Below are 41,758 nucleotides of genomic sequence, written 5' to 3'. Positions count from 1 at the left end.
TTGGTCGCTGCTGATCGTGAAGGCCCTGACCCCTTCCCCGCCTACGCCACGCCGACAGTGACGAACGGCTCACCCACGCTCAACTCCGAAGAGCCGTGTATGGTTCCCGTCGCAGCACCCAATATCCAAGAGGGGACAACGGGTGGGCTCCGCCGATCGTTGGCGGAGACCGCTTCCGCGCGCACCCAGTGGCATCCCGTCGCACGAACCTGCGGCGTTCGCACCACCATCACCTGCTCTCCGTCAATTGACTCCCGCACGCGGCTCGCGCGCTGGCGGCGCGGACCAGTGGACGCCAGTGAGTACATGGGCAGCTTGGTGCAACTCAGCGCATGACCAGCAGGCCTGAGCCTTACCGACGAGTGAGACGCTGAAATGACTGACTTCAAGACGTGGTGCACGCCGCCGACGATCATGCCCATCAATGGACACACGGCGGCTGTACTGGTCTCCAGCGACGACGAGACTGGCGTTGACGCCGTCGCGGCCACCCTGCCGGAGAAGTATGCGAAGCCTGAGACTCTGGCCCGTATCGCGGATAGGCTCGGCAAGCCGAAGGTTTCGGAGTTCCTGCGGAACAAGTTCCCGGTGAAAGCGGGAAGCCGCTCGGGCGATCTCGGCGAGATCCTCGCAACCGCCTACCTCGAAGAAGACTGCGGCTACATCGTTGGCCCGAGTCGGCTGATCTACCGCGACCACCATGAGTGGGCGATGCGGGGAGACGACGTGCTCGGCGTCAAGCTCGACGCCGACGCGAACGTACACCTGGCTAAGGGTGAGGCGAAGAGCCGCGAAAAGATGACAAACGCTGTCGTGAAGGAAGCGCGCGATGGGCTTCAACGGGTTGACGGACTCCCGTCACCGCACTCACTGACCCAGTTCGCGGAGCGCCTTCTGGACACCCCCGATGATCCGCTGGGCGAGGCCGTGCTGGAACTGCAACTGTCCGAGGGCGTCCGGCCCGAGGTTGTGACACACCTGATGTTTCTGTTCACAATGAACGACCCAAGCAAGCACGTGATGCGGGACCTGACCACCTATGTCGGCGCCATCCAACAGCAAACCGTGACCTTGCGCGTCAACGCTCACCAAGAGTTCATTCGCAACGCATACGAAAAGGCACTAGCAGATGGCGCGTGATCCCAGGGAGCTCACTGCGAGCCTACAGACTGCCACGGCGCCTCAGTTCCGACGACGGTTGCTCGCGCGAGGTCAAGCACAGTCCATGATCCGGCGCGACGGGGTGCTACCTGACGAAGCAGCGCAATTCGGCACCTACCTGGACGACGACCTCCTCAACTACAGCTACGCCCTCATGTCCGCGAGTCTGCAGCTCCTCGACGCGACCGACACCGACAGTGAAGACGAGGACGCCGGCGAGACAGCGATCGAACCGGGGCAGGTCGCGAAGAATGGCTTTATACAGGCTTCGCATGCGCTTGAAGCGGCGACCCGAAACGCTGTTCCTGCGGAAGAACTCGCCTTCCACCGCTTGATCGCAGGCGCCGCCAGCCATCTCGGCGGGTACGCGGCACGCGCCTTCTCGCTGATGCAAGCGAGCATTCAATCCGGACGCCTGACGCCGATGGAAGCCACACTCGCCGACTTGGTCCTACGTGACCTCAACGGGATCGAGGACCGCACACGACGCCTCAGGTTGTCGGACGACCTTGTCGACGACGCTCTACTCGAGGCTCTTGAAGACGACGAAGAACCCGAGGTCGACGCGATCGAAGCGGCGCCCGAGAGTGTGACGGAGGGCGTCGGTCCCATCGTGCTGCTGCTCAGCGAGCACTACCTCTCAGCCGTCTCGGCCGCATTGTTCGCGATTGCCTACAACCAGCCGAGCCAGTTGCGGGCCGCTCTTCGTGACCTTGAGGTCGGCGAGCAGGCCTCCCATGAGATCGGCGCCGCCGGCCCATGGTGGGTGTACCGCCTCACGCGACGGTTGCTCGGTGACCTTGGCGAGACGAGCATCAGAGCGAACATCCCGGTCTCTCGCCCTCCTGCAGCCACGCCCATCGCCAGGACACCTGGGGCACGGGGTCGCGACTGGGGCTATTTGCGCCGAACATTCGTGGCGACGTTGTTCGCGCGAGGGCGATCCGAGATCGACCTCTGGCCATCGCAGCTGCACGTCGTAGAGCGCATCTTCGACGACGTCCAGGACCTCGTCGTCGCCCTTCCCACAAGCTCCGGAAAGACACGCATCGCTGAGCTGTGCATCCTCGCCTGCCTCGCCCAAGGGCGGCGAGCCGTGTACGTCACCCCACTGCGAGCCCTGTCCGCCCAGACCGAACAGATACTCGATCGAACCTTTGCGCCGCTGGGCGCTAGGGTCTCGTCCCTGTACGGAAGTATGGGGGTCAGCGACGTCGACGAGGACGCACTGCGATCGAGCCAGATCGTCGTAACCACCCCGGAAAAGCTCGATTTCGCGCTGCGATCGGATCCGTCCGTTCTTGACGACGTCGGCCTCGTAGTCCTCGACGAGGGCCACATGATTGGACCCTCCGAACGCGAGGTTCGCTACGAGGCGCAGATCCAGCGCCTGCTGCGCCGCGCCGACTCCAAGAGCCGGCGGATTGTGTGCCTCTCAGCCGTCTTTCCGTCGGGCACTGAGCTCGATGACTTCGTGGCCTGGATCACCGATGACAATGCCAGCGGCCTACACCGCGAGGACTGGCGGCCCACGCTGCAGCGATTCGGACTCGTCGAGTGGCGAGGCGACCACGCTCGCCTGACGATGACAGTCGGCGAGGACCAGCCCTTCATCCCCCGCTACCTCGAGACAAAGGCGCCAACCGGGCGCCGACGCAAGAAGCCATTCCCCTCCGATAACCGCGAGCTCGTCATCGCGACTGCTTGGCGCCTGGTGGAGGAGGGGCAGACGGTGCTGATCTTCTGCCCGCAACGCAACTCGGTTGAGCCGTACGCACGCGAGATAATCAAACTGCGCAGCCAAGGTTTCATCGACTCCGTCCTACCGCCCGAGGTCGACCTCGACGAGGCGCTCGCCGTGGGCAGCGAGTGGTTCGGTGCCGACCACCCGATCCTGGGGTGCCTCAAGCTCGGCGTCGCCATCCATCACGGGGCGCTGCCCGGCCCATTTCGCCGCGAGGTTGAGCGACTCCTCCACCTGGGGGTCATCAAGGTGACTGTTGCATCTCCGACCCTTGCGCAGGGTCTCAACTTGTCAGCATCAGTGGTGCTGTTCCACGGGCTTCGCCGAGGTAGGGAGTTGCTAACCGGGTCGGAGTTCGCCAACGTAATCGGGCGAGCAGGGCGAGCGTTCGTCGACACCGAGGGCCTGGTGCTGTACCCGCTCTACCAGCCAACTGAGCGGCGTCGACGCGACTGGCTTCAACTAACCGCCGGCGAGGCAGGAAAGACGCTGCGATCCGGCCTAATCACGGTCAGCTTGGCTCTCATTCGACGGATGCGGGCCAATGCTGGATCGAATCAAGTGCAGCCATTCATTGACTACCTCACCGGTGGCGCGGACTGGGCGTTTCCCGTCATACCAGGCGAAGACGCTGAGTCGAGACAAGAAGCAGAACTTTCCTGGCGCTCCAACCTCATGTTGCTCGACACCGGCATCCTAAGCATCGCCGGGGATGACGAGTCCGACCCCGATGAGGTGACCCAGCTCATCGCCGACGTGCTGCGCGACTCGCTGTGGGAGCGTCAGTTGCGCCGACTGGAGCGGCAGGACGCCGCCGCGGCATTTCGGGAGTTGGTCAGCAGCCGCGCTCGGTACGTATGGAGCATCTCAACAGCCGCACAACGCCGCGGCTGGTATCTCGCGGGGCTCGGGGCAAACGCCGGGTCTGAACTCGGTGTTGTTGCCGCTGACATCGTGACGTTGATCGCCGAGGCCGAAAGCGCGATCGAGGGCGGCGATACCGACATCGCCGGTGAGCGGCTCGATGAGATCGCGACTACTGTATTCGGGTTGAGTCAGTTCGAGCCCGAGACGGACCTGCATGATTGGGGGAACGTCCTCGCGCACTGGCTGCATGGCCGACCCCTCGGCGAGCTCGATGGGGACGCGGTTAGTGTCGCGCAGTTCATCGAGTCTGATCTGATCTACCGGCTGGTGTGGGGCATGGAAGCCGCCAGGGTCTACGAATCGGCCCAAGGGAACGAGACCGCCGATGCGCTCCTCGGAACGGCCGTGACCGCAATCGAGACTGGGACGTTCAGCCGGGCGGCGTCGATCCTAATCCGGTCCGGATTTGACCACCGGGCTGCAGCGATCGCCGCCGTGACCAGCACCGTGGCGGCCTTCGAATCCAGAACTGGCATGCAGGAGTGGATTCGAGACCTCGACCCTGACCTCACTAGTCTTCCGAATTGGCCAACCATCGAATCACATGCCGCATGGAGAGACTTCACTAACCGCGCCAGCCGGTCTAGCCGCACTCGATGGAGACGGCACATCGAGGAGATCGAGGACGTCACCTGGTACGACATCGTTCCGGAGCCGAACGCCTGGTTACGAGTGACAGACGCCGGGCGCGGCAAGGTGCAACTGTGGTCTACAGGCTTCGACTTGCTTGGCGAGGGAACGATCGACATCAACTCGGAGCGGCAGGGCGTCCTGCATGCCCGCCGGCTGCCCGAACCCCCCGGAGTCAAGCTGCTCTATCGGGGTCCTGCCGACCTTCTCGCACCCGACGCGTAGCAGCGCGCGTCATACCCAGGCCAAACGCCCAATCTGTCGCGACGACACCGTTACGCGACTTGCTGGCGGAGCGACCCTCGTCAGGCCTACACCGCCGTATGTCGGACGTGGATTGCCTCAACCACTACTTCGACTGCTCGTGAAATCCCGCTCGCAATCCACTAGCCGCCCGAGTACCAGCCACGAAGTAGACCAGGATTCAACTAGTGAACGCTGAACACAGGTCAGACGCTGCCACACTTCTTGCACTTGAGGCGATCCAGCCGTTGAAGTGGCTCGGCAAGACGACCCGACATGAGTCGATGGTGGCATGCTGTGGCGAAAGCCGCTAGCGGCAGCAAGGGCGACTGTTTCAGGTGCATCCTGTCGCCTCAGTGGTGCAGCACTGGCGGCTGCACGTCGACGCTACCTGTGTGTTGCCTGCATCGTGGGAGAGCGCTGGATTCGTCCGGCGACCAAGGGGCACCGATGTTCGAACTTGTTGACGTGGTCGCCGCGGCGTCGGATGTCCTGGAATCTCAACAGCTCAATTGATGTCGGGGCCAGGGTCGGAGTGAAGCGACGTTGAAGTGACGTGAGATGTGAATGGCCCGTCCGCCTTGTGGCCGGCGGACTCGCTCGCGAGGTATGCGCTGTCGAGTAGACGACTCAAGCGCTCGTAGTCTCTGAGCTGGGTGCAGGCCGCTGCTTGTGGCGGCGGACCGAGTGGGTCTTCGCCATTGACTTGGTACCGCTCGCGGTACGCGGCCAGTTCTCGAACGGGGTACTCGGGTGCGTGGTGATCCGTTGGTATCGGCAAGAGTCGGTACCAGGGCGGTGCTTCGTCGATGACCTTCTCGGAGAGCCAGTCGGCGCGTTGGGCGATGAGGGACTCGATTTCGCGGAGGGCGGCAATGAACTGGGGGTCGGTGATGTTGGTTGCTGGGGTCACCAGGCCGACGATCCGTCGAGGTTGCGAGGAGCTTCGGCGTTCGGCTCTGGTCGCCAGTCGTTCGACTCGAGAGTGGATGACGGCGCCGATGTCGGTGGCGTTGTTGAGGGAGGACTGGTCGATGGCGCGGTGCAGCGTTGCTGCGCCGTTTAGGCCAAGGGCCTCGGCTCGTCTGAGGGCTGCGAGCAGCGGGCCGTAGGCGGGGGAGGCCTTGACTGCGGCTTGGTCGGCTGGGTCTAGCGAACTGGACTCGAGGGCAGCTTGATACTTGTGGCCGGTGGCGATCTGGCACAGGTATTCGTGCATCGGGATCAGGCGGTCGAGGCGGGTTGCGTTGTCGAGTTCTGTGCGCATGACTTCGTGGGCGGAGCGCTCGGTGCCTTCTTGGTCGAGGACGGATTCGAGGACGGCCTGCATGGTTTGCTCGGTCGTGGGTTCGTGCATGTCCTGGTCGGCTTCGCGGGTCACGACATAGGCGTGGTTGGCGTTGCGGCCGCGGGTCATGCCGACGTAGAGGAGCGCGCGGGTCAGGTGGTCGGTGACGATGAGGTGTGCGGTGTGGACGGTTTGGCCCTGGGCGCGGTGGGCTGTGGTGGCGTAGCCCAGCTCGACCCTCTGGCGCACGTAGTCCGAGGCAGGGTGACGGTTTCGTCGTTGGCTCCCCGCACTGTGAGGGAGCCGTCGGGCCAGCGGCGGAGGATGGTCCAGGTGGCTCCGTTGCGGACGAAGTTGCGGTGGTTGGTTAGGAGACGTCTGGCGTTGAGGCGGGTGACGATGGTGTCGCCGAGGCCGGCGCTGGTGCCGTCATGTAGTTCTACGCCCTGGGGCTCGACCTCACGGGTTTGGACGCGGTCCACATGTGCGCGGGCGTTGAGGCGGGCGACGGTTGCGTTGTCTCCGGCGATGAGCAGGCTGGTGCGGCCGAGTGTTAGGTCCGCTTGCCATGCGGCGTACGCCGTGTTCTCGATGTCCTCGGCCGGGCCGTGGTGAAGTCGACCGTGGTCGTCGTAGACATCGAAGACTTCGCGGTTGCCTGCGCGTAAGTCGAGGCTGGCCTGGCGCTCCCAGGTGTTCTGGAAGCGCCAGATCTCGGTGAGTTTTGCGGCGTTGGTTTCGTTGACGAGGAGGCGGAACGCGCCTCCTGTGTCGACGGCACCGAGTTGGCTGTCGTCGCCGACTAGGAGGAGCTTGGCGCCGGCTCTGTCTGCCTCCCGTGCGAGGCAGGCGAGTTCCATGGTGCCCACCATGGAGGCTTCGTCGACGATCACCAGCTGGTTGCGGCGTAAGCGCCAACGGTCGCGTTCCGTGCGTGCTGCAGCGGCGGCTGTGTAGAAGCGTTGGGCCCGTCGCCGACGGCCAGCGTTGATGGCCAACTGTGCTGCTCTCTCGCTCTCGGCGATCCATGTCTGTCTCTGTTCGGCGCCGATGCCGATCGATTCGTGGATCCATTTGCCGACATTGTCGGCAGGAAGGTCGAGACTGTCGGCCAGTACCTCGGCGGCGGCAGCAGAAGGGGCAAGGGCGACCACGGACCCCTCGCCGAACCCGGCATTCCACGCTGTCTTGAGCTCGGCAAGGAGCGTTGTCTTGCCGGTGCCAGCTGGACCAACCACGGTCTCGATTCGCTGGCCGCTGCTGGCTACGCGGCGCAGCACCGCAGCCTTGTCCTCGCCAAGGTCTCCGGACGTGTGGTAGCCGGACAAGACGGGTCCGTTGACGTCCGCAGCAAGGTCAAGCAGGACGGACTCGGCGCCTAGGACCGCCGGGGATGTATAGATCTGGCCGTTGTGCACCGTGTAGACGCTCTCGCCGTCGCGGCGCTGTACTGGAACGGGCACCAGTTCCGGTGCGGTGAGACTAATCGAGTGCCGCTCGGCAGACTTCGCAATGGCTGATAGGACATTGAGCCGAGCGTCCACATCTTTCGTGCGGAGTAGGCGAGTCTGGCGTGCGGCTTCAGCGAGGATGTTCCATCGCGTCCAGGTCGAGCGCTTCAGCTGGAGCGCGAGAACCACGGTTGCGCCGTACGCATCGATTGTTCCGGGGTCCAGGTCTGCCCCCACTAGCAGTCGCTGGTCTTGGAATAGCGCGTCGGAGATGAGCGATGCAACGCGTCCCGGGATGACCTGCTCGGCTCGTTTCGACCAGTCGTGCATGAGGTCGGCGAGCGGTCTGGCCGCGTGCTTTGCCGGTCGATTCATGAGGGTCGCCTTCTGGCGAAGGATGTACATCTCGCTGCGCCCCGGTGGTGGCGCGTCAGCGGTCCGCTCCGCCAACAGGTTTGCGAGGTTGCTCTCGATCTGTTCGGTTCGCGAGGAGAACACGCGGATGAGCTCGTCGGGAATGCCCTCGATCTCGAAGGCAGGATTGCGGCGCGGCCCGCGGTCTCGAAGCGCCCACTGTGTCCCGAGCCGGCGGGTGAGCTCGTCGGCCAGCAGGACGTTGTGAATCTCAGACAGGGCGACCGCAGCGCCGAGAGCACCCTGCCGTCGAGGGTTCGCCAGCGGCCATCTATGCCTTGGACGCGATTGGCGATCACCAGATGGGTATGAAGTTGTGGGTCGCCACCTCGTGAGTCCCAGTGGTCGAAGGCGGTGGCGATGACTCCCTGCGTGTCGATCTGAGCGACGCCAGCTTCGCCAGTCCTGGTGAACGCCGCATGCTTCTCGATCAGGCCAATGACTTCGTCGATTGCACGGTAATGCGCCGCGGCGATCTGCTCCTGTACGCCGACATCGGCTGTTGCCCACAGCGCCGATACCGACTTCACGGGGGAGAAGGTGATGTCGAATCCAGCAACTGCCTGCTTCGTTCGGCGACGTGCTTCTTCGCTGCGGATCGTGGCGATTGCGTTCTCGCGCTCGGTCTGTCCGAGGTTCTTCTCCAGCGCGTCGACCCGCGCGGTGATGCGGGTCGACGCGCTCGGAAAGACGGGGTAAGGCCGACCAAGTGTTCGGCCGGTCAGCGGGTCTTCAGCACGCCCGAACAGGGCCGTCATCTGAGCTTCGGTGACTTCCTGTCCGGGCTGCAGCCGTCCATCGCCGAGGCCAGTGAGGCCACTTCCTGCCCAGCGCCCGGCGGGATAGCCGGCTGCCGTGTAGTACGCCGTGAGAGGTGTCGCCATCCGTCGGTCAACATCGCCGCTCGCGACTGCCTTGAGCAGGTACTTGAATCCATCGCCGGCCGTCAGCCGGTGAATGCTGAGCACGTCCCTACTCCGCGGCGCGCTGTGTTGTCGGCGTGCGCTGTGCCTTGAGGGCGTGCTGCATGACAGCACAGGCCGCCCTGAGCTCCGTGTGCTCGCTTCGCGCGGACACGAGCTCCGCCAGGAGCGCCGATAGCTCCGCGCGGGTGATCTCAGAGCGCCGATCCGCCTGACAACGTTCCATGGCTGAGCGGACAATCGCGATCGCTCGAGAATGCAGATCGTCATCGCCTACCGCATAGCTGGTCGCCGCAGTCAGACGCCTCCACTGTCTCAAGCGACACAGATCGGAGCAGAAGCGCCGATCAGAACGTGCTGCCACGAAGGCTGCGGCGCAGCACTCACACGCTCGTAGACGGCTGCCAGATGCGCAGTTCTCGCTGCCTTCACCGGTCTTCACGATGGCTCAACGGGTGCCCCGGCTGTGCGCCGTTCCGGCCGTTTCGGCTGCTGAAACGCCTCAAGTGCAAGAAGTGTGTCAGCGTTTCGGTCTGTCGTTTGGCCCGAGGGGCGCGGGGGTCTGGTGGCAGGATTCTTGGGCGGGTGGTGGACCGGTAGGACATCACGGCCGGTGGGGCCGGTGGGGCAGCAGCGGCGGCCTTGGTGTCGTGGTCGGACGCTGGGCCTGCGGGAGGGCAGATGCATGGCGGCGTGCCATGCTGGCGTGGTGGAGGATGGGTTGATCGCGGGGCTTCGGTTGCCGTCGCCGGTTGTCGAGATTGATGACGACCGGTTGAGGGCCGCGGGGGTGCGGGTTCTGCTGAAGCGGGACGATCTGATTCATCCGGAAGTGCCGGGTAACAAGTGGCGGAAGTTGAAGTACAACGTCGCGACTGCTCGGGAGTTGGGGTTCGAGACTCTGCTGACGTTTGGTGGTGCCTATTCGAATCACATCCGGGCCACTGCTGCGATGGGGTCGTACTGCGGCTTCGGCACGATCGGCGTGATCCGTGGTGAGGAGCATCTGCCACTCAACTCTTCGCTGCGGTACGCCGTCTCGCGCGGTATGCGGCTGATGTACGTCGACAGGACGACGTACCGGGCGAAGGCCTCGGACGCTGTGATCGACGCGCTGCGTCAAGAGTTCGGCGACTTCTATCTGATTCCCGAGGGTGGCAGCAATGCCGACGCGGTCCGGGGATGCGCGGAGTTGCCGGCGGAGCTGGACTCGTCGGTCGACGTCGTGTTCTGCGCGGTCGGCACCGGCGGGACGCTCGCGGGTGTGGCTGCCGGCATGCGGCCGGACCAGCTAGTGATTGGGGTTCCGGTGCTCAAGGGTGGGGCGTTCCTTGAGGGCGACATTGTTGGGCTGCAGGAACAGGTGTACGGCGCGCGTACTGGGGCTTGGCGGCTTGAGTGTGATTACCACTTCGGTGGCTATGCGAAGCGGACGCTTGAGCTCGGCGAGTTCATCGACGACTTCGAGGGGCGGCACGGTCTGCGGCTGGACTGGGTGTACGAGGCGAAGATGATGTACGCACTGTTCGAACAGGTGGCTCGCAACGCGTTTCCGAGAGGTACGACGATCGTTGCCTTGATCAGTGGGTCTGGCGAAGTTCCAGAGATCTGACGGTCAGGCTTCGAGCCATTCGAGGTGCCAGTCGCCTGAGTTGACGATGAAGTTCTTGCCGAAGCCGAGCCAGCGGCCGTTCATGCCGCGGGCGTGAGGGCTGACGACTAGCTGGATGGTGCCGTGGTAGACCGCGCCGCGGTAGTAGCCGGTGGGTGCTGTTCGCTCTTTCCAGGTTCCGGTGGCGATGGCTCCGCTGACGGATAGGTCGAGTGTTAGTCGTGATTCGCCGTCGGCGGGATCGTTGGTGCCGTGGAGCCGGCTGCCGGTGTGGTGGAGGCGGATGGTGTGTTCGCCGTGCAGGTTGGCGTCGCGGCCGGTGGAGAAGTAGCTGTAGCGGGAGAGCCAGAGACCGTTGAGGTCGCCGCTTGTGGCTCGGGCTGTGTCGAGATTCGAGTAGTCGGCTAGGTCGATGACGAGGTCGGCGACGGAGCACTGATAGAGCTCGGCTAGGCGGGCGAGGACGTCGAGAGATGGGGCGTAGCCGGTCGGTGCCGGCCACTGCTCCCAGTAGGAGAAGTTCTTGAAGGTCTTCGGGTCGTCCGGCCAGTGATGGTTCCATTGGTCGGCGGCGTCGCGCTGGCTCCAGTCGTGGGCGAGGCGGAACGCCACTCGGGGGTTCACGCCGTACCGGTCGGCGAAGGCGTCGGCGATCTCGGCCCAGGTTGATCCCTGGGCGCGCAGTTCGGTGGCCCAGTCTCGTCGCTGCTGGCGCAGACTGCTCGCCCTGGCGGGACGGGCGCCGGCGTTGATGCTCATGTTTCCTATGGTGACATAACCTCCCTGTTGTGCGGGGAGTTTTGGGGTGAATGGTCACTGGCTGTCTCGGTGGTTCCTGGGCGCTGCTGGCGGCAGATTTGGGGGCACGGTCAGGGCGGTGGGTGAGCCTCGAGCGTGCGCCGGGTGGTGTGCGGTTCTCCTGCCCCGTCGCCCTGGCCGATCCAAGCGATGGCTGTGATCGGAGGACGGGGAAGTGGATTTGACCAGGCAGAGCGGACGTGAATGGCCGGTGCTCCGTTCGGCGCAAGAACTGGACTGCGACGGGCGGAATCCCCGCACGGATGAACCGTGCCTCCTCGGCTATCACCAGGGTCCGCATCGGGACGCGATTGGCGAAGAGTGGCTCGACGACTGACCCGCGCGGGACAACCCGCTGACGTTGCGTAGCGTTGAGGACTGTGCATAGCTCATGCGTTGAACACGCATGGAGAAGTCAGATGCGGACGGTGTGAGTGAGGAGTCCGGGAATGAGCCGCGCGTCCGGGTGAGGATGCCGAGCAGGGCGCCGGCGCTCTATCCGCAGGCAGCTCGTGTGCTGTGCCGGGTTGTTGTGCGACTGACACGGGCGAGGCGCGGAACCGGCGCTGCGTCGCAGTCGGGGGAGGAGGCATCATGAGCGGCGACGGTCTCGATCCGTGGGCGACCCTCGACGACCTGCTTGGCACAGAGGCGTTGCCTCACCACCCGACGGCCAGTGGCGTTGGACGACTGGCGTTCTACGGGCGGTGCTCGACCGAGGACAATCAGGATCCGAAGACGTCCAAGGCTTGGCAGTTGGGGGAGGCGACGCGGTCCGTCGAGCCGCTTGGTGGTGTGGTGGTTGAGGAGTTCTTCGACATCGGGCAGTCGCGCTCGTTGCCGTGGGAACGACGGGACGAGGCCAATCGTGCGTTGCAGGCCTTGAAGAATCCCAACCGCGGATGGGACGGACTGGTTGTCGGTGAAGCGACTCGGTGCTGGTTCGGCAACCAGTTCAGCCTGACGTGGCCGAAGTTCGATCGGTACGGCGTATCGCTTTGGATCCCGAGTCTCGGTGGACGATTCGATGCCGAGAACACCGTGCACGACATGGCTATGACGATCACGGGCGGCCTGTCGAAGTCGGAACGGCAGCATGTGCAGCGTCGAGTTCGAGCCGCGATGGCAGCTCAGGTCCTGATCGACGGCAAGCATCAGGGCGGACGCGCGCCGTACGGCTATCAGGTCATCGACGCAGGACCACACCCGAACCCGCGGAAGGCGCAGGAGGGCTACCGGCTGCGAGTCCTCGCCGTCGACGAGGTGGCGGCTCCAGTCGTCGAACGGATCTTCGCGCTGTACCTCGAAGGTGTCGGTCACAAGGGCATCGCCCAATTGCTGAATGCCGAGCACGTCCCATGTCCGGCTGCTCACACTCCTCATCAGAACCGGCATCGTGCAGGCGACGGCTGGCAGGGCTCGACAGTCAGGGCGATCCTGTGCAATCCGCGGTACACGGGGTATGCGATCTACGGCAGGTGGCAGAAAGTCGAGGAACTGCTTGACCCGGAGGACGTGGCGGCTGGCCATGTCGTGAGGTACAAGCGTTCGCCGGCGTCGAAGATCGTGCGGTCACGGGAGCAGGCCCATCCGGCGATCGTGTCGGTCGAGGACTTCACTCGAGTGCAGCTTGAGATGTCGGCTCGGGCGGGAGCAAGCATGTCAGAGCGGGCGCGGGCGACGAGGACCCGCGTTGCCTCGTCGCACACGTACCTGCTCCGAAGGCGAATCCAGTCCACGATCTGCGGGCGGCGGATGGAAGGCTCCCACCGGACGCACGCGACGTTCTACCGCTGCCGCGCCCGGAGCCTCGCTCCCGGATCACCCGCACTGCAGGATCATCCGCCGAACGTGTACCTGCGCGAGGACCATCTGACAGCCAAGATCAACGCGTGGGTCGCGCGGTTGTTCGACGCGGCGCATGTCGCTAGCACGGTTGAAGCGTTGGCCGACGCCGACGAGCTGGTCGGCAGAACTGAGACCCAAGCGCAATCATTCCGGCGCCGGATCGCGGCCGCGGAGTCGACGATGGAGCGGCTGCGACGGGCGATCGAAGTCGGCTGGGATCCAGAAGTACTCACCGAGCAGTACAACGCAGCCGTGGCCGACAAGCGAGCCGCGGCAGCTGGTCTGAAGGCCGTCGACCCGGTGCCGCAACTGACCGCAGATGACATCCGCGCGATGGTGACGCAGCTCGGCGATATGGCGAAGGCGCTGGACCGCGCGGACCGCAACGACTTTGCCGAGCTGTACGAAGCCTTGGGCCTGACAATTGCTTACGACCACCGACTGCAGGTCGCCGAAGTGTCGATTACCCCGGCTGTGCGTGGGGTTAAGAAGTGTGTCCGAGGGGGGACTTGAACCCCCACGCCCCGTAAAGGGCACTAGCACCTCAAGCTAGCGCGTCTGCCTATTCCGCCACCCGGACGAGTGGTGTCTGCCCCTGGTGGCGCCGACCGGAGAACCTTAGCAAACCCCACGGGTGAAATTCACATCGGGGCGGGAGAGGATGGGGGTATGACTTCTGTGACTGCCAGTGAGCGACCGTCGTACAGCCCGGATTCGGAGGTGGTAGAGCTGTGCAGGGACCTGATCCGGTTCGATACCACCAACTACGGCAACGGGAAGAGCAACGGGGAGCGGGACGCCGCGGAGTACGTCGCGGCGAAGCTGGACGAGGTCGGGATCGAGTCCACGATCTACGAGTCGGAGCCGGGACGGGCGAGCCTGGTGGCGCACTGGGAGGGCGAGGACCAGTCCGCTGACCCGCTGCTCGTGCACGGCCACCTGGACGTCGTACCGGCGGATCCGAAGGACTGGAAGGTCGATCCGTTCGCCGGGGAGATCTTCGACGGGTGCGTCTGGGGGCGGGGCGCGGTCGACATGAAGGACTTCGACGCGATGGTGCTGTCGGTGGTCCGGGCGCGGCAGCGGGCCGGGGTGAAGCCGCGGCGGCCGGTGCGGCTGGTGTTCACCGCGGACGAGGAGGCCGGCGGCCTGTACGGCGCGCAGTGGCTGATCAAGAACCATCCCGACACGGTGGCTGACTGCACCGAGGGGATCGGCGAGGTCGGCGGGTTCTCGCTGACGTTGAAGGACGATCTGCGGCTCTACCTGATCGAGACGGCCGAGAAGGGCATGAACTGGATGCGCCTGAAGGCCCGGGGGACCGCCGGCCACGGCTCGATGGTGAACAACGACAACGCGGTGACGAACCTCGTCGAAGCGGTGACCCGGATCGGCAACCACGAGTGGCCGCTGCGGCTGACGCCGACGGTGAAGGAGTTCCTGACGACGCTGGAGGAAGTGCTCGGTACCGAGCTCGACCCGGAGGACATGACCGAGACGCTGTCCAAGCTCGGCACCTTCAGCCGGATGTTCGGCGCCACGATCCGTAACACCGCGAACCCGACGATGCTGAACGCGGGGTACAAGGTCAACGTCATCCCCGGCGACGCCGAGGCGCACATCGACGGGCGGTTCCTGCCGGGCCACGAGGAGGAGTTCTTCGCGACGATCGACGAGTTGCTCGGCGACAAGGTGCAGCGCGAGACAGTGATCGAGGACATCGCGCTGGAGACCGAGTTCAACGGCCGGCTGGTCGAGACGATGAAGGCGTGCCTGGCGGCGGAGGACCCGCAGAGCCGGACCGCGCCTCTGCTCATGTCGGGCGGCACCGATGCCAAGTCGTGGAGCCGGCTGGGGGTGCGCTGCTTCGGCTTCTCGCCGCTGCAGTTGCCGCCGGACCTGGACTTCATGGGTATGTTCCACGGCATCGACGAGCGCGTCCCGACGGCGTCCCTGGAGTTCGGCGCCCGCGTCCTGGACCGCTTCTTCGACGACGCCTGACCGGTACTGCGGCCGACCGCCGCAACGGGGCCCGTACTCCGCGTCGGATCTGGTACTCCGTGTCCCGGCGCGGTTCCCTTGCGGCGGGGCGGTGGACAAGTTGACGATGACATCAAACTGCTCCGACGGATCGGAAGAGGTCGAGGACCATGGATCTTCAGCTTGCCGGGCTGCGTGCGCTGGTGACCGGCGGTACCAAGGGGATCGGCCACGCGATCGTAGAAGGGCTTGCGGCCGAAGGCGCGTCGGTGGCCTTCTGCGCACGCACGGGGGCCGACGTCACCGCGACCGAGAACAAGCTGCGAGGCGACGGCGCGACGGCCACCGGCTGCACCCTGGACGTGGGTGACGGGGAGGCGCTCACTCGCTGGGTCGCCGACAGCGCGGCCGAGCTGGGCGGCATCGACATCATCGTGTCCAACGTCAGCGCGCTGGCGATCGGTGAGGGCGAGGAGTTCTGGAAGCAGAGCTTCGAGGTGGACATGATGGGCACCGTCCGCCTCGTCACGGCCGCGATGCCGTTCCTGGAGCAGAGTCAGGCGCCGGCGATCGTCACCGTGTCCAGCGTGTCCGGCCGCGAGATCGACTTCGCCGCCGGCGCGTACGGCACCTTCAAGGCAGCCATCGTCCACTACACCCAGGGCCTCGCGTATCAGCTTGCGGCCAAGGGCATCCGCGCCAACACCATCTCGCCCGGCAACACAAAATTCCCCGGTGGTGTCTGGGAGAACATCGAGCAGAACAACCCCGAGCTCTACAAGGAAGCCCTCGCGCTCAACCCGACCGGCCGGATGGCGCGGCCCGAGGAGATCGCCCGCGCCGCGGTCTTCCTGGCGAGCCCCGCCGCGAGCTTCATCACCGGCACCAACCTGGTCGTGGACGGCGCCCTGACCCGCGGCGTGCAGTTCTAACGGCCGCGGCGGTTCTAGCCGGAGTGCGGTGCTAGCTCGTACTGCGGTACGCCGGGCTCGGCTGGTCCGGCGTACCGGGCTGCTGCTGCGGGCCGACCTCCTCGCGGAGGCCCTCGTTCCACAGTTCCTTGGTCTGGCTGATCCAGAACAGTGCGAACAGGAAGATCAGCACACCCTCGATCCACAGCACGGCGTGGTCCCACCCGAAGATCCACTTGTAGGCCGCGAGCAGGAGCGGCGCGACCACCATCGCCACGGCGATCACGGCGTACGGGTTGCGGGTTGACGGCTTCGACGCGGTCGCAGGTTTGCGGTGATACTGCTGGGCATTCACGATGACGACGATGATGATGCAGATGAACATCGCGAGCGCCGCCGTGTAATGGGCTCCTTCGTCGAATCCTTCGCGGTTCCAGAAGAACCACACGATGCCACCGACGAAGACCGCCGCCGCGACCGCCAGTCCGGCCAGATACTTCAATTCCGGCTTGCTCCTGAGCACGAAGACCGCGGTCAGCACCAGGCAGGGCGCGCCGATGATGAAGAGGGCCAGCATGTTGTTGGCGATGTTCGCCGACGGGTCGCCGAACGTCGCCGGCACCGACCGGCAGGTGCCCTCGCCCGGCGTGGGGACCAGGGCGACCGCTGGGGCCAGCATCCCGGCCACGTTCAGCAGGATGTCCTCCGGTTCGGTGCTGCCCTTCAGGATCACCATGCAGGCACCGATGGTGATCAGGATGCCGACGAAGATCGCCTGCGCCGGGGTGTAGTAGTAGGCGCTGATCGAGGTCTGCAGACAGGAAGGGCCGGTGTTCCACCATTCGATCACCAATGAGGTGACCAGCAGGCCGATCATTGCGATCATGGCGAGGCGCAGATAGCGATAGGTCTTGACGGCGGAGTTGGCTGGTACGGACATGGTTCCCCCTCGGGCGAATACACCCTGCATTGCGCAGTATCCACCCGTCGGGGCCGCCGCAGAATAGCCCGGACATTGCCTTTCAGTGTCGTACCGGGGTCTTTCGGACCGGGGTCAGATGAAGGGACTCACGCAGCTGGGGGAGCAGTGCCAGCAGGCGGTCCGGTGCGGTAGGTCCGGTCACCAGGCTGAGAGTGAGGCGGTAGCGGAACGGGGCCGGGATCAGTCGCTCGCCCGGGCGGAGTTCATGAGAGAGCGCGCTCCGGGGGATCAGGGCGAGCTGGGACCGGCGACGGGCCATCGCGACGGTGGTGCCGAGGGTGACGCCGCGGCGGGCGTTGGCGCCCAGGGCGATCAGCCGGGAGCGGATCTCGTCGCCGCCGCGGTCGTAGGTCGAGTACGGCAGATCGCGCTCTCTGAGCGGCAGCTTGCCTTTCCCGGGTGGAGCGACACCGGGAGGTGCGAAGAGCACGAGTTCGTCCCGGCCGACCGGGCGGGCGACCGTACCGCGGGGCAGCACCATCTGGTCGGCGATCGCGATGAAGGCCGCGTCCATGGTGCCTTCGGCAACGAATGCGGCGAGCTGCTGGCCATGGTCGACTTGCTGCTCGAGGTCGAGATCGGCCAGTTCCGCGTCGAGGACCGGGAACAGGATCGGCGCGAGGCTGACGAACGTGCCGACGACCAGTCGCCTGCCCGCGGCGGCCGCCCGGGTGGCGTCGTACACCTCCTCGAGGTGGCCGAGGATGTGCTCGGCGCGGCGGGCGAGTTCGTGGCCGGCCGGGGTCGGTCTGGCGCCGCGGGTGTCGCGGAGGAACAACCGGGTGGCGCAGGTCCGTTCGAGGCGGGCCAGGCGTTGGGAGGCGGACGGCTGGGAGATGCGCAGTTCCCGGGCGGCGGTGCCGACCGAGCCGGTCCTGCTGATCGCGAGCACCAGCTGGAGGTCCTCGACGGACGGTGATGACGCCATAGGGACAGCCTATGACTGGCTGCTAGTTGCTGCTGGCTACCAAGTAGCCCTCTGCAGGACGAGGATCGAAGGTGTGACAGCTCGTCGGGATGCGTTGTTCTTGTTGGCAGGCGGTGGTTCCTCGGATCTGGCGTTCCGGGTCGCTCAGGTGGCGTTGCCGTTGGTGGTTTTGCAGGAAACGGGGTCGGTTGCGGCCACAGGGCTGGCCGGCGGTGCGTCCGGGATCCCGGTGTTGCTGTCGCCCTGGTGGGCGCGCCGGGCGAGGCAGTGGGTCGACTCCGGGAGCCGGCTCGCGGTGGTCGCGGCTGTTGAGGCGATCGCGTTGGCGATGGTGCCCGCCGCCGCTGCTGTCGGGCTGCTGCATGCGGGTGTGCTCATCGTCAGCGGTCTGCTGCTCGGCTGCGGTGAAGGGCTCTCCACGCCGGGCCGCAGTGCCCTGCTCGCCGACACGGGAGACCGCTGGGACCGCGAGTGGCGGGAATCGGTGGGAGGTGCGGTGAGGCGGGATCGGGCGGTGGTGTTGCTGATGTGGCAGGACGGCGTCCGGCGGGTGGGGATGGTGGTCGGGCCGGTGATCGGAGCGCTGGCGGTAGGCGTCGGGCTGACCGAGGAGTTGCTGTGGGTGGAGGCTGCCGCAGTCCTCGGGCAGGGATGTTGGCGGTGGGGATCGTGGGGGAGCGCTCTCCGTCGACCCGGGAGTTGCCGTCGATCCGGGGGAGTCTGGTGGGGCGGCAGGACGTGCTCTACGGCTGGATCGCCCGAGGTGCGGGTTGTCTGACGTGGTTCTCGTTCACGCTCGGGTTGTCGGTGATCGGCGCGGAGCGTGGGCAGCCGGGGGTATATCTGGCGGCGGGGATGTCCGGGTACGGGATCGGCTCCGTGGTGGGGACGATGATCTCGCTGGCGGTGGTCCGGAGGTTTGCGCCGGTGCCGCTGGCCGGGACCGTCTGGGCGCTGATGGGGTTGTGCTGGATCGGGATGGGGGTGTGGACCACGCCGGCCGCGGTCGCAGTACTGGGTGGGTTGTCGGGAGTGACCGTGGTGCTGGGGATCGCGGCGATCTCGTTGCAGATCACGAGGACCTCCGCGGGAGCTGAGCGACGGGCGTTGTTGTCCGGGCAGTCGGTGGTAGTCAACGCGAGCAGCTCGGCCGGTCTGTTGATCGGCGGTCCGGTGATCGCGATGGTTGGCGCCGAGCACACGTTTATCGGTTCGGGCTTGCTGACAGGTGCGGTGGCGATCGGCGTTGTGGTGGCGAGCAGAAACAGGGCTGCGCGCGAGACCGCGTCCTGCCAGACTGCGGACCATGTCCGAGATCGTGATCAGCACGCTGGCCGAGCGGCCTGAACTGGGTGACCGGCTGGCCGACTTCGAGGGTGGCTGGCCGGAGTTCATCCTGCACGACCCGATCGGCAACTCGCTGCTCGTCCGGGTCTACGACCTCTTCCCCGAGCAGTGCCTGGTGGCGACCGACGGCGATGAGCTGATCGGCCACGGTGCGAGCATCCCGTTCGTGTTCCCGAATGAGCATCGTCGGGAGTTGCCGGACGGCGGGTGGGACCGCGTGCTGGTGTGGGGGATGGCCGACGAGCGACGCGGTCACGAAGGGAATGTGTCGAGCGCGCTGGAGATCGTGATCCGGCCGACTCACCTCGGTCGGGGGCTCTCTCACCTGATGCTCCAGGCGATGCGCGAGGCCGTGAAGGTGAAGGGCCACCGGACTCTCTACGCGCCGGTCCGGCCGAACGCCAAGGAAGACGCGCACCAGCCGATGACGGAGTACGTCGAGCAGGTCCGCGAGGACGGGTTGCCCGTCGACGCGTGGCTCCGGGTGCACGTCAAGGCCGGTGGCAAGGTGGTCAAGGTGGCGCCGACGTCGATGGTGGTCGCGGGCACGCTCGCGGACTGGCGCGAGTGGACCGGCCTGCCGTTCGACCAGGACGGCGACGTCGTCGTCCCGCAGGCTCTCGCACCGGTGCGATGCTCGGTCAGACACAACAACGCCGTGTACGTCGAGCCGAACGTCTGGGTCCGCCACGACCTCTAGACCCGCACGGGACTCCTGAGACCAGGAGCCAGGGCGGCGGTCACCAGGAGGGACAGGACGGCGGCGCCGACGATGGAGATGGCTGGGGTGGAGGGCCCGGCGAGCACCAGCCAGCTGGTCGCGGTACTCGGCCTCGGGTTGGGCACGGTCGGAGACCACCTGGAGGTACTGCGGGACGCGGGCGCGGTCGGTCGAACCCGCACCGGCCGCTCGGTGCTCTACCACCGCACCGAGCTCGGCGACCTGCTGGCCAGGACCGCAGTACCTGGGTAACAGGACCTAAAAAGTCCGCATCACCTTGATGATGCGGCGGCGGAGCCAGACCCGCCTGGTGCCGTCGGGGTAGCGCCTCAGCCGGGCGAGCTCCCAGCCGCCGTACTCGGCGTGCTCGGTGAGCAACCGCCGCACGGCTCCGCGCGACTCCGTCCTGGACACCTCGAACTGCTGCAGCTCGTATTCAGCCATCCGCACCTCCGAACCTCTCGGCACTACCTCACGACACATCCTCAAGCGCCGCCACGATCGCCGGCGGCAAAGTGAGCTCCTCCACACCCAGAACCGACTTCAGTTGCATCGCCGTCCGGGCTCCGACGATGGCCGCTGTCACCCCCGGCCGGTCCCTGACCCAGGTGAGCGCCACCTCGAGCGGGGTCCAGCCGAGGCCGTCGGCGGCCCTGGCTACCGCTTCCACGATGCCCGAACCTCGCCCGTCCAGGTAGGGGTCGACGAATCTCGACAGATGTTGAGACGCCGCTCGAGAGTCCGCGGGGATGCCCGTCCGGTACTTCCCAGTCAACACACCGCGCCCAAGCGGCGACCACGCCAGTACTCCGATGCCGAGGCCGCCCGCCGCTCGAATGGCGTCCGCCTCCGCGTCCCGGGCGAGCAGCGAGTACTCCACCTGGTTCGACACCGGTACTGCGCGGCCGGGCCACGCCTGCTGCCAGGTGACCGCCCGGGCCGACTTCCAGCCCGCGTAGTTCGAGACGCCGACATACCGGACCTTGCCGGAGTTCACTGCGTGGTCCAGCGCCGACAGGGTCTCCTCGAGCGGCACGTCGTCGGACCAGGTGTGCAGCTGCCACAGATCGATGTGGTCGACCTTCAGCCGGCGCAGGGAGCCCTCCAGGTCGCGGAGCAGGGCGCCGCGGGAGGTGTCGGTGATCCGCTCGCCGCGGCGGACGCTGAAGCCGGCCTTGGTCGCGATCACCAGGTCGTCGCGGTCTACCACGTCGCCGATCAGCGAACCGATCAGCCGCTCGCTGTCGCCGTCCCCGTACGCCGCTGCGGTGTCGACCAGGGTGCCGCCGGCAGCGACGAAGGCCGCGAGCTGCTCGCGGGCCTCGTGCTCATCGGTGTCGCGGCCCCAGGACATGGTGCCCAGGCCGAGCCTGCTCACCGTCAGACCGCTGTGACCGAGATAGCGCTGCTGCATGTACCGAGCCTATTGCGGGCCACCGACAACGGCTCGTTAGGCTCGCCTGTCATGCGACTCGGACTCAACATCGGCTTCGTCCTCGGTGGCGACGACCATCTGGATCATCTGAGGGTGGTGAGGGAGGCCGAGGCGCTCGGGTTCTCGGTCACCTGGGCCGCGGAGGCGTACGGCTCGGACGCCGCCACGCTGCTGAGCTGGATCGCCGCCCAGACCTCCACCATCGACGTGGGCGCCGCCGTGTTCCAGATCCCGGCCCGGACGCCGGCGATGACCGCGATGACCGCCGCGACGCTGGACAAGCTCTCGAACGGACGGTTCCGGCTCGGTCTCGGCGTGTCGGGGCCGCAGGTGTCCGAGGGATGGCACGGGGTCCGCTTCTCTCAGCCGTTGCTCAGGACGCGTGAGTACGTTGCGATTGTGAACTCCGCCCTGCGCCGCGAGACCGTCGCCTTCGAGGGCTCCCACTTCACCCTGCCGCTGCCCGACGGGCCCGGCAAGGCGCTCAAGCTGACCATCCGGCCGGTCCGCGACCACGTGCCGGTCTACCTGGCCGCCGTCGGCCCGAAGAACCTCGAGCTGGCCGGCGAGATCGCCGACGGCTGGCTCGGCATCCTCAACGAACCCTCGTACCTGGGAGAGCAGTTGAAGCACATCAGGGCGGGCCGCCAGGTCCGTCAGCCCGAGCTCGGTCTGGAGGGCTTCGACGTCGTCGCGTCGGTGCCCACCGTGGTCGGGGACGACATTGCCGACTGCGCGGACCCGGTCCGGGGCTACACGGCCCTCTACATCGGTGGGATGGGCAGCCGGGAGAAGAACTTCTACAACGCTCTGGCCGTCCGGATGGGCTACGCCGACGCCGCCAAGGAGGTCCAGGACCTCTACCTGGCGAAGAAGCACCGCGAGGCGATGGCCGCCGTACCGCAGGACTTCATCGACTCCGTGTCGCTGCTCGGCGGCAAGGAGCGGATCGCCGACAAGCTCACCGCGTATGCCGAGGCGGGCACGACTACGCTCGCGATCACGCCGTTCGAGCCGACGGTGGAGAAGCGGATCGACACCCTGCGGGTGGTCGCCGAGGCACTCGAGCTCGCCGGGATCGGTGACTGACCCGCCATGACGATTTGGGACGCCATCATCCTCGGCATCGTCGAGGGTCTGACCGAATTCCTGCCCGTCTCGAGCACCGGGCACCTCACTATCGCGTCGAAGATGCTCGGCCAACAGATCGACGACCCGGCCATCACCGCCTTCACCGCGGTGATCCAGTTCGGCGCGATCGCGGCCGTGGTGCTGTTCATGTGGAAGGAGATCAGGAAGTACGCCGTGGCGTGGTTCCGCGGCCTGCGCCATCCGGAGTACCGGGGTGAGTTCGACCACCGGATGGGCTGGTTCGTGATCGTCGGTTCGCTGCCGATCTGCATCGTCGGCTTCCTGGCCAGGGACATCATCTCGGGACCGCTGCGCAGCATGTGGTGGGTCGCGGTCTCGCTGATCGTCTGGTCGTTCTTCATGGTCGCGGCGGAGCGGTTGGGCAGCAAGAGCCGCCCGCTGGAGAAGCTCACCCTGGTCGACGCGATCGTGATGGGCCTGGTCCAGTGCCTCGCGCTGATCCCCGGTGTCTCCCGCTCGGGCGCCACCCTGGTGGGCGGTCTGTTCCGCGGCCTGGATCGGGTCGCCGCGACCCGGATGGCCTTCCTGCTGGGCATTCCCGCCCTGGTGGGAGCGGCCGTCTTCGAACTGCCGCACGCCCTCGGCGGTGAGGTCGGGCTCGCTCCGGTCGTGGTCGGCACGCTCGTCAGCTTCGTCGTCGGCTACGCCTCGGTCGCGTGGCTGATCCGCTTCGTCGCCAAGCACTCCATCGAGATCTTCGCCTTCTACCGGATCCTGCTCGGCGTGGTGATCCTGATCCTGCTGGCCACCAGCACCATCACCGCCACCTGACGCCCGCGTCCGCAGTACTGCGAGCCGCACTGCACGGCTCCCCAGTACTGCGGACGCCGCGTCGGCTGGTCAGAGCCAGCCGGCGCGGCGGAAGCCGGCGTACATGATGCTGCAGACTGTCGCCATCAGGGCCAGGCAGGCGAAGTAGCCGTAGTACCAGCGCAGCTCGGGCATGTTGTCGAAGTTCATCCCGTAGATGCCGGCCAGCGCGGTCGGGACGGCGGCGATCGCAACCCAGGCCGAGATCCGTCGCATGTCGTCGTTCTGCTGCACCGAGACGCGGGCCAGATGGGCGCTCAGAGCGGAGCTGAGCAGCGCGTCGAGGCCCTCGGTCTGGTCGGCGACGCGGTTCACGTGGTCGGCGACGTCGCGGAAGAACGGCGCGGCCTGGGCGCTGATCAGCGGGATCTCGGCGCGGGCGAAGGACCCGATCGGCTCGCGCAGCGGGACGATCGCGCGAAGCATCTCGAGCACCTCGCGCTTCAACGTGTAGATCCGCTCGGCGTCGCTGGTGCGTTCGGAGGAGAAGACCGACGCCTCGACCTCGTCGACGTCGACCTCGACCGCCTCGGCGACCGTCTCGTAGCCGTCGACGATCGAGTCGCAGATCGCCCAGAGCACCGCCGCGGGGCCGTGCCCGAGGATCGAGGCGCGCTCCTCGAGCTCGTGCCGGGCGGTGGCCAGCGGAGCGCCCTCGCCGTGCCGGACGGTGACGACGTACCGCTTGCCGACGAAGACGCTGACCTGGCCGGTCTCCACCGCGTCACCCTCGTCGACGTACCAGAGGGTGCGCAGCACGACCACGATCGATTCGCCGAACCGCTCGACCTTCGGGCGCTGGTGCGGTTTGAGCGAGTCCTCGACGGCGAGTGGGTGCAGGTCGAAGAGTTCCTGGACCCGGTGCATCTCCTCGGCAGACGGTTCGTGCAGGCCGACCCAGCCGAAGCATCTGCCGTCGTCGTCGATCGCCTGCGCGACCGTCTCCGGGTCCCGGGGCAGGTCCTGCCGCTCACCACCGGCGTAGACCCCGCAGTCGACGATCACCCGTCCATGATTGCACCGGGGCCCCGCCGACGGCCGCGTACTGCGCTCTCCGGGGTTCGCGCCGCCGTCAGCGGGGGTGAGCTGTACTGCGCTCGCCGTCGTCGGCTGGTGAGATCTTGTGCACGGGACTTGTGCAGACCGGATACCGTGCGGTCTATGCCCACGGTGATTCTGGTCCGGCACGGCCGTAGCAGTGCCAACACCTCCGGTGTCCTCGCCGGCCGGACCCCAGGGGTCAAGCTCGACGAGGTGGGCCTGCAGCAGGCCGCCGCGGTGGGGGAGCGGCTCGCGCAGTTGCCGCTCGCCGCGATCGTCACCTCGCCCCTCGACCGGTGCAGGCAAACCGCGGCGGCGATCGCGAAGCACCACGAAGCGTTGCGCCCGGCAACTGATCGCCGGTTGACCGAGTGCGGGTACGGCGACTGGACCGGCAAGAAACTGAGCGGGCTGATGAAGGACCCGCTCTGGCCGGTCGTCCAGCAGCACCCGTCGGCCGTCACGTTCCCCAACGGCGAGTCGATGCGCGCGATGCAGCAGCGTGCGGTGGACGCCGTCCGCGCGCATGACGCCGCCCTCGCTGCCAGCCACGGGCCCGGCGCTCTCTGGGTGGCCGTCTCGCACGGCGACGTGATCAAGGCGATCGTGGCCGACGCGCTCGGGCAGCACCTCGACACGTTCCAGCGGATCGTCGTCGACACCGCGTCGACGACGATCATCACCTACACCGCGACCAGGCCGTTCCTGGTTCGCCTGAACGACTCCGGCAGCGAGCTGGCCTCCCTGGTCCCGAAGCCCGAGACTCCGGCGAAGGGCCGCCGCCGGAAGTCCGCAGTACAGTCCAGCGCACAGTCCTCCGACGCGGTCGTCGGCGGACGGTAATAGGGTTTCAGACATGGCGCGCGTAGTGCATTCGTATGACGATCCGGACCGGTTCGTCGCCGGCACCGTGGGAGAACCCGGTGCCCGGACTTTTTTCCTGCAGGCCCGGGCGGGTGCCCGGCTGACCTCGGTGGCCTGTGAGAAGGAGCAGGTGATGGCGCTCGCGGAGCGGCTCGACGTGATGCTGGACGAGGTGGCCCGGCGGTTCGACCGGGAGCCGTCCACGCCGGTCGGGATGGACGACACGGACCCGCTCGAGCAGCCGATCGAGGAGGAGTTCCGGGCCGGCACGATGACGCTGGCCTGGGAGGCCGACGCCGAGAAGGTGGTGATCGAGGTCTTCGCTGTGGTGGCGGCCGGCGAGCAGGCCGAGCTGGAGGAGACCGACCCGGTCACGGCGGCGATGGAGTCCGACGACGCCGAGGTGTTCATCGTCCGGATCAGCGAGGAGCAGGCCCGCGCGTTCGCCCGCCGGGCCGTCGCGCTGGTCGCGTCCGGCCGGCCGAGCTGCCCGTTCTGCGGCCGCCCGATCGACCCGGAGGGGCACATCTGCCCGCGCGCCAACGGCTACCGCAGGCACGTCCGCGAATGATCGATCTCGACCTGCTCCGCAGCGGGGAACTCTCTCTGCACGGACGGCTCGTCGCCGCCTCCAACGGCACCTTCCAGGGATCCGTCAGCGCCGGCGACCAGTCCGCGACCGTGGTCTACAAGCCGGTCGAGGGCGAGCGGCCGCTGTGGGACTTCCCCGACGGCACGCTGGCCCAGCGCGAGTACGCGGCGTACGTCGTGTCGGAGGCGCTCGGCTGGAACGTGGTACCGCCGACGCTGCTGCGCGACGGGCCGCTCGGCGAGGGCATGGTCCAGCTCTGGATCGACGAGGCGGAACTGCCGCCAGGTCAGACCGAGCTGGTCGACATCGTGCCGCAGGGCCGGGTGCCGAAGGGCTGGGTCGGGGTGTTCGACGCGCTCGACGGCCGGCACAACCCGGTGACGCTGGTGCACGCCGACAACGACGCCCTGCGGCGGATGGCGGTGTTCGATGCCATCGTCAACAATGCGGATCGCAAGGGCGGGCACGTGCTCGATCCGGGCGACGGCCGGGTGTTCGGCGTCGACCACGGGGTCACCTTCAACGCCGACGACAAGCTCCGCACGGTCCTGTGGGGCTGGGCCGGTACAGCGGTGCCGGCCCAGCTGCTGGAGGACGTGCGGAAGTTGGCGGACGAGCTCGCCGGGAAGCTGGGCACCGAGCTGAACCAGCTGATCACGACCGTCGAGCTCACCGCGACGCGCGAGCGGTGTGCCCAGCTCCTGAAGACCGGCACCTTCCCGTTCCCGAGCGACGAGTGGCCCGCCATACCGTGGCCTGCTTTCTAGTTCGCCGGTGTCGCCGGGGCGCGACGGAAGAGGCGGATCCGGTGAGTCTTGAGACGGCCGTCGTGTCGCGAAATTGCTGACTGGATAGGCTCCATCCCATGCAGGCGTGGACGAAACCAGAAATCCCGGTCGTACCCGGGCCGGCCCGGCGTCTTCGCCTCTACGACACGGCGTCCGCGGGGCCCGTCGAGGTACCGCCGGGCCCGGATGGCCCGGCGCGGATGTACGTCTGCGGCATCACGCCGTACGACGCGACCCACATGGGCCACGCTGCGACGTACGTCACATTCGACCTGATCAACCGGCTCTGGCGCGACGCCGGCTACGAGGTGCATTACACGCAGAACATCACCGACGTCGACGACCCGCTGCTCGAGCGCGCGACCGCGACCGGCGTCGAGTGGACCGATCTGGCCGCCCGCGAGATCCAGCTCTTCCGCGACGACATGACCGCACTGCGGGTGATCCCGCCGCAGGAGTACGTCGGCGTGGTCGAGTCGATCCCGCTCGTGGTCGACCAGATTGCCGAACTGCAGCAGGCCGGCGCCGTGTACTCCGTCGACGGCGACCTGTACTTCGCGGTCAAGGCGGACCCGGCCTTCGGCAGCGTCTCCAACTACGACGCGGACACCATGCGCGAGTTGTTCGCCGAGCGTGGCGGCGACCCGGAACGCGAGGGCAAGCGCGACCCGCTAGACGCGCTGCTCTGGCTGCACGAGCGCCCCGGCGAACCGGCCTGGGACTCCAAGCTCGGCCGCGGCCGCCCCGGCTGGCACATCGAGTGCTCGGCGATCGCGCTGAAGTACCTGGGCATGACGATCGACGTCCAGGGCGGCGGCTCGGACCTGATCTTCCCGCACCACGAGATGTCCGCGAGCCAGGCACAGTGCGCGACCGGCAAGCACCCCTTCGCCCGCGCCTACGTCCACCAGGCCATGGTCGGCCTCGACGGCGAGAAGATGTCGAAGTCGAAGGGCAACCTGGTCCTCGTCTCCAAGGAACGCCAGGCCGGCACCGACCCGATGGCGATCCGCCTCGCCCTGCTCGCCCACCACTACCGCACCGACTGGTTCTGGACCGAGTCGGATCTGCTGGCCGCGCAGGAGCGCCTGGACGTCTGGCGCGGCGCCATCACCCGCGGCTCGGGTCCTGACGGGGCCGCCGCGGTTGACGCGCTCCGCGCTGCGCTGACCAATGACCTGGACACCGTGGCCGCCCTGGCTGCGATCGACCAGTGGTCGGAAACAAACGGCGACGACACCACCGCCCCGGCACTGGTGGCCGAGGCCCTGGACGCCCTGCTGGGGATCAAGCTCTAATACAGCTCGCCGGTACGCCGGTACGCCGGTACGCCGGTACGCCGGTACGCCGGTACGCCGGTACGCCGGTACGCCGGTACGCCGGTACGGCGGTACGGCGGTACGGCGGTACGGCGGTACGGCGGGTAGGTGGTGCCGCGCGGGTGGTTCGTCGGGCATGCGGTCGGGTGGTGCGTCCCGGCATGGTGCGGGTGGTTCGCGGTCTCCGCTGCGTGAGTGTTCTAGTCGTGCTGGCGTGCGTCAAGAGCGCTTCGCGTCCCTTCGGGATCGAGCAAGCTCGACTCTTGACCCACCCCATCCCGACCAGGGAAGGACGCAGCTACGCGGATCCCGCGGAGGGGTCTGAGCCGCGGCGGGGTGGTGTTTTCGGGGTGGGGTGTGCCGGGCGACGGAGGTGTGAGCCGGTCCGGGGTGGTGTTTCGGGGCGAGGTGTACCGACCGACAGGTAGTACTGGGGTGGTCGCGGAGGTTCCAGGCGTGGGACGCCTGCCGGGGTGGGGTGTGCGGCGACTACTTCCTGTCCGTCGGTACGCCAGCGGTTCCCGAGGGTGGGTTTTCGCCCCGAGGAGTGGTGGTTGCGGCGATTCGAGGGCTGGCGCTGACAGGTTGCTCGACCACTGGCAGGTCGTCGACCACTGGCGGGTTGTTCGACCCCTGGCAGGTTTGTCGGCCGGTTGGGCGGGTTGGGCGGCGGCGTGCGGCTCGTTGCGGGGTCGGCTGGCGGGGTGTTCGCCGGCTGGCGGCTTGTAAGGCGCCAGCGGCCGAACAGCCCGTCATCGGGAGGCCGGTCGCCGGTCTGGGGGCCGACGGGGTGCGGTGGTGGGGACCGCGGACACCTTCTGGGGGTGTGACGGCCGGTGGCGGTGCGGTGGCGGGGCGGTGGCGGTGCGGGTTGTGGGGACTTCGGACACCGTGTGGGGACCTGGGACAGGTCAGGTCGTGTCCGAGGTCGCGACTTGGTGTCCGAGCCCGCACTTTGTGCACCGGTTGAGCGTCCGGTCGCCGGGATCTGCTCAAGTGGTGCACAAAGTGCCGGTTTCGGGAGTCCCGCGGGTCCGGGCAAAGGGACACCCCGACCTTCCGGGGCGAGGCAGCTCCCCGAACGTCTGGGCAAGCAACTCCCCGAGCGTTTGGGCGGGGGAGCTCCCCGGGCCTTGTCGCCATACCTCCCAGCGGCTCCGGGATAGCTGCGTTCCTTCCCTGGTCGGGGTGGTGTGGGTCAAGAGTCGAGCTTGCTCGATCCCGAAGGGACGCGAAGCGCTCTTGACGCACACCGGCCCGACTAGCACCATCACGCAGCCCGGGGACGCAACCACCTCCGCCTATACCGGACGCGACCACCTCAGCCCAAGCCGTTGGAACCACCCGAGCCGGTGCCGGTGGGACCACCTCGCCTCGTAGTACGGCGGATCCCCCGACAGCAGGCGGACGACGTACGGGGTTAGTCGGGGCGGTCGGTGTTGCGGCGGCGGAGGTAGCGTTCGAATTCGGCGGCTATGGCGTCGCCGCTGGCTTCGGGGAGGTCGGTGGTGTCGCGTTGTTCCTCGAGGGAGGCTACGTACTCGGCGACCTCGGGGTCTTCCTCGCTGAGCTCGTCGGCGCCTCGCTGCCAGGCCCGGGCCATTTCCGGGAGGTCGCCTTCGGGGATCGGGAGGTCGAGCAGGGCCTCGACCTTGCCGAGCAGGGCGAGGGAGGCCTTCGGGCAGGGGGTGCCGGCGATGTAGTGCGGGATCGCGGCCCAGATCGAGACCGATGGTACGCCGAGGGTGCTGCACAGGTCGGCGAAGACGCCGGTGATGCCGGTCGGGCCCTCGTACGTCGACGGCTCCAGGCTCCAGGACGCGGTCAGCTCCGGGTCGGACGAGGAGGCGGTGACCGGGATCGGCCGGGTGTGCGGGGAGTCGGCGAGCAGGGCGCCGAGGACGACGACCAGTTGGGCGTTCGACTCGTCCACCAGCTCGAGCAGCTCGCGGCAGAAACCCCGCCAGCGCATGTTCGGCTCGATGCCGCGGATCAGCAGCACGTCGCGGTCGGTGTCCTCGGGACGCGCCAGGAAGACCCGGGTGGTCGGCCAGGTGAGCCGCCGGATGCCCTCGTCGTCGAAGTTGACCTGCGGCCGGTTCACCTGGAAGTCGTAGTAGTCCTCGGGGTCGATCGCGGTGACGAGCTCCGCGTCCCACTCCTCGATCAGGTGGTCGACCGCTCCGGTGGCCGCCTCGGCCGCGTCGTTCCAGCCCTCGAACGCGGCGATCACGACCGGATCTCTCAGGTTCGCGAGATCTACCACTCGCCACTCCCTGTCCTAGTCGTCTGTAAGTAGCCTTCCGGCGCTGCCAAGCCGCCGGTGCCGGACTGCCAGCCTACGTGCATAAGGAGTCCGGCGGCGGTGGTTTCACAGGCAGCGGAAAGTGTGGTGACACCGCCATACGCGGGATACCTGGACGAGCGGGCGACGTTCCTCGGCCAGTGGGTCTGCGGGCCACCCGTGGCGCCGACGGTCCGCCGTACGACGAGTTGGTCGAGAGCGAGGGCCGGCCGCGGCTGCGGATGTGGATGGACCGGGTGCACACCGACGGCATCCTCGCAGCAGCGGCGGGATCGGTTCCTCTGCCTGGTGGACTTCTTCCGGCCGACGGAGTCCGGCGAGCTCGACGTGGTCGGGTTCCACCTGGTCACGATGGGGCCGAAGGTGGCGGAGGTGACGGGGGGAGTTGTTCGCGCGGAACGCCTATCGGGACTACCTCGAGCTGCACGGGTTGTCCGTGCAGCTGACGGAGGCGCTCGCGGAGTACTGGCACTCCCGGGTGCGCGACGAGCTGGGGTTCGGCGGCGAGGACGGGGACCTGGACGGGATGCTGCGGGATCAGGCGTACCGCGGCTCGAGGTACTCGTTCGGGTACCCGGCGTGCCCGGACTTGGAGGACCGGGCGAAACTGGTGGGGTTGTTGAGGCCGGAACGGATCGGCGTCCACCTACCTGAGGAGCTGCAGTTGCACCCGGAACAGTCCACCGACGCCCTGGTGGTTCACCACCCCGAAGCGAAGTACTTCAACGCCTCATGACCCTTCAAGCGGTGCTCTGGGACATGGACGGCACGCTGGTGGATTCCGAACCGATCTGGGCCCGGGTGCAGATCGACCTGCTGGCCTCGCTCGGTGCGACCTGGACGATCGAGGACTGCGTCTCCCTGGTCGGCAGCGGCCTCGGTGACGCGGTGAAGGTGTGGATGTCGCGCATCCCGGCCGGGACGATCGAGGCCGACGAGCTGGCCGGGCGGATGTACGGCGAGGTGGAACGCTCGCTGAAGGAGGAGGTCGTCTTCCGGCCCGGCGCGGTGGAGCTCCTGCAGGCACTCAAGCGCGAGGGGATCCCCTGCGCGCTGGTGTCGGCGTCGTACCGGGTGATGATCGACGCGGTGATGTCGCACCTGCCGCCGGACCTGTTCGACGTGATCGTCGCCGGGGACGAGGTGACCAACAACAAGCCGCACCCCGAGCCCTACCTGACGGCCGCCCGCGAGCTGGACGTCGATCCGGCGGATTGCGTGGTGATCGAGGACTCACCGGGCGGTACTGCGTCCGGGACCGCGGCCGGCGCGTTCGTGGTCGCTGTGCCGCAATGGGTGGAGATCCCGGCGGGGCCGCGACGGCAAGTGATCGAGTCGCTCGAGACCGTCACGCCGGACGCGCTGCGAGACCTGCTCCGTTGACGGGATACCTTCTTTCTGGGACCCGCGGGGGTGTTCTGGGGAAGGGTGGAATGGTGACAGTGTTGTGGCGCCGGGGCGCCTGGGTGCTCGCGGTCGGCGTGCTGGCGGGATCTCTCGCAGCCTGCGGCAAGCCCGCCCAGACCACGCACCAGGGTGGTGAGGCGCCGAAGGACATGGTCCTCAAGGTCGTCACCGCAGACACCGTCACCTTGCTCGACCCGGCCGGTCCCTCCGAGGTCGGGTCCCGCACCCTGCAGGCGAACCTCTACCAGACCCTGCTGACGATGACTCCGGACAAGCCGACCCCGGTGCCGGACGCCGCCGACTGCCAGTACGACGCGCCGACGACGTACACGTGCAGCCTGAAGAAGGGGCTGACCTTCCCGAACGGGCACGAGCTGACCTCGTCGGACGTGAAGTTCAGCTTCGACCGGATGCTGCGGCTGAAGACCCCGGGCGGTCCGGCGGCGTTGTTCGGGTCGGTCGCCTCGGTGAGCACGCCGGACGAGCTGACCGCGGTGTTCACCCTGAAGAAGCCCGACGCGCGGTTGCCGTACCTGCTGACCATCACCGGCGCCTCGATCGTGGACGAGGAGTCCTACCCGGCGTCGAAGCTGGTGACTGACAAGGCGATCGGCAGCGGGCCGTACCAGCTCACGTCGTACAAGCCGGGCGTGCGGGCGGTGCTCGCCAAGTTCAGGAAGTACAAGGGCGCGCGCGCGGCGCTGAACGACGGCGTCGAGGTGAGTTTCGTCTCAGACGCGACGTCGCTGACCAACGCGATGACCCAGGGCAAGGCCGACTTCGGCGTGCACGGGTTCGGGCCTGGCGCGCTGGACCGGCTGCGTACGGCGAACCAGGTGCAGGTGGTCCAGGCGCCGTCCGCGGAGATCCGGTTCTTCGCCTTCAGCATGAAGTCGCTCGTCGCCCGCAAACCCGCCGTACGACGGGCCGTGGCGCAGCTCATCGATCGCCAGGCCATCGCGAAGAAGGCGTACGGCGATCGCGTCACCCCCCTGTACTCCATGGTCCCGCCGGGATTCGGCGGCCAGGTGGACGCGTTCCGTTCGCAGTACCAGGAGCCGAGCAAGACCGCGGCCGCGGCGATCCTGCGCGAGGGTGGCATCACCACGCCGGTGACGCTCACGCTCGGCTGGACGCCCACGCAGTACGGCGCGGGCGCCAAGGCGGAGGTGCTCGAGCTGAAGCGGCAGCTGGAGGTGTCGGGGTTGTTCAAGGTGGTCCTGCGCAGCGTCGAGGGGCCGCGGTACCAGCAGCTGGCCCGGGCCGGGGCTTTCGACCTGTACCACGCCGGCTGGCTGCCCGACTACCCCGACAGCGACGACTACCTGGCGCCGTTCCTCCGCGATGGCGGGCTCTACCAGAACGGGTACCGGAGCGCGGCGGCGACCAAGCTGCTGGATCAGGAGATCGCCGAGCAGAACCAGCTCGATCGCGAAGAGTTACTGAAAAGCCTGCAGTTGCTGATCGCTCAGGAAGCGCCGGTCATCCCGACCTGGCAGGGGCAGTTGCCGGTGGTGGCGGCCAAGGGTTTGCAGAACGTGGCGGAGGCGGCGAACCCACTGTCATTCGTTTACTTTTCAGGCTTACGGAAGTAATGAGGCGGGTGCGGCGACCTGCTACTGCCTGGACTTCTCCCATCACGCACAGCGAGACGATCGCAACCCCCGGTAGGGGCATGCTTTACTGCGAGTTGTCCCACGATACGGGACGATTTCCTGCGCATCACGATCGGGCAACGCAGCACTTTCCGCGTTTGACTCCGGGCAGTAATGGCGGCAGGTTAAGGCGGCAGCTACACCGGTTTCCGCCGGTCCGACGACTTGAGGCAGGGGTACCCATCGCGTGACTACACCACTCGAGGTCGAGCCGGGATCGGCTTCGGCACAGCCGGAAGCCGTGGTCCAGGGCGTCGGCAAGATCGAGGGTCGGTCGCTCTGGCAGATCTCGTGGATCCGGCTCAAGCGGGACAAGGTCGCGCTCGCCGGTGGTGCTGTCGTCCTGCTGCTGATCCTGGTGGCGACGTTCGCTCCGCTGATCTGCAAGATCATCGGCGTCACGCCGAACGACTTCCACCAGGACCTGATCGATCCGTCCCTGCAGACCCCGATCGGCAAGTGGAACGGCATCAGTGCGGACCACCCGTTCGGGATCGAGCCCGTGAACGGCCGCGACATCTTCGCCCGGATCGTCTACGGTGCCCGGATCTCGCTGCTGATCGCCTTCCTGGCGACGATGCTCTCGGTGGGCATCGGCACGGTGGCGGGGGTCGTGGCCGGCTACTTCGGCGGCTGGGTCGACAGCGTGATCAGCCGGCTGATGGACATCTTCCTGGCCTTCCCGCTGGTGCTGTTCGCGCTGGCGCTGGTCGGCGCCGTGCCGGACCAGCTGCTCGGGCTGAAGGGCGACTCCCTGCGGGTGGCGCTGATCGTGTTCATCATCGGTTTCTTCAGCTGGCCCTACATCGGCCGGATCATCCGCGGCCAGACGCTGTCGCTGCGGGAGCGGGAGTTCGTCGACGCGGCCCGCAGCCTCGGCGCGCGGCGTCCGTACATCCTGTTCACCGAGCTGCTGCCGAACCTGATCGCCCCGATCCTCGTGTACGCCACGCTGCTGATCCCGACCAACGTGCTGTTCGAGGCGGGTCTGTCGTACCTCGGCGTCGGTGTCCGGCCGCCGACGGCCAGCTGGGGCGACATGCTGTCCATCGCGGCGAACTGGTACCAGGTCGCGCCGCTCTACATGGTTCCGCCCGGCCTGGCCATCTTCATCACGGTGCTGGCCTTCAATCTGTTCGGCGACGGGCTGCGAGATGCCCTCGACCCGCGGTCGCGATAGGACTTCTCTCCAACCAGGGAGCCTGGCTCTCACGAAAAAAGGGGTGCAACAACAGATGAGATGGAATCGCATCACGACGGCCACCGCCGTCAGTGCGGCCGTCGCCTTGGGCCTGGCGGCTTGCGGGGGCAGTGACAACTCCGGCGACAGCGGGTCAGGCGGCGGCACCGACGCGACGAAGGCCGAGTACAACTCGGCCGTCACCGGGACATACAACCCGAGCGACAAAAAGGGTGGCACGCTCCGTATGGCCATCACCGAGAAGTGGGACTCCACGGACCCCGGTGACACCTACTACGGCCTGTCCTGGAACTTGGTGCGCAACTACGTCCGGCCGCTGATGGTCTTCAAGTCGGCTCCAGGCAAGCAGGGCGCGGAGGTCGTTCCGGACCTCGCCGAGGCCGCCGGTGTGCCGAGTGACGACGCCAAGACGTGGACCTACAAGATCCGCAAGGGCGTCAAGTACGAGGACGGCACCGAGGTCACCTCGAAGGACGTCAAGTACGCCGTTGCCCGGTCGCTGGACAAGGCGACGCTGCCGAACGGCCCGACGTACTTCAACGACTTCCTGCTGGACGTGCCCAAGGGCTACAGCGTCTACAAGGACAAGTCGCTGGCTGGTGTCGCCAAGGCGATCGAGACCCCGGACGACCAGACCATCGTCTTCCACCTGAACAAGTCGTTCTCCGGCTTCGACTACTTCGCCCAGCTGCCGGCTACCGCACCGGTCCCGCAGGCCAAGGACACCGGGTCGAAGTACCAGCTGCACCCGATCGCGACCGGTCCTTACAAGTTCGAGAGCCACGACCCGAACAAGGGCCTGACGCTGATCCGCAACGACCAGTACGACCCGGCCTCCGACCCGAACTCGGGCCGCAAGGCGCTGCCGGACAAGATCACGGTCGCCTACAACGTGAACGGTGCCGACATCGACAACCGCCTGCAGGCCGGTGACCTCGACGTCGACATCGCCGGTACCGGTGTGCTGGCGGAGACCCAGGCGAAGATCCTGGGGAACCCGCAGCTGAAGGCGAACGCCGACAACGTCCCGGCACCGCGGCTGAACTTCACCGTGTTCAACGGCGAGGTCAAGCCGCTGGACAACATCGACTGCCGCAAGGCGATCCTGTACGCGGCCGACCACGAGGGGTACCAGCGCGCGTACGGCGGTCCGGTCGGTGGCGACATCGCCACGAACCTGATGCCGCCGCTGGTGACCGGCGCGGTGAAGTTCGACGACTACGGCTTCGAGGCCGACAAGAACGGCAACGTGGACAAGGCGAAGGAGGCGCTGACGGCGTGCGGCATGCCGACCGGCTTCAGCACCAACATCGCGTACCGGGCGGACCGACCCAAGGAGAAGGCGGTCGCGGAGTCGCTGCAGCAGTCGCTGAAGCGGGTCGGCATCAACCTGACCCCGAAGGGTTTCCCGACCGGTGACTACACCAAGCTGTACGCCGGCAAGCCGGACTACGCGAAGGCCAACAGCCTCGGCCTGATCGTCTACAGCTGGGGTGCTGACTGGCCGGACGGCTTCGGTTTCCTGAGCCAGATCGTCGACAGCCGGGTCATCCGCGCCACCGGTGGTAACACCAACCTCGGCGTTCGGATCCCCGAGGTCGACACGTTGATCGACCAGGCGCTGAAGGAGACTGACAAGGCGGCCCGCGAGAAGCTCTGGGTCGACGTCGACAAGAAGGTCATGGAGCAGGCCGCGGTACTGCCGGGCATCTGGGCCAAGGGCCTGCTGTACCGGCCGACCACCTTGTCGAACGTGTTCGTGAGCGACAGCCAGAACATGTACGACTACGCCAGCATCGGTGTGGCCCAGAAGTAGTAGCGGGCTGCTCTGACCATCATTCGCAGCAGAGGTAGGTGAAGGCTGACGGTGGCCGGTGATCAAACGTGATCACCGGCCACCACGCCGAGCACGGTGTTCGCATATCTGGTCCGCCGGGTGATCGGAGCAGTAGTCCTGCTCTTCATCGTCACGGCTGTCACGTTCTCGATCTTCTTCATGGTCCCCAAGCTCGGCGGCGCGACCGCCGACGACCTGGCCTCGCGCTACGTCGGCAAGAGTGCGGGCGTGGAGCAGATCCACGAGACCGCAGTCAGGCTCGGCTTCACCGACCCTCTCTACGTGCAGTACGGCCGCTTCGTGAAGGGCCTGTTCGTCGGTCAGGAGTACAACTACGGCCCGGCGACGGAGCACTGCCCGGCACCGTGCTTCGGCTACTCGTTCCTGACCCAGCAACCGGTCTGGCCGGACCTGGTCGACCGAATACCTGTCACTGCCTCGCTGGCCCTCGGGGCCGCCGTGATCTGGCTGCTGGCCGGAGTCGGCACCGGTGTGGTGTCCGCGCTGAAACGTGGGTCGTTCCTGGACCGGTCGCTGATGTCGGTCGCGTTGGCCGGTGTCTCGCTGCCGATCTTCTTCACCGGTCTGCTGTCACTGTCGATCTTCAGTTACGGCCTCGGCTGGACCGCCCAGGGCGGTACCAACCCGATGGACGCGTCCAGCCCGTGGGAGTGGGCGTACGACCTGCTCCTTCCCTGGATCACGCTCGCCTTCCTGTACGCCGCGGCATATGCCCGGCTCACCCGGGCAGGCATGCTCGAGACCATGAACGAGGACTTCGTCCGGACCGCGCGGGCCAAGGGCCTGACCGAGCGGACCGTGGTCACGGAGCACGGCCTGCGCTCCGCGCTGACGCCGATCCTGACCATCTTCGGTCTTGACCTCGGCCTGCTGCTCGGCGGTGCGATCCTGACCGAGACGACCTTCTCACTGCCCGGCATCGGGCAGTACGCCGTCATCGCGCTGCGGGCCAACGACCTGCCCAAGGTGCTCGGCGTGACCCTGGTCGCCGCCTTCTTCATCGTGGTGGCCAACCTGGTCGTCGATCTCCTGTACGCCGTAGTCGACCCGAGGGTGCGAATCTCGTGACCGAACCTCAAGACCTCGTGACCCCTCAAAACACCGTGCAGCGGATCGAGCGCGGCGAGGCCTTCCTCGACGTCCGCGACCTCAAGGTGCATTTCCCGACTGACGACGGTGTGGTGAAGTCGGTCGACGGGATCTCGTTCCGGCTAGAGCGCGGCAAGACGCTCGGCATCGTGGGCGAGTCCGGCTCCGGCAAGAGCGTCACCAGCCTGTCGATCATGGGCCTGCACAAGGCCGGTACGGCGAGGATCAGCGGCGAGGTGTTCCTCGACGGGCAGGACCTCATCTCGGCCAGCCGCGAGGAGGTCCGCAAGCTCCGCGGCAAGCGGATGGCGATGATCTTCCAGGACCCGCTGTCGGCGATGCACCCCTTCTACACGGTCGGCCACCAGATCATCGAGGCCTATCGGGTGCACAACGACGTGAGCAAGCAGGTCGCGCGCAAGCACGCGATCGCGATGCTCGACCGGGTCGGCATCCCGCAGCCGGACAAGCGGGTGGACGCCTACCCACACCAGTTCTCCGGCGGCATGCGGCAGCGCGCGATGATCGCGATGGCGCTGTCCTGCGACCCCGACCTGCTGATCGCGGACGAGCCGACCACCGCGCTCGACGTGACCGTGCAGGCGCAGATCCTGGACCTGATCAGGGACCTGCAGCGCGAGTTCAACTCGGCCGTCATCATCATCACGCACGACCTCGGTGTGGTCGCCGAACTGGCCGACGACATCCAGGTGATGTACGCCGGCCGGGCGATCGAGTACAGCACGGCCGAGGACATCTTCGACCGGCCGCAGCACCCCTACACCTGGGGGCTGCTCGGCTCGATGCCGCGGATCGACCGGGAGCGCAGCGACCGGCTGATCCCGATCAAGGGCACGCCGCCCAGCCTGATCAACGTGCCGCCGGGCTGCCCCTTCAACCCGCGCTGCAACTACGCGCACCTGAACGGCGGCTTGAGCGAGACCGAGCGGCCGGAACTGTTGGACATCGGTAACGGACACCAGGTGGCGTGCCACCTCACCCCGGAGCTGCGCAAGCAGAGCTGGGAAACCGACATCAAGCCGAAGCTGTGAGCACACAGGGGACTGACGGAGCAACCGTGACGACGACTGACACCGACTCGACCGCAGCGAAGTCGCCGACCGGCGAGGAGCTGCTGTCGGTGACGGGCCTGGTGAAGCACTTCCCGATCCGCAGGGGCGTGCTACAGCGCCAGACCGGCGCTGTGCAGGCAGTGGACGGCCTGGACTTCACCGTCACCAAGGGCGAGACGTTCTCGCTGGTGGGCGAGTCCGGTTGCGGCAAGACCACGACCGGGCGGCTGCTGACCCGGCTGCTCGAGCCGACCGCGGGCAAGATCGTCTTCGAGGGCCGGGACATCACCCACATGTCCGAGGGCAGGATCCGGCCGCTGCGCAAAGACGTCCAGATGATCTTCCAGGACCCGTACGGCTCGCTGAACCCGCGCCACACCGTCGGCAAGATCGTCGGCGCGCCGTACAAGCTGCAGCACGTGAAGACCGAGGGCGGCACCAAGAAGGCCGTCCAGGAGCTGCTCGAGCTGGTCGGCCTCAGCCCGGAGCACTACAACCGCTACCCGCACGAGTTCTCCGGCGGCCAGCGGCAGCGGATCGGGATCGCCCGCACGCTCGCCCTGCGGCCGAAGTTGATCGTCGCCGACGAGCCGGTCTCCGCGCTCGACGTGTCGATCCAGGCCCAGGTGGTCAACCTGCTGGAGGACCTGCAGGAAGAGTTCGACCTGACCTACGTGATGATCGCGCACGACCTGTCGGTGGTCCGGCACGTGTCGGACCGGGTCGCGGTGATGTACCTGGGCAAGATCGTGGAGATCGCCGACCGGGTCGACCTCTACGAGACACCGATGCACCCGTACACGCTCGCGCTGCTGTCCGCGGTACCGATCCCGGACACCAAGCGCAGGGCCAGGCAGGAGCGCATCCGCCTGCAGGGCGACGTCCCCAGCCCGATCAACCCGCCCCCGGCCTGCCGGTTCCACACCCGCTGCTGGAAGGCCCAGGACATCTGCAAGACGGTCGAACCGCCCCTGCTCCAGCTGGCACCCGGCCACCAGACCGCGTGCCACTTCCCGGAGAACCAGCCAGGCGGCGAAGCCCCCAAGACAGGCACTGCCGGCTGAGCTCTGCACCACTCACAACGTCCGCAGAACCGGTGAGGTTCTGCGGACGTTGGTGCTATCCGAAGGCCTGGATGATCTCGGTGCCGAGGGGGAGGGCGAACGGGGTGGTGCGTGGTGGGGTCCGGTCGAAGGTGTAGGTGGAGAAGGCCAGAGTGGTGACCTGGCAGGTCAGGGTGGTGGTGAAGCAGGTGAGGAGGTCCACAGGGCGAGCGGGGGCGTCGGAGCGGAGGCCGACGGCGGTGAAGGTGGTGTCGTTCCAGCCACTGGCTGAAGATCAGTCGGGGGTGGCCGGGGTGGCGCAAGGCGAGCTTCTGGCCGGTCGAGACGGAGAACAAGTCCAGGGCAGCCGCGGCCGGGTCGCCTGGCCAGTTGTCGGCCGGCCCTGCCACCAGGTAGTCGGCGCCGGGGGAGAGGTACCCCTGCTTGCCGGGGAACGCGCGCCCGCCGGTATCACTCGGCGTCGGCCCGACCGCCAGGCCGGTGCCACTCGACGGGTGCTCCAAAGGACGCTGGACGACGTACTGGCCGGACGAGACGCCGCTCCGCGAACCCCGCTCCAGCTGCCATCTGGTCCCCTCGGCTCCACGACGCCCTGAGGCGTCTCCTGCCCGGCCTGACGCGATCGGGAGCACAAAGGGTTGGGCCGGCCGGACGAAGTCCTGGTCCGGTCGAGTGTCGCAGCCGGGAGGGGCCGACCGGGGCGTTCGACAATGTCGAACGAGCAGCGTTGTGCCGCCTCGCTAACACTCCTACATTCCAGTTCTCCGTGGTCGTCACGGGGTGGAAGGGAGGTCAGCATGGCAACGACCGAGGTAGTCAAGTCGAGGACCCTTCTGGGGGAGTGTTCGGCCGAGTTCGCCGGAACATTCATCCTGATCCTGTTCGGTGTCGGTGTGGTCGCCCAAGTGGTGGCCGGCGGGATCGGGGATCACGACTCGATCGCGTGGGCCTGGGGCATCGGGGTAACCATGGGTGTGTACGTGTCGGCCCGGGTCAGCGGCGCGCACATCAATCCCGCGGTGACGATCGCCCTGGCGGCCTTCCGCGGGTTCGCCTGGCGGAAGGTGCTGCCGTACATCGGTGCACAGTTCCTCGGCGCGTTCGCGGCGGCGATGGTGGTCCGCTGGAACTACTCCGAGGTCCTGCAGAAGTTCGACCCCGGCCTGACCATCAAGAGTCAGGGCGTGTTCTCCACCCTGCCGGGCAACGGCAGCGTGGAACTCGGGGTCGGCATGTGGGGCGGTTTCCTCGACCAGATCATCGGTACCGCGATCCTCATGTTGGTCATCCTGGCCATCGTCGACCTGCGCAACACCGCGCCCGCAGCGAACCTCGGCCCGTTCATGATCGGTCTGCTCGTCGTCGGTATCGGGATGGCCTGGGGCACGCTGGCGGGCTACGCGATCAACCCGGCACGTGACTTCGGCCCGCGGCTCGCGTCCGCACTGACCGGATACGGGGGAGACGCTTTCAACGACCAGTTCGGGGATCCCTATTTCTGGGTCCCGATCGTGGGACCGATCATCGGGGCGCTCATCGGCGCGTTCCTCTACGACCTGCTGGTCGGCCGGAACCTGCCGGTCAGCGACGTGGACGAGGAGCCGGGCCGGGTCCCCGAGGAGGAGACGACAGCATGATCCAACGGATCACAGCGCAGTGTGAGGAGAGGACTATCCATGGCTGACTTCGTCGGTGCCGTCGACCAGGGCACCACGAGCACCCGCTTCATGATCTTCGACCACTCCGGCAACGAGGTGGGCATCCACCAGCTGGAGCACGAGCAGATCCTGCCGCAGGCCGGCTGGGTCGAGCACAACCCGGTGGAGATCTGGGAACGCACCAGTTCGGTCATCCGGACCGCGATGAACGCGAACAACCTGCAGCCGAGCGACCTGGCGGCGCTCGGCATCACCAACCAGCGCGAGACGGCCGTGGTGTGGAACCGGAAGACCGGGCGGCCGTACTACAACGCGATCGTCTGGCAGGACACCCGGACCGACCGGATCGCCTCGGCGCTGGAGCGCGAGGGCAAGGGCGACGTGATCCGGCAGAAGGCCGGTCTGCCGCCGGCGACGTACTTCTCGGCCGGCAAGGTCCAGTGGATCCTGGAGAACGTTGACGGGGTCCGTGCGGCCGCCGAGGCCGGTGACGCCGTCTTCGGCAACACCGACACCTGGGTGCTGTGGAACCTCACCGG

The 41,758-nt window shown here is 67.1% G+C and carries 36 protein-coding genes, 1 tRNA gene and 1 pseudogene (1 of these 38 only partly in view); 26 read left to right on the top strand and 12 right to left on the bottom strand.

Annotation, left to right across the window (positions count from 1 at the left end; all coding sequences use genetic code 11):
* Positions 1–375 precede the first annotated feature (375 nt).
* Positions 376–1,140, top strand: a complete 765-nt coding sequence (locus EV644_RS26025) for a Hachiman antiphage defense system protein HamA (protein WP_132197722.1) — start codon at positions 376–378, stop codon at positions 1,138–1,140.
* Between the two features lie 85 nt (positions 1,141–1,225).
* Positions 1,226–4,687, top strand: coding sequence for a DEAD/DEAH box helicase (locus EV644_RS26020; RefSeq protein ID WP_158292926.1), 3,462 nt, complete (start codon positions 1,226–1,228; stop codon positions 4,685–4,687).
* Between the two features lie 526 nt (positions 4,688–5,213).
* Here the strand turns inward: EV644_RS26020 and EV644_RS26015 are convergent.
* The 3 genes and pseudogenes from EV644_RS26015 to mobF all read right to left on the bottom strand — a co-directional run.
* Positions 5,214–6,122, bottom strand: a complete 909-nt coding sequence (locus tag EV644_RS26015) for a hypothetical protein (RefSeq protein ID WP_132197726.1) — start codon at positions 6,120–6,122, stop codon at positions 5,214–5,216.
* Between the two features lie 23 nt (positions 6,123–6,145).
* The gene (locus EV644_RS26010) at positions 6,146–7,774 is read right to left on the bottom strand and encodes an AAA family ATPase (RefSeq protein WP_242001027.1); all 1,629 of its coding nucleotides are present in this window, start codon (positions 7,772–7,774) and stop codon (positions 6,146–6,148) included.
* Positions 7,775–7,804: 30 nt separating this feature from the next.
* A pseudogene (gene mobF, locus EV644_RS26005) lies at positions 7,805–9,051 on the bottom strand (MobF family relaxase); the annotation flags it as partial.
* Positions 9,052–9,490: 439 nt separating this feature from the next.
* On the opposite strand from mobF, the gene EV644_RS26000 reads away from it, so the two are divergent.
* Entirely contained in the window at positions 9,491–10,393 is a 903-nt protein-coding gene (locus EV644_RS26000; RefSeq protein WP_199239997.1) for a 1-aminocyclopropane-1-carboxylate deaminase/D-cysteine desulfhydrase, read from the top strand.
* Positions 10,394–10,396: 3 nt separating this feature from the next.
* Here EV644_RS26000 and EV644_RS25995 read toward each other — a convergent pair whose 3' ends face one another.
* Entirely contained in the window at positions 10,397–11,152 is a 756-nt protein-coding gene (locus EV644_RS25995) for a hypothetical protein (RefSeq protein WP_132191335.1), read from the bottom strand.
* A gap of 633 nt (positions 11,153–11,785) precedes the next feature.
* Between EV644_RS25995 and EV644_RS25990 the strand changes: the two genes are divergently transcribed.
* On the top strand, positions 11,786–13,552 hold the full coding sequence (locus EV644_RS25990) for a recombinase family protein (RefSeq protein ID WP_132191334.1): 1,767 nt from the start codon (positions 11,786–11,788) through the stop codon (positions 13,550–13,552).
* Here the strand turns inward: EV644_RS25990 and EV644_RS25985 are convergent.
* Positions 13,534–13,619 (bottom strand) — tRNA-Leu (locus EV644_RS25985). The two genes, EV644_RS25990 and EV644_RS25985, sit on opposite strands and share 19 nt — an antisense overlap.
* Before the next feature lie 89 nt (positions 13,620–13,708).
* On the opposite strand from EV644_RS25985, the gene EV644_RS25980 reads away from it, so the two are divergent.
* Both EV644_RS25980 and EV644_RS25975 read left to right on the top strand, forming a co-directional pair.
* Positions 13,709–15,040 (top strand): M20/M25/M40 family metallo-hydrolase, encoded by a 1,332-nt coding sequence (locus EV644_RS25980; protein ID WP_132191333.1) that lies wholly within the window; start codon positions 13,709–13,711, stop codon positions 15,038–15,040.
* A 149-nt stretch (positions 15,041–15,189) separates the two neighbouring features.
* Complete coding sequence (locus tag EV644_RS25975; protein WP_132191332.1) at positions 15,190–15,951, top strand: SDR family NAD(P)-dependent oxidoreductase; 762 nt, start codon at positions 15,190–15,192, stop codon at positions 15,949–15,951.
* Positions 15,952–15,982: 31 nt separating this feature from the next.
* On the opposite strand, the gene EV644_RS25970 is transcribed toward EV644_RS25975, so the two are convergent.
* Positions 15,983–16,870, bottom strand: a complete 888-nt coding sequence (locus tag EV644_RS25970) for a hypothetical protein (protein WP_132191331.1) — start codon at positions 16,868–16,870, stop codon at positions 15,983–15,985.
* Between the two features lie 82 nt (positions 16,871–16,952).
* Positions 16,953–17,840, bottom strand: coding sequence for a LysR family transcriptional regulator (locus tag EV644_RS25965; RefSeq protein WP_132191330.1), 888 nt, complete (start codon positions 17,838–17,840; stop codon positions 16,953–16,955).
* A 73-nt stretch (positions 17,841–17,913) separates the two neighbouring features.
* Here EV644_RS25965 and EV644_RS46565 point away from each other — a divergent pair, with 73 nt between their 5' ends.
* The 4 genes from EV644_RS46565 (at position 17,914) to EV644_RS25950 (ending at position 20,160) form a co-directional block, all read left to right on the top strand.
* Positions 17,914–18,618 (top strand): hypothetical protein, encoded by a 705-nt coding sequence (locus EV644_RS46565; RefSeq protein ID WP_241998763.1) that lies wholly within the window; start codon positions 17,914–17,916, stop codon positions 18,616–18,618.
* Positions 18,564–19,187 (top strand): MFS transporter, encoded by a 624-nt coding sequence (locus tag EV644_RS46560; RefSeq protein WP_241998761.1) that lies wholly within the window; start codon positions 18,564–18,566, stop codon positions 19,185–19,187. Before EV644_RS46565 ends, EV644_RS46560 begins: the two co-directional genes overlap by 55 nt.
* A complete protein-coding gene (locus tag EV644_RS25955) occupies positions 19,147–19,887 on the top strand; it encodes a GNAT family N-acetyltransferase (protein ID WP_132191329.1) in 741 nt (246 codons plus the stop codon). The genes EV644_RS46560 and EV644_RS25955 overlap by 41 nt, the downstream gene beginning before the upstream one ends.
* Positions 19,888–19,965: 78 nt before the next feature.
* On the top strand, positions 19,966–20,160 hold the full coding sequence (locus tag EV644_RS25950; protein WP_241998759.1) for an ArsR/SmtB family transcription factor: 195 nt from the start codon (positions 19,966–19,968) through the stop codon (positions 20,158–20,160).
* Positions 20,161–20,166: 6 nt separating this feature from the next.
* Here the strand turns inward: EV644_RS25950 and EV644_RS25945 are convergent, their stop codons facing one another.
* Positions 20,167–20,352, bottom strand: coding sequence for a DUF5703 family protein (locus tag EV644_RS25945; protein ID WP_132191327.1), 186 nt, complete (start codon positions 20,350–20,352; stop codon positions 20,167–20,169).
* A 28-nt stretch (positions 20,353–20,380) separates the two neighbouring features.
* Entirely contained in the window at positions 20,381–21,322 is a 942-nt protein-coding gene (locus EV644_RS25940; protein WP_132191326.1) for an aldo/keto reductase, read from the bottom strand.
* A gap of 51 nt (positions 21,323–21,373) precedes the next feature.
* Here EV644_RS25940 and EV644_RS25935 point away from each other — a divergent pair, with 51 nt between their 5' ends.
* Complete coding sequence (locus EV644_RS25935; RefSeq protein WP_132191325.1) at positions 21,374–22,432, top strand: LLM class F420-dependent oxidoreductase; 1,059 nt, start codon at positions 21,374–21,376, stop codon at positions 22,430–22,432.
* Positions 22,433–22,438: 6 nt separating this feature from the next.
* Positions 22,439–23,266: an undecaprenyl-diphosphate phosphatase gene (locus tag EV644_RS25930; RefSeq protein ID WP_132191324.1), complete on the top strand. Its 828-nt coding sequence runs from the start codon at positions 22,439–22,441 to the stop codon at positions 23,264–23,266.
* 69 nt (positions 23,267–23,335) lie between these two features.
* On the opposite strand, the gene corA is transcribed toward EV644_RS25930, so the two are convergent.
* Positions 23,336–24,310, bottom strand: a complete 975-nt coding sequence (gene corA / locus EV644_RS25925) for a magnesium/cobalt transporter CorA (RefSeq protein WP_132191323.1) — start codon at positions 24,308–24,310, stop codon at positions 23,336–23,338.
* Between the two features lie 156 nt (positions 24,311–24,466).
* Between corA and EV644_RS25920 the strand changes: the two genes are divergently transcribed.
* The 4 genes from EV644_RS25920 (at position 24,467) to mshC (ending at position 27,888) form a co-directional block, all read left to right on the top strand.
* On the top strand, positions 24,467–25,189 hold the full coding sequence (locus tag EV644_RS25920; RefSeq protein ID WP_132191322.1) for a histidine phosphatase family protein: 723 nt from the start codon (positions 24,467–24,469) through the stop codon (positions 25,187–25,189).
* A 13-nt stretch (positions 25,190–25,202) separates the two neighbouring features.
* Complete coding sequence (locus EV644_RS25915) at positions 25,203–25,781, top strand: DUF3090 family protein (RefSeq protein ID WP_132191321.1); 579 nt, start codon at positions 25,203–25,205, stop codon at positions 25,779–25,781.
* Positions 25,778–26,569 carry an SCO1664 family protein gene (locus tag EV644_RS25910; RefSeq protein ID WP_132191320.1) on the top strand — a complete coding sequence of 264 codons (792 nt, stop codon included), beginning with the start codon at positions 25,778–25,780 and terminating at the stop codon, positions 26,567–26,569. The genes EV644_RS25915 and EV644_RS25910 overlap by 4 nt, the downstream gene beginning before the upstream one ends.
* A gap of 98 nt (positions 26,570–26,667) precedes the next feature.
* Positions 26,668–27,888: a cysteine--1-D-myo-inosityl 2-amino-2-deoxy-alpha-D-glucopyranoside ligase gene (gene mshC, locus EV644_RS25905; protein ID WP_132191319.1), complete on the top strand. Its 1,221-nt coding sequence runs from the start codon at positions 26,668–26,670 to the stop codon at positions 27,886–27,888.
* 1,441 nt (positions 27,889–29,329) lie between these two features.
* Here mshC and EV644_RS25895 read toward each other — a convergent pair.
* Positions 29,330–30,175, bottom strand: a complete 846-nt coding sequence (locus EV644_RS25895; protein ID WP_132191317.1) for a PAC2 family protein — start codon at positions 30,173–30,175, stop codon at positions 29,330–29,332.
* Between the two features lie 424 nt (positions 30,176–30,599).
* On the opposite strand from EV644_RS25895, the gene EV644_RS46555 reads away from it, so the two are divergent.
* The 8 genes from EV644_RS46555 (at position 30,600) to EV644_RS25855 (ending at position 39,561) form a co-directional block, all read left to right on the top strand.
* Positions 30,600–30,950, top strand: a complete 351-nt coding sequence (locus EV644_RS46555; protein ID WP_241998758.1) for a vitamin B12 dependent-methionine synthase activation domain-containing protein — start codon at positions 30,600–30,602, stop codon at positions 30,948–30,950.
* On the top strand, positions 30,947–31,597 hold the full coding sequence (locus EV644_RS25885; protein WP_132191316.1) for an HAD family hydrolase: 651 nt from the start codon (positions 30,947–30,949) through the stop codon (positions 31,595–31,597). The genes EV644_RS46555 and EV644_RS25885 overlap by 4 nt, the downstream gene beginning before the upstream one ends.
* A 50-nt stretch (positions 31,598–31,647) precedes the next feature.
* Entirely contained in the window at positions 31,648–33,216 is a 1,569-nt protein-coding gene (locus EV644_RS25880; RefSeq protein ID WP_132191315.1) for an ABC transporter substrate-binding protein, read from the top strand.
* 247 nt (positions 33,217–33,463) lie between these two features.
* The gene (locus tag EV644_RS25875; protein ID WP_132191314.1) at positions 33,464–34,456 is read left to right on the top strand and encodes an ABC transporter permease; all 993 of its coding nucleotides are present in this window, start codon (positions 33,464–33,466) and stop codon (positions 34,454–34,456) included.
* A gap of 55 nt (positions 34,457–34,511) precedes the next feature.
* Entirely contained in the window at positions 34,512–36,293 is a 1,782-nt protein-coding gene (locus EV644_RS25870) for an ABC transporter substrate-binding protein (protein WP_132191313.1), read from the top strand.
* 96 nt (positions 36,294–36,389) lie between these two features.
* Positions 36,390–37,403, top strand: coding sequence for an ABC transporter permease (locus tag EV644_RS25865; RefSeq protein ID WP_132191312.1), 1,014 nt, complete (start codon positions 36,390–36,392; stop codon positions 37,401–37,403).
* Between the two features lie 44 nt (positions 37,404–37,447).
* Complete coding sequence (locus EV644_RS25860; protein ID WP_132191359.1) at positions 37,448–38,476, top strand: ABC transporter ATP-binding protein; 1,029 nt, start codon at positions 37,448–37,450, stop codon at positions 38,474–38,476.
* Positions 38,477–38,502: 26 nt separating this feature from the next.
* Positions 38,503–39,561: an ABC transporter ATP-binding protein gene (locus EV644_RS25855; protein ID WP_132191311.1), complete on the top strand. Its 1,059-nt coding sequence runs from the start codon at positions 38,503–38,505 to the stop codon at positions 39,559–39,561.
* Positions 39,562–39,616: 55 nt separating this feature from the next.
* On the opposite strand, the gene EV644_RS44695 is transcribed toward EV644_RS25855, so the two are convergent.
* Entirely contained in the window at positions 39,617–39,763 is a 147-nt protein-coding gene (locus tag EV644_RS44695; RefSeq protein ID WP_158292925.1) for a hypothetical protein, read from the bottom strand.
* 595 nt (positions 39,764–40,358) lie between these two features.
* Here EV644_RS44695 and EV644_RS25850 point away from each other — a divergent pair.
* On the top strand, positions 40,359–41,198 hold the full coding sequence (locus EV644_RS25850; protein ID WP_132191310.1) for an MIP/aquaporin family protein: 840 nt from the start codon (positions 40,359–40,361) through the stop codon (positions 41,196–41,198).
* Between the two features lie 39 nt (positions 41,199–41,237).
* Positions 41,238–41,758, top strand: partial view of a glycerol kinase GlpK gene (gene glpK, locus EV644_RS25845; protein WP_132191309.1) — the 5' end (the start) only. 997 nt of this gene lie beyond the right edge of the window; 521 of the gene's 1,518 nt are visible here — the first part of the coding sequence; the start codon lies at positions 41,238–41,240; the stop codon falls past the right edge of the window.

The organism is Kribbella orskensis (genome assembly GCF_004342085.1).
Taxonomy (GTDB): Bacteria; Actinomycetota; Actinomycetes; order Propionibacteriales; family Kribbellaceae; genus Kribbella; species Kribbella orskensis.
This window is presented reverse-complemented; position numbering and strand designations above follow the sequence as displayed.

What these genes read in the sequence shown, in the direction of transcription:
- EV644_RS25990 (WP_132191334.1), top strand. Translation starts at nt 11,786, where the DNA reads ATGAGCGGCGACGGTCTCGATCCGTGGGCGACCCTCGACGACCTGCTT.
- EV644_RS26025 (WP_132197722.1), top strand. Translation starts at nt 376, where the DNA reads ATGACTGACTTCAAGACGTGGTGCACGCCGCCGACGATCATGCCCATC.
- EV644_RS25910 (WP_132191320.1), top strand. Translation starts at nt 25,778, where the DNA reads ATGATCGATCTCGACCTGCTCCGCAGCGGGGAACTCTCTCTGCACGGA.
- EV644_RS25980 (WP_132191333.1), top strand. Translation starts at nt 13,709, where the DNA reads ATGACTTCTGTGACTGCCAGTGAGCGACCGTCGTACAGCCCGGATTCG.
- EV644_RS26015 (WP_132197726.1), bottom strand. Translation starts at nt 6,122, where the DNA reads ATGACCCGCGGCCGCAACGCCAACCACGCCTATGTCGTGACCCGCGAA.
- EV644_RS25975 (WP_132191332.1), top strand. Translation starts at nt 15,190, where the DNA reads ATGGATCTTCAGCTTGCCGGGCTGCGTGCGCTGGTGACCGGCGGTACC.
- EV644_RS25920 (WP_132191322.1), top strand. Translation starts at nt 24,467, where the DNA reads ATGCCCACGGTGATTCTGGTCCGGCACGGCCGTAGCAGTGCCAACACC.
- mshC (WP_132191319.1), top strand. Translation starts at nt 26,668, where the DNA reads ATGCAGGCGTGGACGAAACCAGAAATCCCGGTCGTACCCGGGCCGGCC.
- EV644_RS25915 (WP_132191321.1), top strand. Translation starts at nt 25,203, where the DNA reads ATGGCGCGCGTAGTGCATTCGTATGACGATCCGGACCGGTTCGTCGCC.
- EV644_RS25850 (WP_132191310.1), top strand. Translation starts at nt 40,359, where the DNA reads ATGGCAACGACCGAGGTAGTCAAGTCGAGGACCCTTCTGGGGGAGTGT.
- EV644_RS26010 (WP_242001027.1), bottom strand. Translation starts at nt 7,774, where the DNA reads ATGCACGACTGGTCGAAACGAGCCGAGCAGGTCATCCCGGGACGCGTT.
- EV644_RS25940 (WP_132191326.1), bottom strand. Translation starts at nt 21,322, where the DNA reads ATGCAGCAGCGCTATCTCGGTCACAGCGGTCTGACGGTGAGCAGGCTC.
- EV644_RS26020 (WP_158292926.1), top strand. Translation starts at nt 1,226, where the DNA reads ATGATCCGGCGCGACGGGGTGCTACCTGACGAAGCAGCGCAATTCGGC.
- EV644_RS25880 (WP_132191315.1), top strand. Translation starts at nt 31,648, where the DNA reads ATGGTGACAGTGTTGTGGCGCCGGGGCGCCTGGGTGCTCGCGGTCGGC.
- EV644_RS25870 (WP_132191313.1), top strand. Translation starts at nt 34,512, where the DNA reads ATGAGATGGAATCGCATCACGACGGCCACCGCCGTCAGTGCGGCCGTC.
- EV644_RS25955 (WP_132191329.1), top strand. Translation starts at nt 19,147, where the DNA reads ATGTCCGAGATCGTGATCAGCACGCTGGCCGAGCGGCCTGAACTGGGT.
- EV644_RS25970 (WP_132191331.1), bottom strand. Translation starts at nt 16,870, where the DNA reads ATGTCCGTACCAGCCAACTCCGCCGTCAAGACCTATCGCTATCTGCGC.
- EV644_RS25885 (WP_132191316.1), top strand. Translation starts at nt 30,947, where the DNA reads ATGACCCTTCAAGCGGTGCTCTGGGACATGGACGGCACGCTGGTGGAT.
- EV644_RS25995 (WP_132191335.1), bottom strand. Translation starts at nt 11,152, where the DNA reads ATGAGCATCAACGCCGGCGCCCGTCCCGCCAGGGCGAGCAGTCTGCGC.
- EV644_RS25935 (WP_132191325.1), top strand. Translation starts at nt 21,374, where the DNA reads ATGCGACTCGGACTCAACATCGGCTTCGTCCTCGGTGGCGACGACCAT.
- EV644_RS25945 (WP_132191327.1), bottom strand. Translation starts at nt 20,352, where the DNA reads ATGGCTGAATACGAGCTGCAGCAGTTCGAGGTGTCCAGGACGGAGTCG.
- EV644_RS25930 (WP_132191324.1), top strand. Translation starts at nt 22,439, where the DNA reads ATGACGATTTGGGACGCCATCATCCTCGGCATCGTCGAGGGTCTGACC.
- EV644_RS25950 (WP_241998759.1), top strand. Translation starts at nt 19,966, where the DNA reads ATGGCTGGGGTGGAGGGCCCGGCGAGCACCAGCCAGCTGGTCGCGGTA.
- EV644_RS25965 (WP_132191330.1), bottom strand. Translation starts at nt 17,840, where the DNA reads ATGGCGTCATCACCGTCCGTCGAGGACCTCCAGCTGGTGCTCGCGATC.